This is a genomic window from Chitinophagales bacterium (assembly GCA_019694975.1).
In the GTDB taxonomy this organism is placed as follows: Bacteria; Bacteroidota; Bacteroidia; order Chitinophagales; family UBA10324; genus JACCZZ01.
On the sequence record JAIBAY010000003.1, the window covers coordinates 519,043 to 576,713 of the forward strand.

The following is a 57,671-nucleotide window of genomic DNA, read 5'->3' on the forward strand; positions in this document are numbered from 1 at the left end:
TATGAGCGCTCAACCCAAAATTTTATTCAGCACACAAAGTTACCGTTACCTTCGTGATAAGATTTTAGCCGGCGCGCATTTTGAACCGGGGGAAACGGTTTATAAAAAATTTCCCGATGGTGAGATTTATCAGCGTATTCTTTCTGACGTCGAAGGCCGTGAAGCCATCGTAATCGGTGGCACCATTTCCGATGAAGACACGCTGGAACTTTTTGATCTCGCCTGCTCCATCGAGAACTATGGCGCCATCTCTCTCACGCTGGTCATTCCGTTTTTTGGCTATTCAACCATGGAGCGCGCCGTGAAAGAAGGCGAAGTGGTGAAAGCAAAAACCCGCGCCATCCTCTTTTCTTCCATTCCTGAAACATCGTTAGGCAACCGTGTGCTGCTGATGGATCTGCACTCGGAAGGATTACCACATTACTTTGAAGGCGCCCTCCGCGCAGTGCATGTGTATTGCAAACCCCTGATCATGGAAGCTGCCATCGAACTGGGCGGATACAACTTTGTGCTGGCCAGCACCGACGCAGGCAGAGCCAAATGGGTGGAATCACTGGCCAACGATTTGGGTGTGAACGCCGCATTTGTTTTTAAGCGAAGAGTGAGCGGCAATGAAACACACATCACTTCCATCAGCGCTGACGTTCTCGGAAAAAAGGTGATTATCTACGATGATATGATACGCACCGGCGGCTCTTTGATAGAAGCCGCTTATGCTTACCGCCAGGCTGGCGCCAGGGAAATCAGCGTTATCACCACGCATGGCCTGTTTGTCGGTGATGCATTACAACGCATCAGCAACAGTGGCCTTATCAGCAAAATTATCTGCACCGATACGCATCCGAATGCCTTAGCCCTGCAGCGTGATTTTCTTCAGATCAAATCTGTAGCAGGATTGCTCAAAGAAAGGTTGTGATGCATATATAAGCGGCGACTTAAGAAACCTTCTTCACTTGCAGGCCGTCTGTACAATCCTTCAACAGATCTTTTACTGTTTTTTTAATTTTCGGATGCATGAAATCCGGAGCTATATCACATAATGGCTCGAGTACAAATCTGCGTTGATGCAACCTTGGATGCGGAATAATCAATTGATCAGCTTCAAGATTAAGGTCATCGTAAAAAAGAATGTCGATGTCTAAAGTTCTTGGTGTATTCTTTTCGCTGCCGGTGCGACCTTCGCTGATTTCAATGGCCCGGAGTGCTTCAAACAACTCTATTGCCGGCAATAGGGTTTCGATCTGAATGGCCTGGTTCAGGTAATCTTCATGGTTCATTACGCCCCAGGGCTGTGTCTGATAAATAGCAGAGGTGCTGATGATGCTGCCAGCCACTGCTTTTATTTTTTCCAATGCATGCTGCAGGTGCAATTGCCTGTCGCCGATATTACTTCCGGTTAAGAGGTAAACAGTGTGGGTGATTTTCATCCGTTTCTATGCCCGCTATAATTATTCCGTCAGGTATTTTAAGACCAGGTTCGCTGCCAAGATCAGCTTAATTCTGCTTTTTAAACTTATAAAAGCTCAAGCATGTCTTGATTAAGCCAAAATAACTTTGAATTGAAATGCCAAAATATTCCATATCTGGCGGTTACTTTCCCAATAAATTAAAAAAAAGGGAAGCGTATTTCCATTGAAATGAATCCCTTTCTGAATCAGTTTATCTCAATTGGACAGTGCAATTCACAAACAGCTTTGCAAAGCTAATGTTGCCGGCTAAGGCTCATGCTTACTGCAGCATTTGCCCTCCACAGGCCCACCTTTGCCAGTGCTGATACCATGCCCTACCCGCTAATTGAATATATTAAATCAGTTTCACAATCGATTTTTCCCTGTTCAGCACTTTTTGTTTGAACGCCCTGAGATTGCCGTATATTTTTGGCCATCATTAAATCCCTGCTTCACCCGATTCCTGTTAACATTCATTTAAGCCACATCCCGTCCCGATGAAGAAAATTTTATATGCTTCCCTGCTAATCCTGTTTTTCAACCAGCTTGCCACAGCACAAACAACACCCGTTTGGGTAAATAGCATATCAGGTACAGGCGATAATTCCGACCGCTACAATGCAATGGTACAAGACGGCGCTGCAAACCTTTACCTGGGTGGCTATACTTTCAATACCGGCAAAGACAAAGATTACCTGTTGGTAAAAATGACGGCTGCCGGCGATACACTCTGGACCAGGCAGTACAATGGCGCCGGCTTTGGCGCCGATAAGATTTTTTACATGGCGTTGGATCCTTCAGGCAATATCATTGTCACTGGCGAATCCGACGGAGGCGGTATCAACCAGAACGATATTTTGACGCAGAAGTACAGCGCTGCCGGTGCACTGCTATGGTCTGTTACCTACAATTATACTCCTTTCAACCAGGATGATTCACCACTGGGACTGGCTGTTGACAATAGTGGTAATATTTTCATCACCGGATCCAGCGACCGCGATTCAACAGCCGTTTCCAATGATGATATTATCACGCTGAAGTACAATGCCTCGGGCATACTACAATGGTCGGCACGCGTGAACGGAACCGGAAATGCAACGGACAGAGGAAACGGCATTGTAGCTGATAATGCAGGTGGCTGTGTGATTACCGGCAGAACTGCTTCATTGCTCGATGATGATATAATAACCATTCTTTATAGCAGCGCCGGAGCAGAAACCTGGCGCACCGTTTACAACAGGGGATTTGGTAATGACCGTGGTGAAGATATTTGCGCAGATGGCACCGGATTTTATTACGTGACCGGCCGTTCATCCAGCGCAAGCGACTACGATGCGGTTACCATCAAGTACAATGCATCCGGCGTTGCGCAATGGACAAAATTCTTCAACAAAGTGGACAATGACTATGGAAATCATATTAAAGTTACTGCCGCCGGTGATGTATTTGTGATCGGTCAGTCAGACGTTGACAATTCAGGCGGAACCACTGACTATGATTTTCTTATCCTGAAATACAATTCCCTCGGAACGCAACAATGGGCTAAAACATTCGGCAATCCTGCATTGAACGCAGAAGATCCAAACGATCTGGCTATTGATGCTTCCGGTAATGTATACGTTACCGGGAAAAGTGATGTAAATGCACTGGCTGCAGTTACAGCTGATAATTTCCTGACCGTCAAATACAATGCATCCGGTGTTTTGCAATGGAGCACTTACTTCGACGGCACCGCTGTTAACAGCGATGATATTGCTGAAGCAATGGTGCTCGATGCATCGGGCAATCTTTACATTGCCGGAGGTGGTGACAATGCATCATCGCAAAAAGATGCCAGCGTAATAAAGTACGCGGGAGCAACCGGTGTGGCTACCTGGACAAAAAATTACAACGGCAAGGGCGATTTCTCAGATAAGGTGCAGGATATGATTGCTGATGCCGCCAATAACATTTATGTGACCGGCTATGTCTTTTCACCCGAACAGCGTAAAGATCTTTTCACAGCGAAAATAAATGCTGCCGGCACCACCCTTTGGTATAAAACGTATGATTTCTCATTAGCGGATGACGAAGGCAAAGCCATCACACTCGATACCAGTGGCAATGTATATGTTTGCGGCAACAGCATCGGCAATGGTACCAGCGATGATTATATCACCATAAAATATGATGCCCTGGGCAACATGATCTGGTCAGCCCGTTACAATTTCGTGAATGAAGCGGATGTCGCTACTTCCATCAGTGTGAATGCAGCCAACGGTAACGTTTTCGTAACCGGTTACAGCGATGCCAACAGCACTGCCTCCGTCACCAATTATGATATCGCCACGGTAAAATATTCCTCCATCGGAAATGAAAATGCTGTGGTCAGGTATAATGGTTCCGGTAATGGTATTGACCGGGGCGTAAGGATAATCGTCAATGGTAACAGCTCCTATGTTACGGGCAAAACCTGGAATGGATCCGATTACGACATCGTCACTATAAAATATAATGGTTCGCTGAGCCAGCAATGGGCATCCGTATATGCGGGCAATGGGCTGCTCGACGACGAGCCGCGTGATATGATACAGGAAAACGTTACCGGTGATTTGTTTGTTGCCGGCAATACCGGCACTGTTGCAAGCGGCGATAATTATCTCACACTCCGTTACAAGAATGCAGGTGCATTACAATGGAGTTCTTCCTACAACGGTACAGGCAACAGCACCGATCGCGCTTATGGCGTAGTGACTGTTGCTGACGGTGTTTTTGTTACCGGTCGCAGTGCACCTGCTGCCGGCGCCGACAGTGCGGACATTGTTACCGTCCGCTATGATAAACTAACCGGCACGCAATCCTGGATAAACAGGTACAACGGAGCAGCTGCCGGCACTGACCGTGGAAATGCCATCACTGCCGATGCCGGCGGAAATATTTTTGTCACCGGTGAAAGCATTGGGGCATTCTCGGGCAGCGATTATGTTACATTATTATACGATGCTACCGGCAACAGGAAATGGGAAGCACGGTACAACGGAACCGGTAACAACGAAGATGTTCCCAGGTGCATAGTGGCAGATGCCTCCGGTTACGTTTATGTAAGCGGTTACGCAACAGGCACAACTTCCGGGTTCGATGCAACTACATTAAAATACTGCCCGCCGCCGCCAGTGAGTGCAGGAGCAGATGTAAGCATTTGCAAAGGGGCTTCTGTAAATATGAATGCCACAGGCGCTGTCTCCTATTTGTGGACTCCTTCAACGGGTCTCAGCAGTGCAGTCATTGCCAACCCTGTAGCCAGCCCTGCCATAACAACTACCTATGTTGTAAGCGGCACCAATGCACTCGGCTGCAGTGCCGGACAAGACACCGTTAAAGTTATTGTTAAAGGATCACCTACCGCGAAAATTACGGCCGGTGGTCCGCTTTCATTCTGCCAGGGCGACAGTGTCATCCTATCTGCCACTGCAGGAACCGGCTTTACCTATCAATGGAAGAAAGGATCAGCTATCATTGCAGGTGCCACCAACATCAGTTATACGGCGAAAACTGCGGGTACATATAAAGTGACCATCACAAATTCCAATGGTTGCAGTAATACTTCCAAAGGAACAAAAGTGCAGATCATCTGCAAAGAAGGAGTCATTGCATCGCCCATGATGATGGCACCCAACCCGTTTGAAAACAATTTCACCATACAGCTTCCTGCCAGAGTTGTTGCTGACATCGCCATCTTTGATGTGCTTGGCCGGAAAACCGAACAATACTTTCGTGTCAGCAATATACTGACGATGGGTGAACACTTATTGCCTGGCACGTACCTGATACAAGTGAATGATGGCGAAAAACGCACCACCTGCAAAATCGTAAAAACAGGAAACTGATCAATGCTGCCATCAATAAAACAGTGATTTGTCTGATGCTTAAAACCAGCTCATGCCAACTAAAATAAAATTTGCCGCTTGCCTGTTTTATCTTCTCGTCCTGCAACAGGCAGTTTCAGCACAGCCTTCCGCTGAGTGGGTTTTTCATTATAATGGAGAAGGAGATTACACCGACCGTTTTACCTGTATGGCTTCCGACGCTGCGGGTAATATTTATGCAGGAGGGTCCTCCGTGAATATCGGAACCGATCGTGATTTTCTGGTACAGAAATCAGATGCTGACGGCAATATAATATGGAGAACAATGACAGGCGCCGCAGGCAACGGACCGGATGAGGTAACTGCCATCTGGGTAGATGGATCACAAAACGTTTATGTGACCGGCTTTGGCAAAAGCCAGGATGCAGGTAATGATTTTCTCACAATTAAATATGACCCTAATGGCGTGCTTACCTGGTCTGCTGTTTACAACTACGATGTCGCGAATGCTTATGATCAGCCAAACTCCATTGCCCTCGATCAGGAGGGAAATGTGATTGTTACAGGCCAGAGCGACAGCGACCCGGGCCCGCTTACCAAAGATGATTATCTCACAATTAAGTATTCATCCACCGGCAGCCAGGTATGGATACAACGATACAATGGTTTGGGTGATGGCACCGACAGGGCCGTGAAGGTGGTAACTGATAATAACAACAATATTTATGTGACCGGACGAAGCTACAATGGCTCCTTTGACGATTATGTAACCATTAAGTATAATGCGGCGGGAACACAGCAATGGCTGAAATACGGCGACCGCAATTTCACCGACCGCGCCACGGCAATGGCTATCGATGCCAATGCGAATATCTATGTGACCGGCTGGAGCAGCAATGGATCCAATGATGATTTTTATACCATTAAATATAATAGTTCAGGCGCCACGCAGTGGTCAAAAGTGGTGGATGGCGTTGACCAGGATCGTGCACTCGCCATCGCCGTGGATGGCAGCGGTAATGTGTACGTTTCGGGCAGCAGTGATGGTGATAACGGCCCTTTTGTAAATCTTAATTACAGAACTGTTAAGTACAACGCCAATGGTGTGCTGCAGTGGAATGTGGTATATGACGGAACTGCCGGAAATGACGACATACCATCCGCAATAGCCGTTGCAGGCAATGAAGTTTTCGTTACCGGCACCTCAGACATTAATGCCACACCGGCGATTTCGAATGATTTGGTGACTATAAAATACGCCTCCGGCGGCACTGTGCAATGGACAAAATCTTATGCAGGCACTGGCGGATTTGATGATGTGAGTTATGCGCTGCTTGCTAATGCCGGCGGAAATACCTTTGTGGCCGGTTATGAAGAAGATAATCAGCAGCAACGGAATGCACTCCTCATCAAATACGATAATAGTGGCACGCAGCTTTTCAGCAGCAACTTCAACGGTACCGGCGACAACAGCGATAACATCCGTGACCTGAAAACGGACGTATCCGGAAATCTATACCTCGCCGGTTATGCAGTGCAACGCGGGCAAAACCGTGATTTCTTTATTCTTAAGCTGACTGCCACCGGCGATACTGCCTGGACCCGTTATATCAACGGATCATCGCCGGACAGCGAAGATGAAGGGCAATCAATTACCATAGATGGTACAGACCATCTGATCGCCGCCGGCTTCACAAAAAACAGTGGCAGCTCCGGTGATTTTACCGCAGTGAAACTGGATGCGGCAGGCGATTCAACATGGCTCCGTTATTTTGATTCACCCACTCATGAAAATGATAAGGCATACGACATGCAGCGTGATGCAACCGGCAATATCTATATCACCGGCCGCACCGACAGCGACGCAGGACTGAATTCCAATGACGATGCAACAACCATAAAATATGACACTGACGGAAACCTGCTTTGGAGCCAGTCATATAATGGCACAGGTAACGGCCCTGACCGCGGAAGCTTTGTGAGGGTGGCCGCATCCGGAAACATTTACGTCGGCGGCCGAACGTTCAATGGCAGCAACCTCGATATGCTCTTCATCAAATACAGCAGTGATGGTAACCAGCAATGGATAAAAAGCATTGACGGCGGCTTTGGCAATGATGAGATAAGAGCGATGGCGATCGATAACAATGAAAACATTTATGTAACCGGCAGCAGTGCCGGCGCAACCGACTCCGCTGATTTGATTACCATGAAATACTCGCCTTCCGGCGATCAGTTGTGGCTGAATCGTTACAACGGCAACGGCAACGGAGGCGACTTTGGCGAAGGCCTTGCAGTTGATCCCGCAGGCAATGTGCTTGTTACCGGTTATACTGACGCAGATAATACGGCTGCTGTTAACCTTGATATCTTAACCATAAAATACGACGGCAGCGGAACTGAACTTTGGAATAAAACAGCAAACGGCAGCGTTAACCTCGATGCGATCGCTGATGCCATCATCACAGATGAATTCGGAAATGCCTATGTAGCAGGTCACGGGAATAATGGCTCTGCCACCGATCTGAACTTTGATATCATCACCATCCGGTACAATGACGATGGAACAGAAGCCTGGCAAACTTCATACAACGGTGTATCCGACACACTCGATGAACCAAATACCATGTTGCTTTCCGGTAATGATCTGTTTATCGCCGGCAGCAGCTGGCAAAACGGTCAGCAACGTGATATGATAGTGATCAAATACGCATCCGTAACGGGCATCCGCTCAATCGCTCAAAATGAAGCGGTGAATGTTTTTCCAAATCCCTTTACCGACGTGCTTCATATACAATCACCGGGATTGTCAAATGCTGAACTGATATTTCAATTATTTGATGTAACAGGAAGACTCATCTGCACAACAGCTGTTAAAGGAAACGATTCGGTGCTACTTCCCGGCAAACTTGCACCCGGCTGCTATACTTATGCAATACTTAACAACCGTCTGACCATACAGGCAGGCAAACTCATTCACTGAACATCAACATCAATCGTATACCAATAATAATCCTCAACGCCATGAAAATCAAAAAGACAATCGTCACAAAAGATATTCAGCAGTATATCCTGAATGAATCTATCAAAGAAACCTATGTACCGGCAGCAGGTGATGTTGCCATCTTTGAGGTGATAACTCTTGGCCGGCATGAAACGATACAAGGCGAAGACAAGCGCATCACTGCCATCTTCGAAAATGATTTTATCATGGCGGCATTTGCAGATCGATATGCCACATCACAGTTTGAAGGATATGTTCCAACTTTCCCGATGGAATTATACGATATCCTCGGCGCGGGCGGTGCTATTGGCGTGGTAAAATCAAAAAACGCGCTGCTGAAGGATATTGAACCTACCAAAATCAGGATGATCGGCTACTGCTGCGATGATTCTGGCAAAGTGATCAATACCAAATGGTACCAAAAACAGCGGATTCCATTTACGGGTGAATTACCGAATAATGCAAAGGTGATCCTGTCAGTCGGTTCAACCATGGACAGCGGAAAAACCACCACGGCAGCGCATGTTGCACGCGGACTGAAATATTCGGGTAAGAAAGTTGCCTTCATTAAGTTTACCGGTACGTGCTTTACCAAAGACAAAGACTTCGTATATGATTGCGGCGCTGATGTGGCAATCGATTTTTCTGACCTTGGTTTTCCTTCCACTTACATGTGTCAGAAAGAAGAACTGCTCGACCTCTACCAATCACTGCTCGCCAGGATTGCTGATGAAAAACCTGATTTCATAGTGATGGAAATTGCCGACGGACTGATGCAGCGCGAAACAAATTTCCTCCTTCGCTCCAGGGAATTCATGGCAACCATTCACAGTGTGGTATTCAGCTGCGGCGACAGCCTGAGCGCTTTCCAGGGCTTCGACATTCTGCAGCAATGGGGCATCACGCCGGCACTCATCAGCGGCCGCTTTTCCATGAGCCCGTTGCTGATTGAAGAAGTAAAAAACAACTGTGCGGTTCCGGTGCTTACAATTGAAGAAATCATGACGGGCAAATTCAATAACTTGCTGGTTTCCTCCAGATTGGTAGCTGCCTGATGAATGCACGCAAGCTTATTGCTGATTTTTTTTCCCGGAACAAAGCACTGGTGCTCGTAACCTTCGTGGCCAGTATCGGTAACAGCCTGCTTAATGTTTTACTTCCGCTGAGCATCGGTAAATTTTATGAACTCGCCTTTCATGAAAGTTCTGCAAAAGGAAAGCTCTTTGATACACTCCATCTGTCGGTTAACACGATGTCAGGATTCTTCCTCTTTTTCCTGGTACTGATCATATTGAAATCTGTAATTACTTATGGCGAAAAATATTTTACCGGTTTAGTGGGAGAACGCTTTTCGCGTAACCTGCGCGAATTACTTTTCCGTACCCAGTTGTCGCATTCAATGCCGGTGCATGAACTGAAACCGGCAGGAAAATACCTGCTACGCTATAGCGGCGACTTATCATTCATTCAGCGCTTCATCAGCAAAGGCATTATCCAGTTTTCAGGCGATCTTGTTTTCCTCACCGCCGCTTTCACGGTATTGCTGCTCATCAACACAACATTAACTGCCGTCGTGATTGCCGGATTAGCCGCGGCTGCCGGTATCATAGTATTGCTCAACAAATCTGTACGCAAAGCCACCATCAGCAGAAGAAATCAACGGTCTGCACTCCTGGGTTTTGTCACCACACGGCTGCAGGCATTCTATACCTTAAAAAGTTTTAACCGCGAAGTGCCTGAGACAACACAGTTTAACCGTCAGTCGCGCAAAATGTATGAGCTGGGAATAAACTACTACCGCGTTTATGCTTTGGTGCAGGCCATCCTGCCGGCGCTTTTTTTCGGCACAATGGCGCTGGTACTTTACTTTGTTGCGGTGGAACGCGAAACGAACCCTGCCGCATTCCATCATGGTGATGTCCTGAACTACATACTGCTGCTGTTGTATATTCAGTCCTCTATCCGGCGGATGCTCGGTGTAAATGTGGTCTGGCAGCTCGGCCAGGTTTCCATGCTGAAATTACTCCGCATCATCAACCAGCCTGTTGAACGCAGGGATGATCCTGCAACGATGGTTCCTGCAAAAGGAAAAATAGTATTTGAAGATGTTTCCTTTCAATACGAACATGCTCAACAGCCCGCTGTGGAACACCTCACCTGCTGTTTCGAACCCGGCACTATTACCTGGCTGCAAGGCAGGCAAGGCAGTGGAAAAAGCACTGTGCTGAAACTCATCCAGGGCATCTATACGCCGGGCAGCGGAAAGATTTTTCTGGATGATCAGCCTTTCGCATCGCTGGCACCGAATGCCGTGCGTAAAAATGTAGCAATCATTTCCGATGAAGCTCCGCTTATCGGCAATACGGTATTCAAAGCGATATCATACAACACTGCGGATGAGAAACGGGAAAAAACAGCGCAGTTGCTGGAAAGGCTTGGCTTCCATGTTGGCGGCAGCAGTAATCAGTCACTCGATTACCGCCTCAGCGACTATGCGAAAAACCTCTCCAACGGGCAACGTAAGTTGCTGATGTTTGCCCGCGCATTCCTTACCAGGAAAAAAGTCCTGCTCATTGACGAAGTCTTTGATGACCTTGATCCTGATGCCAGGGCAAAGGTGCTGGCCGAATTGCAGCGCCTGGCATCAAAGCGCACCATCATCATTGCCGGCAGCCGGCTACCTGAAACGCTGAAAGCCGGTCAAATAATTAACCTGAATGAACTTCATCATAAAATTCAGCGCTCCTACCATGACATCAATTAGCAGATCAATACATTGGCAGTTGGTTTTTTCACTTACGCTGTTCCTGCTTGCTTCCTGTAAAAAACAGGAAGGCAAAGGCGGTGATGCCTCCATCGCCGGATCGGTGTATACAGAACATTTCAATTCCACTTTTACGGAATTCATCAGTGAGTATCCCGGCGCCGACACCTATGTTTACCTGGTGTACGGCGATGATATCAGTTATGGTCAGCGGATCAAAACAAATTATGAAGGACAATTTGAATTCAAGTACCTCTATAAAGGAAACTACACTGTTTATGTGTATTCACTCGACTCCACGCTCACATCGCCGGATGGCAGCATTCCTGTCGTGAAACAAGTAAGCATTGCGGGAAGAAAGGATCATATACAGCTCGACACCTTCCGGATTTTTCAATGAATGCATCCCTGAAGACACCATGAAATTATATCAGTTTCATACGATGAAGCAGGACAAAGGCAGATACAGCATTGCGCCTGAATTATTGCGTATGGCAACTGTTATGGCAATCTTTGTAAGAACCGGTCTGACACTCTGTTTAATTGCCGGCATCCAGTTCACCGCTTTTTCGCAAACAACACGCGAAATCTCCTCCCGCGGAATCAGTTCCGTTACGGTTACAGTCTTTGATGCGCGCAAAAAAGATACGACAGAAAGGAAAACCTTCACACGGTATGATCATCAGGGCAATGCACTGGAAAACATCGAATATGACCAAACAGGAAAAATCAAGTCGCACGAGCAGTATGAATTCAACAGCCATAATGATGAAACGGTGTACCGGTTGATTGATGCCGATGGTAAAGTGATTAAAAGTGTCTATACCACTTATGACAAATGGAATCATGTTGCATCAAAAACCATCCTTGATGCTACCGGTGCCATCACGGAAAAAACGATCAGCACTTATAACACCTTTAATGATCTCACGGAAGAAAACACTTACGACAAAGAGGGAAAGCTGACCCGCCGCGCACAATACAGCTACGACACGAAAGGCATGCTGCTCAGCCGGAAGGTGTATAATGAGAAAGGTGAATTAATCTACGCAAAAGAATATACCTACGAGTACTAATGCTGACTTCTTCAGTACATACGGCATTACGTTGTTCACCACGACAAAAATCTGACCTGTTCAGGAACTCCGGTGCTGCTGCATGCTGTCTGCTGGCAGTGTTGTTATTTTCTTGCCCGGAAAGTATACAGGCACAGGCAGCATATTCACCGCAAAACGATTTCAGGGGAATTGTCGGATTGAACATCGAAAAAAAAATCTCCCGCTCCTTCTCATTAACCCTTTTCAACCAGGCTATCTTTAATCAGAACCTGGCCGAACTTGGCACCTGTTTGATCGATGCCGGTATCAACTACAAACTGAACCGCAATTTTACGTTAGGATTGGATTACCGCTTCGTGCTCAGCAGGAATCTCAACAACGCTTATGACAACCGGCAGTTGCTGATGGCCGACATCGCATACACTAAAGGATTCCATAATTTTTCTCTCACGGCCAGGGTGCGGTTTTCAAGTCAGTATTACGATCAGCTTACGGCGGAAAATTACAGGCCCGCCGCTTTTTATAACCGTGATAAGCTTACGCTCCGGTACAGGATAAGTTACTTTCTGTCGCCTTATGTTTCCGGAGAAATTTTTTATCCGCTCAACAATGCGGAGAGAAACGGCATTGACCGGTTCCGTGGCAGCGCCGGATTTTTTTACAACTTTAATGACCACCTGAGAAGTGAATGGTATTACACAATATCGCCCGGATTCAACCGGAAAACCAACAATACCGTTTATGCTGCCGGCAGTACCTGGTATTACCGGTTCTGAATGGAAGAGCGTCAGCATAACCAACAACAAAAAGTATCATGCTTTTGCGAAAGCCAGGCAGAGGAACAGATGAAGATCAGCTTAGCTTACTTTAAACATTCATTCCGCCAACATGGAACATAACTAACTTTCCAGCTGATGAAATTTCTTTACAGATATTTTCTGCCAACATCTTTTCTACTCATCCTCATTTTCCCGTTATCTGTTATGGCACAGTCAACTAATCCTGTTACCGGCCACCCGATTGCCATCGCCATCCATGGCGGAGCCAGTAACATCAAAAAAATGAACCTCTCCGCAGCGCAGGAGAAAGCTTACCGCGATACCATGGAGATTGCCTTAAAAGCAGGCTACAACGTGCTGCAACAAGGCGGAACAAGCGTGGATGCTGTGGTTGCCGCAATCAACGTGATGGAGAATTCCGTTCTCTTTAATGCCGGTAAAGGATCGGTGATTACGCATGATGGCACGATTGAAATGGATGCAGCAATCATGAATGGCAAAACACTGAAGGCAGGTGCGTTAACCGGTGTGAAAACCATAAAAAACCCGATTACCGCTGCGCGAACCATAATGGATAGCAGCAGGTTTGTTTTCTTATCAGGAAAAGGCGCCGAGGATTTTGCCCGTGAACAAGGCCTTGCAATGGAAGATACTTCCTATTTCTTCACCCCCTATCGCATGGAACAATTGCAGCGCGCCTTGCGAGGCGACACCACACCGCTCGATCACAGCGATACTACAGGCATGATTGAACCTGCTGATGGCAATCAGCTGTCTAATGAAAAGTTTGGCACAGTGGGCTGTGTGGCAGTAGACCGTTACGGCGACCTTGCTGCAGGCACATCTACCGGTGGCATCGTTAACAAGCAATACAATCGCATCGGCGACTCGCCATTGATTGGCTGCGGAACATATGCCAACAATAAAACCTGCGCCGTGTCCTGCACCGGCCGAGGGGAAGAATTTATCAGGTATGTGGTCGCCTATGATATTTCGGCACTGATGCAATACCGGGTTATCAATTTACATGATGCTGCGAACTATGTCATAAAAGATAAACTTGTTAAAGCAGGCGGCAGGGGCGGATGCATCGCAATGGATAGAAACGGGCACATTGAAATGCCGTTTACTACCGATGGAATGTTCAGGGGATACATTAATACGAAAGGAATTTTGAAGGTGTCTGTTTATGAAGAGTAGTATAGTTCATCCATAAACTCCGGCGCTTTAATCAGGCAGTTCACCGTAACCATAAATTTCTTTCCGGTTCAGGAACAAGTGTGCCTTCATGTCTGTTCTGTTCACGCGGTCTTGTATGTAATGGCGGAAGTAAACTGATTAAGGGCTTGCACGCAGTCATTCTCATCTTCCGGTTTTACAAATGCATGCACTTTTCAAAAGCCGTGGCATGGAATGGTAACATCAGGCAAATACGGTTAAGCCGGTCTGAAAAAAAACAAGTGGTCAGTATTCTTGAATAATTAATGCTGCTGATAGATTACAACCTGAATTTTCTATAATTTTGAATCCTTAAAACGTACAATCCAAGATGGGTTATATCAAAGATAAATTTGCAGCCAAAGCGGGTCCGATGGCAGCTGAAATCAAAGAACTGATCAGGAACAACAGCGACGTGGTGCTCGGATCTTATACTATTGGACAGGCTTATGGCGGAATGAAAAGCATTATCGCGCTCGTCACGGAAACATCCTTGCTTGATGCCAATGAAGGAATCCGTTTTCGCGGCTACACGATCCCCGAACTCAGGGAAAAACTGCCCCATCTTGAAACCTGCAGCGAACCGCTTCCGGAAGGCCTCTTCTACCTGCTGCTGCTGGATGAAATACCAACCTATAAAGATGTGCAGCATGTTGCAAATGTATGGGCACGCCGTGCCATCGTACCCTTGCATGTCTTTAAAGCCATCGACCGTTTACCGCGCGACATGCATCCGATGACACAGTTCAGCATCGGCATCATGGCCATGCAGTCAGAATCCAATTTCAGCAAGGCTTACCGCGATGGCATCAGCAAAAAAGATTATTGGGATCCGATGTATGAAGATGTGATGACGCTCATCGCCCGCCTTCCAAGAGTGGCTGCATACATCTATCGCCGTTCGTATAAAAAGGGCAAACACATTGAACCGAATCCCGACCTCGACTGGGCAGCTAATTTCGCTCACATGCTGGGCTTTGATCAACCCGACTTCTACAGCTATATGCGCCTGTTCCTCACTATTCATGCTGATCATGAAGGTGGTAATGTATCTGCGCATGCCACGCACCTTGTTGGTTCTACCCTGAGCGACGCTTACCTGTCCTTTGCTTCGGGCATGAACGGCCTGGCCGGCCCGCTGCACGGACTTGCCAATCAGGAAGTGATCCGATGGATACTGGAAATGAAGAAGAAACTCGGAAAAGGCAAACTCACGAAAGAAGAAATCGAAAAATATATCAGGCAAACGCTTTCAGAAGGTAAGGTGGTACCCGGTTACGGGCATGCCGTGCTTCGTAAAACGGATCCTCGTTTTCTCGCTCAAATGGAATTCGCCAGGCAGCATTGCCCCGATGATGAACTGGTGAACATAGTATGGAATGTTTATGACGTAGCACCAAAAATCCTCGGCGAAACGGGTAAAATAAAAAATCCATGGCCGAATGTTGATGCCCACTCCGGTTCATTATTAGTGCACTACGGACTGGTGGAATATGATTTTTATACAGTGCTCTTCGGCGTTTCGCGCGCATTGGGTGTTTTGGCTTCTTTAGTTTGGGACCGCGCACTCGGCCAGGGCATCGAACGGCCAAAGTCCGTCACCACGGGCTGGATCAAGGAATTTATTGCGAAGAATGCCGCAAAGAAAGAAGCGCCGGAAACGGCTGTCGCCGAATAAGCGGACCAGAAAACCTGAAAGGAATTTCTCGGTGATTGGTCATTCCCATCTAGTATGATGACAAGCTACTTTGCAGGATAGCTCTGATACATGCAACCGACTGCTATTCCATAGCCCCTTCTTCGATGGTCAGTTTAGGGTTCACCTGCTTTAAAAAATCTTTTGGCGTTATACCGGTAAACTTCCTGAAAGCATTGTAGAAAGCGGCTCTTGAACTGAATCCCGCTTCCGTTGCCAGGGCCGCAATAGTGAGCGCCTGCAGCTTTTCAGGTTGGCTCACAAATACTTCACGGATATACAGAATCCTCTGCTGATTGATAAAGTCGCGTACTTCATATCCCGACTGATTCCTGATCATTTGCGATAGTTGCCTTGCATTCATGTCTGCATCCTTTGCCAGTTCATTCAGCGTTAGTTTGGGGTTCAGAAAAACCCCTTTTCCCTGCCAAATCCTTACCTGATCATCAAATGTGTTATCACGCTGAACCGGCGCTTTAGCAGGTTGTGTTTTAACCCGCCGCTGCAGGGTTTGCATGCCGTAGAGAATGTCAGGATAAAAAAACAAAGTAATGCTGTTGATGAGCACAAATACGGACTGCGAGAAGTATGAGATGAAATATGGATTCCAGTTTTCAAAATGCAGCCCCAGCATCAGGCTGAACTGGAAAAGCACGAGCAGGATAAAATAAATATGAAACCAGGCCATCCAGCGATAAAATGAGGCGACTTTCTGATAGGTCGTCTTATTCTTTTTATAGAATTGCAAGATCATCCGAACATCAACTGCAATCAGCAATCCCGTCCAGGTTGCTTTTGCAGGAAAATGAAAGGGCAGCAGGTAACTTCCTTTTGCTGCATAACTTTCAATGATGGCCATTTTTTCTTCACGCGAAGAAAGGTACAATGGCATAAACTCGATCAGGTTCAACGCCGCCGGCAGTAAAAGGAGCCAATACCAATTCTTCAGGCTGAATTCAGAATCTATGCTGCTCTTTACAAAATAGAAAAGCATCGGCATTATGGCATAGGTGAAAGGGCTGTCCGTCCGGAACAGGTGTGGGAAATAGAGAAAGAAATCCTCAAAGGCCAGGCTTCCTACAAATAATGTATAGGAGTAAATCAGGAAAAAAATGCCGAGATACCGGTTCGCAATCACCTTGTTTCCCCTTGCAAATAAAAGTATCATTCCCGTCAGAACACCGCAAAAAGCTCCGATCCAACAAAAAACAACCTCTATCGGGATTGCTGATAATGACAAATTTCGCATTGGTGAAATATCCGGCAAGATATGATATTGCCCCCTAAGATGAAATTTGCCGGTAAGATGTCTTGCATCTTGCCTGATAGACACTTTTAATATCAATCTGATTACAGAAGATATATTATAAGCGTACCTTCATTTCGGATTATTGAAAGTTAAGCAGTCACTATTTCAACAATTCCACAGGCCGGTTTTCAGAAGCGCTTCAATAGTTCGCCCTGAAAAGCATCAGCAATCAAAATGGCAGGCATTAAGTTGGGTAAGGATGAATGGTTAGGCTGAAGCAAGCATATGCACCGCCATTGTTAACCACCGTTTAGTCAAATACCGCAAAAACCTCATTCTCATTTTCCACTCATTATCTCTGACCCGTTAATCCATTCCTCTCATCCTTTAAACCAACCTTGATGAAAAAGCAGCTTCATTTTCTGTTACCGGTTGTTCTTCTCGCGGTGCTTGCCGTGAGTTGCAATCAGCAGCAAAACACGCCGGCAGATAAACCGGCAACGTCAGCATTTAATGGCGAAATCAAAATTGATGTGCGCGATTCAAAACCCGACTGGACTCCTTACATCCGTAAAAAGGCGCCGGCCGGCTCGCCAAACATTCTCATCATTCTGTATGATGACACCGGTCTTGGTGCCTGGTCTCCCTATGGCGGAAGAATTAACATGCCCACCATGGATAAGCTCGCAGCCGATGGCTTAACCTATACCCAATGGCATACAGTAGCGCTTTGTTCGCCAACGCGTTCCTGCATCAATACAGGCCGTAACCATAACCTCAATGGCATGGGAGCCATCACCGAAGGAGCTAATGGATTCCCAGGTTATAGCTGCCAGTTGCCAGCGCAGGCAGTAACGATGGCACAAATATTAAATGACAATGGCTGGAGCACTTTCTGGATAGGCAAAGACCACAATGTACCGGAAACAGATTTGTCTGCCGGCGCCAACAAGAGTCAGTGGCCATTGCAACAGGGTTATGATCGATTTTATGGTTTCATCGGTGGTGAAACAAACCAGTTTTATCCCGACCTGACAGAAGATAATCATGCCATCGAACAGCCATACGGTCCCGAACAAGGATACCATTTGTCCAAAGACCTGGCAGACCAGGCTATCAAAATGATCAGTGATCAGAAATCTGCGAATCCTTCCAAACCATGGTTCATGTGGTATTGCCCCGGTGCCAACCATGCACCGCATCAGGCGCCTCAGGATTATATTGCCAAGTACAAAGGCAAATTTGATGACGGTTACGATGCATACAGGAAGTGGGTGTTACCGCGAATGATAGAAAGAGGTATCCTGCCGAAAGGAACGGAACTGACGGAATTCAACCCTATGCCGGAAGATCAGGCAGCTCCCGGTGATTATGTTCGCCCGTGGGATTCACTGAATGCTGATGAAAAGAAGCTCTTCTCCCGCCTTTGCGAGGTCTATGCCGCTTTCTCAGAATATACCGATGTGCAGATCGGCAGAATCATCGACCATCTTAAAGCTTCAGGGCAGTATGATAACACAATCATCATGTATGCCGCCGATAATGGTGCTTCCGGTGAAGGAAGCCCGAGTGGTTCAGTCAATGAAAACAAATTCTTTAACGGTTATCCTGATGAGTTATCAGAAAACATGAAGCTGATTGATGAACTCGGCGGGCCTAACACTTATGAGCATTACCCGACCGGCTGGGCTGCTGCGTTCTCTACACCGTTTAAGATGTTTAAACGCTATTCCAACTACTCCGGCGGAACTGCTGATCCGTTAGTGATCAGCTGGCCAAAAGGCATCAAAGCACATGGTGAAGTGCGCAATCAGTATCATCATGCTGTTGACATTGTGCCTACCATTCTCGAAATCTGCGGACTGGAAATGCCGAAGGTTTACCGTGGCGTGGAGCAATATCCATTGTCAGGCGTTTCGATGAAATATACTTTCGATGCCAAGCCTGATGATCCCACGCAGAAACATGTGCAATATTATACCATGCTCGGTACAAGAGCGATCTGGCAGGACGGATGGAAAGCAGTGGCTGTGCATGCGCCGCTCACTGATAAAGGTAATTTCGATCAGGATAAGTGGGAACTGTACCATACGGATGTCGACCGTTCTGAGTCAAAAGATCTCGCCAAAGAAAATCCGGAGAAGCTGGAAGCGCTGAAGAAATTGTATGATGAAGAAGCAAAGAAAAATTTTGCTTATCCGCTTGACGACCGCACGGCAACGCAAATTTTAACACTTGAACGGCCGGAGGAAGAAGAGAAGAAAGATAACTATACATATTACCCGCATACCAGCTCAGTACCGGAAGCGGTGGCTGTTAATATCAGGGGCAAGTCTTACAAGATAGTGGCTAATGTAGAAATCACTGATGCCAATGCTTCGGGCGTGATTTTCGCGCATGGCTCACGCTTTGGTGGCCACAGTTTGTTCATTAAAGATCATAAGCTGTATTACGTTTATAATTTCCTGGGCATCATGCAGCAACAATTTGTATCACCAGTGCTGAAACAAGGCAAGTACACCTTCGGCATGGAATTCATAAAAGAAAAAGCAGGCGAGCACGGAGAATCAATTGGCACTGCCAAACTATATGTCAATGACAAAGAAGTGGCATCAGGTCCGATGACAGCGCAGGTAGGTAAATTCACCCTGGTGGGCGACGGATTATGCGTTGGCTATGACAGCGGAGATCCGGTTAGTAAATTGTATGCATCACCCGGTGAATTTAAAGGCGGACGTATTGCTTTTGTAAAAGTGAATACCGGAAAAGAACAATATCTTGACCTGGAAAAAGAAGCACAGCTGGCGTTGAGCAAAGAATGATCATTGGCTGATAGGTAAAGCGTAATTACTTTTCACCTGACGGTTGGCCGGCAAACGAGCTTTGGTTGCAATTGCAGATTATAAACGGGGAAGCATAATCGTTTCCCCGTTTTCTTTCACAGAGTCGCAACTGAACAGGTCATGCGTCATGTTAAAAAGACTGAACTGATAAAGTTGTATTCCTGTAATCCCTGCATAATAATTCACTGCATCTTCAGTATGATGCTTCAGCTCTGACACCACAATTTGTATTAGAAGCTACCTCAACATAAGCAATCAATGCAGTCATGCCGAATTTATTTCGGCATCTGCCAATGAATGGAAGATATCCTGAAACAAGTTCAGGATGACTTTAGGTATTTTGAGATAGCTTCTGATCCTTCCATTATAAATATATCTTTGAAATCTGTTGACTTTATACATGGAGCATCCAAATGCCAGGCTGGAAACATTTTGTGATGGCGTATTTGCCATTGCGCTTACATTGCTCATCATTGACATTAAGATTCCATCCACGATTGAAATAAATTCTGCGAAAGATTTCTGGAAAGCACTCTACGCCATTTCGCCTTCCATTCTTGCATTTATCTTAAGCTTCGTAGTCATTTTCATCACCTGGGTAAATCACCATAATGCCTTAAGGCTCATCTCCAAATCATCGCCGGCTTTCATTTATGCCAATGGATTTTTATTGTTCACGGTTGTTTTTATTCCCTTCCCAACTTCGCTGCTGGGCGAACATCTGTTTACGGTGCACGCAGCGCCTGCCGTCATTTTATATGATGCAGTGCTGGCGCTGCAGGCACTTAGCTGGGTGCTTTTTATTAATGCCGCTTTAAAACATCATTTGGGAAAACATGATAAAGCAGTGAATACGGCGATCAGAAACAGGAGATTTGGATTTTTTGCCCTCGCACTCTATTCGGTTTGCGCGGTGATGGCTATCTGGTTTCCCATGCCTGTTGCCATCATTACCTTGCTCTCCTGGATAATCTGGCTAATTGTTGGAATCATTATGCAGCCTGAGTAAGCACCGTCCTGAAGAATTTATTTTTCAGCTTCACCCGTAATATTAACCTTGCGCAATCTGTCTCCTTAACAGTTTGTAATGCCGGATTTATTCCGGCAGTTGCAGGTTTCTGTTGAATCGTGAACGACAAAACACCGGTTTTTCCTTTCAAATTGTCCAAGATGTAGACTGATAGACACTTTCCATACGCATGCCACATTCGAATATCTACCGTACTGAGTACATTTGATGTTGCTAACAGGAAAAATCAGCCTGCAGCATAACCCACATTTTTTCTAATCAATCTAAACCAACCACCCGTTACAATGAAAAAAGTATTGTACCTCACACTCCTTCTTGCTTTCGCAGGAATCCAGTTCTCCCATGCACAGATTTCCGCTGAATCAGCAATGAAAACTTACACCAAAACAAAGAATCAGTTCGACGGGCTTACCGCCAAATACAAGCCTTATAAAGATATGGCTATTCAAAATGCCGATAAGCTAAGCCCGGAATTGCAAAGCAGCATGAAAGACCTCGATTTGCAAATGACCGGTTTTGGCGATAAGCTCGACGCATTCCCGAAAGCCTCTTCCACCGAGCAAATTGCAATGGCTTCTTCACTCACCAGTGATTTTTCCAAGATAAAATCATCTACCAAAAGCGTTACCAAATCCATCAAAGGCATGAAGTTGCCTGCAATGCCAAAGTTATAATCTTGAAAGGGGTGTTGATGTACTGTACATAGCAAAACAATAAGGTACCATCAGCATATAGCTTGCTCCTGCAGTGGGTTGCGGGGGTGAGCTTTTTTTATGTACTTGCCCTCCAATTTTTTATCTTGTCGCTAATTAAATGAGCACATGAAAAAGATACAGCATACACTTTCCTTTTTGTTTTGCATCGCGATAGCCGGTTGCGGCAGCCACACGGATACCTCAAAAGAAGGCGGCAACCATGACGATGCACAAGCCGATTCCACCCGGGAAATTGTGATTGCCGTGAATCCGCTGAAGGAGTGCTACTTCGGCGACCTTCACCTGCACACCGCACTGTCTCCGGACGCCAATTTTTTTGGTGCTACCCTCCTGCCGGAAGATGCTTACAAGTATGCAAAAGGAGAAGAAGTCGTTTACCTCGGACAAAAGGTCAAACGGATCGCACCGCTCGACTTTCTTGCAGTTACCGACCACTCTGAATACCTCGGTGTTATAGTAGCTGTGAAAGACCCGAAAGGCCCGTTTGCCGGCACTGAGTTATACCGGCAATTCAACAGTACTGATCAGAAAGATGTAGCCAAATCATTCGGCGATTTTGTTGCCGACATGAGTGCCAATAAACCCAATCCCGAACTGAACAAACCGGAAGTAATAAAGAGTGCCTGGCAACATGTGATTGATGCAGCCAATGCGGCTAATGATCCCGGCAAGTTTACGGCACTGATAGGCTATGAATGGACCTCTGCTCCCAACAACATAAATAATCATGCGCAGAACCTTCACCGCTGTGTCATCTTCAAAGGAGACAAGGTACCCGAACTGCCCTTCTCTTCTTTCGAATCCCAGGACCCCGAAGATCTTTGGAAGTACATGGAGAATGCCCGTAAAAACGGCAGCGATGTGTTAGCAGTTCCTCACAATGGAAATGTAAGCAATGGATTAATGTTCGATACAAAAACACTTTCCGGGAAACCGCTGACTAAGGAATATGCCGAAACCCGCATGAACAATGAGCCACTCACCGAACTCAATCAGGGCAAAGGACAGAGTGAAACGCGTCCTGAGTTATCACCCAATGATGAATTCGCCAATTATGAATTGTTTGAAACGCTGCTGAGCAGTACGGAGATTTCCAAATATAAAACCGGCGGCTATATAAGGCAGGCTTACGGCGTGGGACAGGAACTACAGGCAAAGATTGGCGCCAACCCATTCAAATATGGACTGGAAGGCGGCACTGATTATCACTCTGGCGTTTCCTCCAGTGAAGAAAACAATTACCCGGGATCACACGGAACACAGGATAATCTCGGTAAAAACTATAAAGAAATTCTGACCGCCAAAGAATCAGTTGGTGGTGAACCTCCTACTCGGCTAAGTGCAGCCGGATTGACCGGCGTATGGGCCGAAAGCAATACAAGAGATGCGATTTTTGATGCGTTGAAAAGGAAAGAATGCTTTGCCACTTCTGGCACCCGCATTAAAGTGCGGATGTTTGCCGGCTGGAATTATCCTGCCGACCTGGTTAAACAAGATGACTGGGTTAAATTGGCCTATGCCGGCGGTGTACCGATGGGTGCTGACCTCGTGGCAACAGCCGGTGGAGGCAAACCAAAATTCCTGGTGCAGGCTGTCAAAGATCCAAACTCAGCCAACCTCGACAGGATACAGATCATTAAAGTGAGCACAAAAAATGGAAAGAGTACCGAACAAATCTTTGATGTGGTATGGAGTGGTGAAAGAAAAATCAATGCAAAGGGTAAGCTGGAAGCAGTCGGCAATACGGTGGATGTGAATGCGGCAACATATACCAATACAATCGGTGACGCGGTTTTAACCGGCTGGTGGGAAGATGCAGGGTTTGATCCGGAGGCATACTGCACTTACTATGCAAGGGTGCTCGAAATTCCAACACCGAGGTGGAGCACCTACCTTTCCGCGAAGTATAAAATGCCATTGAACTCCCTGACGGATGCCATCATCCAGGAACGCGCCTGGACCAGCCCCGTTTGGTACACGCCGGCGAAATAATGCAGGGGTTTTTCAATCGCCGTATTTAAATTGGAAAGCGATAGCATGTTTCATCCATAATCGATATTCCCGGTGCATTTACACGTTGCCGCCTGGTCAATGATGGATTGATTAACAACGCAGGATTTATGTCAGTTGAAGCAATCATCATTGCCGGTTATTGGGGAAAAAAATTTCCGCCGGAAACCGAAACAGCTATCTGAAACAGGAATGATGAACTGCCATCTTGCTTTTGATATTTTCCACTGAACTTATGCTTCGGAGTCACTGCCTGATATAATTATTGCTTTAATACTTTTACGAAATGCAGGAATCTTTGAAAAAACTGATATCCGAACCAATTATCCAGTTCATCCTGTCGGGTATCATATTGTATTTGATGGTGAGTTTTGTACAGCAGCAGCGCGATTTTCAGCAGCGGGAGATCATAGTCGATAGTGACAGGATTGCGTTGATGATAATGAATTACAAAACACAAACCGGCAGCTTACCTTCAAAGCAACAGCTCGACGCCCTTATTGAAGATTATATCAGTGAAGAGATTTACTATCGTGAAGCCAAAAAGATGGGCCTCGATAAAGATGACGAAATCATCCGCAGACGGCTGGCACAGAAACTTACCTTTATGCAATCCGGCCTTGCCGAAATAAAAAATCCGGGTGACGCTGACCTTCTTGCATTCTATAACAGCCATCCTGATTTGTTTATGCAGGATGCCTCGGCAAGTTTTTCCCATGTTTATTTCAGTACTACAAACAGCAACGACAGCATTGCCCGGCAGAGAGCTGTTGAAGCATTGCAGCAGCTGAAAAAGAGCAGCCTGCAGCGATCACCTTCATCGGGCGACCCTTTCCCGCTGCAGTATGATTATACTGATCAGACTGCAACAGATGTACGGCAAAATTTCGGCAGCAATGCGTTTGCTGATTCAGTGTTTCAGGCCGCAACTAACACCTGGACAGGCCCTGTACAATCCGGCTATGGATGGCATTTGATTTATATTTCTTCACGGGGCACCAAGGCTTTAAAAGATTATTCGAATGTCAAAGAGGAAGTAAAAATAAAATACCTCGAATCGGCAAAGGCTGAACAGGATAAGCAGGCATTCGAAAAACTAAGAAGCCGGTATATCATTCGCCGTGCATACCTGGAAACACCATGAAACAACGCGCCCTCCTTATTGCGACGATATTGCTACTGCCGCTAATGATGCGCGCACATGAAATCCGTCCGGGTTATCTGGAATTCAAAGAAGCGACAGATCATACATTACAGATAACATGGAAACAACCATTGATGGGTGAATATGGCCTGCCGCTGCATCCTGTCCTCTCATCCGGATGGCTGCAAGATTCACTGACAGACATCAGCTATACGGAAAGTTATATCATCAAACGGTGGAAGATAGCAGCCGGTCATGCGGCCCTCGACCGGCAAACCATCACAATTAACGGACTTGAAAAAACGATGACCGATGTATTGGTACAGGTCATATTGGCGGATCAGACTAGCTACAGTTATTTACTGAAACCGGTACAGCCCTCCGTCACGCTTGCGTTATCGTCACCGCAGACGCCACCGGTGTGGCAATATCTTCAGATGGGAATGCATCACATCTGGTCGGGCTTTGATCATCTGCTTTTTGTATTCGGCCTGTTGCTATTGGTAAGAAGAAGATCATTATTAATCTGGACCATCACGGCTTTCACCATTGCGCATAGCATAACGCTGGCCTTAGCCACTTTTCAAATCATAACTGTATCATCAGCATTTACTGAAGCGGCTATTGCACTCAGCATTGTTTTCCTCGCCGTTGAAATTGCACGGCATCACAATGGGAAAGATGGTTTCACCTACCGTCATCCATGGCTTGTTTCTTTCTTTTTCGGGCTCTTGCACGGACTTGGATTTGCCAGCGCGTTGCAGCAGGTGGGTTTACCGGAAGATAATATTCCACTGGCGTTAATGCTCTTCAATGCGGGTGTGGAAATTGGTCAGTTAACTTTCGTGGCTGCAGTGTTGTCCGCCGCTGCAATGGTGCGAACATTCAAATGGCGTTTCCCTGTTGGGATGAAAAATATTCCTCCGTTTATCACGGGCACGCTGGCTATGTATTGGTTTATAGAAAGAGTATTCGCTGTTTTTTGCTGAACAACCGGTGATAAAGCAGACAATTCAAATGATATTAATAGCAGTTGAAGTATCAGCGGATCAGGATGCATAAAGTTTATTCAATCAGCTTTATCCCGTCATTCCATAACCGGTACTAAACAACAATCTCCTTCTTTTTCATGAACTGCAACTCATATAAATTCCTGTAATGCCCGTTCAGTTCCAGCAGTTGTTCATGGGTACCAAGTTCTTTCACCTCTCCTTTTTCCAACACCAAAATCTTATTGGCATGCTGTATCGTGGACAGGCGATGTGCGATGATGATAGAGGTTCTGCCTTCTATCAGCTTCCTGATAGCATGCTGAATAAGTATTTCTGATTCCGTATCAATAGAAGAGGTAGCTTCATCCAACACTAATATTTTTGGATTAAACACAAGTGCACGCACAAAAGAAATCAGCTGCCGTTGTCCCACCGACAAGGTAGCGCCACGCTCCATCACATGATAATCATATCCGCCGGGCAACTTTTCAATCCAGTCTGCCACACCGCAGAGTGTGGCTGCTTCTTTCACCTGCTCACGGGTAATGGCCGGGTTGCGCAACGTGATATTGTCCATCACCGATCCTGAAAACAAAAACACATCTTGCAATACCAGGCCAATCATGCTTCTTAAGGTCTCCAGTTCATACGCTTTCGTGCTCACGCCGTCCAGGTAAATGGTTCCCTGCTGTATCTCATAAAAACGGCTGAGGATATTGATGATGGATGTTTTGCCTGCACCGGTGGCACCCACTATTGCCAGTGTTTGCCCGGCACCTACATGGAAGGAAACATCTTTCAACACAAAATTTTCATCGTCATAAGCAAAATGCACATGGTCGAATACAATGTCACCACTGACAATATTGGCTGTATGGCGCCCGGTATTTTGCATCGAGTCACTATTATCCAGCAGTTTAAACACACGTTCGCTGGCTACCATGCCCATCTGCAGCGTGTTAAACTTATCAGCCAGCATACGAATGGGCCGGAACAGCAGGTTGATGTACAGGATAAATGAAATCATTACACCGAGCGACGTCCTGTCGTCGAGCACCTGGTAAGCGCCATACCATACCAGCAGGCCGAGGGCAAGGCTGGATATGATGTCCACTACCGGGAAGAAAACAGAATAATACCAGATGCCGCGGATATTCGCCGTTCTGTGCTCCCTGTTGATGGCTTTGAATTTTTTCATCTCCCGCTCTTCCGCATTAAATACCTGCACCACACTCATGCCGCTGATATGTTCCTGCATGAAAGCATTGAGGCGTGCCACCTGGTTTCGCACTTCAATAAATGATTTGCGGATGCCTTCTTTGAAAATATAAGCGGCTACGAGCAACACCGGCAATACCGAAAGACAAACAAGTGTGAGTTGCCATGATGAATAAAACATCATCGACAACACGGCAACAATCGTGAGCAGATCACTCAGGATCGTGATGACACCTTCCGCAAAAATATCGTTAATGGCCTCCACATCATTAATGGTCCGGGTAGTGGCAGTACCCAAAGGAGTTCGGTCGAAATAACGGAGGTTGAGACTGAGTACGTGTGCATACACGCGCTGCCGCAGATCGCGTACGATCGACTGCCCCAGCCAGTTAGTGTTATAGGTGAAGAAATAGGTGAGCCCTGCCTGGAAAAAAAGCAAACCCATCAGGACAGCCGACATCATCAGCAACTTGTTCCAGTTGCCGGTGAGTATATATTTGTCTATGGTGATTTGAATCAGGTATGGGCTCAATGGTGATAAGGCTGCAATCACCACTGCAATGAGTAAGGCGAGATAGAATCGCTTTTTATACGGTTGCACCAGGCTCAATACGCGCCGCAGCAGCCGGAAGTCAATAAGTTTGTTGAGCAGCTTTTTCAATCGGATGCAAAATACAAATTGTGCGCCGGCTGATGCTGACTAAACAGGAGATATTGGCTTAACCGCAACAATAACTTTTCATACATCAAGTTTCGTCAGCAGCCCTTCCGGATACCGCACTTCAATCAGTGTAAGTCCCTGCGGTGGTGCAGAAAAATCCGTCTTATGCGGTTGCCTGCTTTCTATCAATTGCATCAACTGCTCTAACGATATCTTTCCACGTGCATAACGGATGGAAGTGGCGACAATGCCTCGTACCATGCCTCTTAAAAAACGGTCGGCTGAAATAGTCAGGCGCAACAAATGCTGCAGTGGTTCATGTTCCCATTGTGCGGCGCTGATCCTGCACAATGTTGTCTTAACCTGTGTCCTTTTCTTACTGAATGCGGCGAAGTCATTCTGGCTGCTGAAAAAAGCCGCTGCTTCATTCAGCTTCACTACCGATAATTCCGGGTACGGATATAAGGATGCGAAATCGGTGAGGAAAGGATTCTTGTCGTAGCAGATAAGGTATTCATATGTTCGCAACACAGCATCAAAGCGTGCATTAAAATCAGCTGGTACGGAAAAGACATTCCGGACGGATATATCTTCCGGCAGCATAAAATTCAACCGACGGTGAAACTGATCAGGCAAAGATGGTCCGAAATCGAAGTGGGCAAAATTCTGGCGGGCATGCACACCGGCATCGGTGCGCCCGGAAGCGGTAACCATCACTTCCTGCTGTAGCAGCACCGATAACATTTCATTCACTATTTGCTGAATCGTACAGTCTGTATTCTTCTGCATCTGCCAGCCATGGTAAGCAGTCCCTTTATAAGACAGCTCAAGAAGGTATCGCGCAGGCACGTTGTCAGGCATATTTTTTTAAAGAGAGATCAGGCAACGTCAAACTTAGTCAAACTGCGTCATAAAAAACGGTGTATCATCCTTTGCAGGCGGAATGCCTGTTTCATACGATTCATAAATCTTCATTAATTTGCCCGCAGAATTTTTGCCGTTGCATCTCTTTGGATTTATTGGCTGATGCGAATGTGCGATTCAAAATTAAATCAATACCATTGCTGTCATGATTCAGCGTATACAAACCGTTTACCTCCTGCTTTCCCTCATTTGCGCCGGGCTGCTTTATCTGTTTCCCGTTTGGGCTACTACCGCGGAAAGCATTGATGGCGGCATGTCGGAAATCGGTGCCGGCACACACCTGTTGTTGTTGCCGCTGCCCATACTGATGATCGTCTCCCACCTGATTGCGGTATTTTCCTATAAAAACAGGAAAAGGCAGAAGCAGTTTTGCACGGGCAATATATTACTGTATGTCATTTTTTTGCTGGGCAGCCTGTTGCTGATTCAGCTGGAGCATCACTTCTTCCAGCATTTCAACTTATTTGAATTCAGGCCCGGCGTGTTGTTACTGATTGCTGGTATCGTCTTTAATGTGCTGGCACGCAGCGGCATCAAAAAAGATGAAGCCTTATTAAGATCCATGGACCGGTTACGGTAACCTGATCAGTTGCCGGCTGGTGTTGTTTGCACTATATTGATTATCTTGTTACAGTTTGTTTTCCTATATTTATCACCACTATCACCACAGTATATGGCTGTTGAAAAATAAATCTTCCTGTTATAATTTATTATCTGAAATCTTTATTGAAATTCGTTTTTTATTCATTGATCATTAAACAATCCAACAAGTTATGGCAACTGCAAACCAGGAGAAGCTGAAAGCCCTGAAGCTCACCATGGAAAAAATCGACAAGGCATATGGAAAGGGCACCATTATGAAATTAGGTGATACGATGATTGAACCGGTGGAAGCCATTTCAACCGGATCGTTGGGATTGGATCTTGCGCTGGGCGTGGGCGGGCTGCCGAAAGGCCGCGTAATCGAGATCTATGGGCCGGAGTCATCCGGTAAAACCACGCTGGCCATTCATGCCATTGCGCAGTCACAAAAGAAAGGTGGCATAGCGGCCTTTATTGATGCTGAACATGCATTTGACAAATCCTATGCGCAGAAGCTGGGCGCCGATGTGGAAAATCTGCTCATCTCGCAGCCCGACAATGGTGAACAGGCGCTTGAGATCGCCGACAACCTGATCCGTTCAGGCGCAATTGATATACTCGTTATTGATTCCGTGGCAGCCCTGGTTCCAAGAAGTGAAATTGAAGGCGAGATGGGCGATTCAAAAATGGGATTGCATGCACGGCTGATGTCGCAGGCATTACGAAAGCTCACCGCCACCATCAGCAAAACAGGTTGCTGCTGCATCTTCATCAATCAGCTGCGCGAAAAGATAGGGGTGATGTTTGGTAATCCTGAAACAACCACCGGAGGCAATGCTTTGAAGTTTTATGCTTCCGTCCGGCTTGATATACGCCGCCTCGGACAAATTAAAGATGGTGACGTAGTAGTAGGCAATCACGTGAAGGTGAAGGTGGTGAAGAACAAAGTGGCGCCGCCGTTCCGCTTTGCGGAATTCGATATCATGTACGGAGAAGGCATCTCAAAAGCCGGCGAAATCATTGATATGGGTGTTGATCTTAATATTGTTCAGAAAAGCGGATCATGGTTCAGCTACGATGGCAATAAACTCGGACAGGGACGTGATGCGGTGAAGCAACTGCTGATTGATAACCCTGAACTGTCAGATGAAATTGAAAAGAAGGTAAGAGAGAAGGTGATGGTTGCCGAACATGCGTTACCCGTAGAACGGGAAGAGGAAGACTGAAATCTTTCCACCTTTAAACAATTAAGCCAATAAAACCGTTACACAACTCAACTATAGAATAAAGCAAACAACCAACATGAAAAGAACAGCACATGCCATCTGGAATGGCTCCGGTAAAGACGGAAGCGGAACCCTGACCACGCAAAGTAAAGTACTTGATCAAGCCTCCTACTCATGGAGAACAAGGTTTCAGGATGTGGAAGGAACCAGTCCGGAGGAGTTGATAGCAGCGGCACATGCCGGCTGCCTTTCCATGAAACTCAGCTTTGTGCTGGGCAATGCAGGATTCACTCCCGAGTCAATTGAAACATCAGCCACCGTGGGTATTGCTGATGGTGTCATCAACGGCTCCCATATTAAGTTAAAAGCAAAAGTTCCGGGTATCTCCGCTGAAAAATTCCAGGAATGCGCTGCAGATGCAAAAGCCAACTGCCCGGTTTCAAAAGCATTGAATATGGAAATCACCTTGGAAGCCACATTAATATCATAACGACGTTTTACTGACGATCATAATCCCTTTGCCGCCCCTAATATGCGGCAAAGGGCTTTTACGAATGTTTATTTTATCTGTATGCTATACAATATAATCCAGCTATCATGTATCAGGAAGATGAAGAATCCATCGAGACCTTTGAATCCGATGACCCCAGGAATTCCCTTGTAAAAACATTTGGCAGCGCGGTAAGCGGGATTGATGCACTTACTATCACCGTAGAAGTAAGTGTAGGGCAGGGCATTCATTATTTTATTGTCGGCCTGCCGGACAATGCCGTCAAAGAATCCCTCCACCGCGTAGAGTCAGCTATCAAATTCAGCGGCTACCGTATGCCACGAAGGAAGATCGTCATCAACCTCGCTCCTGCCGACATACGCAAAGAGGGATCCGCATATGATCTTACCATTGCCATCGGCATACTTGCCGCTACCGGCCAGGTGGAAGCAGCAAGGCTTCACCGCTTCATCATCATGGGTGAATTGTCGCTGGATGGTTCACTCCAACCCATCAAGGGCGCATTGCCCATCTCCATACAGGCACGCAAAGAGGAGTTTGAAGGGTTCATACTTCCCAAACAAAATGCCCGGGAAGCAGGCATCGTCAGCAACCTGAAAGTATATGGGGCGGAAAGTATCGGCGATGTGATTGGCTTCTTCAATGGTGACAAAGAACTGGAACAAACCATTGTTGACACACGAAAGGAATTCACCGAACAACAGAATCATCTTGAGATTGATTTTGCCGATGTGAAAGGGCAGGAAAATATCAAGCGGGCACTGGAAATTGCGGCTGCCGGCGGGCATAATGTGATATTGATCGGACCTCCCGGTGCAGGGAAAACGATGCTGGCGAAACGATTGCCCACCATTCTTCCTCCGCTCTCGTTGCATGAGGCTCTGGAGACTACAAAGATTCATTCCGTAGCCGGAAAACTTCCGGCAGAAGCATCGCTGGTTTCGGTGCGGCCCTTCCGGTCACCGCATCACACTATCAGCGATGTGGCCCTGGTGGGCGGTGGCATGAATCCACAGCCGGGAGAGATTTCGCTCGCGCATAATGGTGTTTTGTTTCTCGACGAATTGCCGGAATTCAAACGAACAGTACTCGAAGTGCTCCGGCAGCCGATGGAAGAACGGAGGGTTACCATTTCAAGGGCTAAATTCTCGGTGGATTATCCGGCCAGCTTTATGCTCATTGCATCTATGAATCCCTGTCCTTGTGGCTATTATAATCACCCTGAAAAAGAATGTGTCTGCGGAGCAGGTGTGGTACAAAAATATTTGAATCGTATTTCTGGTCCGTTGTTAGATCGCATTGATTTGCATGTGGAAGTAACACCTGTTCCTTTCCATGAACTCTCCAACATCCGGCTCTCCGAAAAAAGCAATCATGTTCGTGAGCGTGTGGTGAAAGCCCGTCTCTTCCAGGAGCAACGATTTACAGAGCATAAAGACGTGCATTCCAATTCTCAGATGAGCACAAAGATGATGCGGCAATATTGTGTGTTACCTGCTGCCGGTGATCAGTTGATCAAAACTGCCATGGAGAAATTAGGATTATCTGCACGTGCTTATGATCGCATTCTTAAAGTATCACGAACGATTGCTGATCTGGATGCGAGTGAGGATATTAAAGTGGAGCATCTTGCGGAAGCAATTCAATATAGAAGTTTGGATAAGGAGAATTGGGCGGGGTGAAGGGATATGTTAGTCCGGATTTGCAATCCGGACTTGCTGAGAAAAGGGATTTTCAATCCTTTTCCATTTTATTATTTCCAGAATATAAAATCCAATTATTATGGGCTTTAAGTATGAAGCAAGTAATCCAGAGGGAATCTATTTTACCACCTCCACCATCGTTCAGTGGATTGATTTGTTCACCAGACGAGAACTACAGGAAGTGGTGATTGACTCAATAAAATATTGCCAGCGTGAAAAGGGATTAATCATATTTGCCTGGAGCCTGATGCCGAGTCATTTGCACATGATTTCCGCTGCAAACAGCAGCCAGATTACCTTGCCAGATATTATGAGGGATTTTAAGAAATATACTTCAAAAGCATTGGTCAAAACGATTGGTGAAACAAATGAAAGCAGAGAAGATTGGTTGATGAGTGCTTTTGAGTTTGCAGGCAGAACCAATCGCAAAATTAAGGACTATAAAGTGTGGCAGGATGGCTATCATCCGGAAGAAATAATTACCCGGTCATTTATGGATCAGAAGCTTCATTACATTCATTACAATGCTGTGGAAGCAGGCTTTGTTACGGAACCTCATCTGTATGCTTTGAGTTCAGCGATTGATTATGCTGGCGGAAAGGGGTTGATTGATGTTGCATTTGCAGGATAATATTTACGTCTTTCGGAATCGAAATGGAAATTCGAAAGGTGATAGAACTTTTTTCGTATGAATTCCGATTCGTGGGGATTTGGCTGTTACGAGGATTAAAAATCCTCTTCTCAGCAAGTCCGGATTACAAATCACTATTGTTCGAAACATGCTCAAAAGCTTGCTGGGCATACGTTACAGACAATCTGCTTTAGAGATTTTTATACTGAAAATGCAATGGGTTACAATTGGCACCATGCTTTTCCTGAGGGGAGAATAGTTCATGACTATTTGAGATAGAATTTTATGTTCACTTTTCCCGATAGAAATATGAATGAAAGTTAAGCCAGTTATGGGTTCTGAAGGTTTCGAACACCTTTGATTACAAATCCGGACTAACGGGGGAGGTCTGAATTAGACTTTAGCGGGTTACTAAGAACAATGAGAATTGGATTCTATCTTAGGGACATTCCCGTAATCTTATGTGTACACAAGCTTCAATAAACTATTGTAACCCTCTTTTTCTATTTCATAGCTTGTAATAAATGGAATAGGAAGTGTTTGCTTTCTCAAATATGGTGTTAGCATGTCTTCATTTGTGATAAATGCTGATTGAATTCTAAAGCTTGAAATGTCAACTTGATATTTGGAACTGATTTGCTGTCTGTTTACTTCAAGCCATTGATGTCTTCTTACATGCTTATCAATCCAACCCATTTCTGAATCACTACCAAACAGCTTTTCTACTTCTTCTACCATCTCTTTGATATTTCTGCTTGGCGACATGCTTTTAGATTCAATACTAAAGATGATTTTATTTTCAGCATCAATCACTAAAACATCTATATCTCCAATGTCTTTCTCATTTTTAAGTGATTGGTCTGGTCCTATAAAAACATTTGAATCAATAACTAAGCCTGAAGGATTAATCGAATGTACAATTTTATTAACTAAAGCATCACCTCTTTGTTGAGAAAACTGACCAAGTAACTTTTTTACTTCACTACTTTCAAAAACTCTTAATCTATCCGAATTGAATTCTTCTCCCAAATACAGTCTGCTTAACAAAAGCTGCCGAACACCCCAATAAGCAGTCTTACTATCTCCTGCCGTTTCTCCGTCTACAAGCACTATAGGTTTCCTCATTAAAGAAAGCATACGATTGAAACGCCAAGGCATTATATCGATGAAATCATAGCCTTTAGGAATATTTTCGATCTTACCCCTATTTAGTAGGGATAAGTAATCAATTGCACTATTAAATTCTAGGTCATCAAAAGGCTCTACATACTTATTAACAGCTTTTCGCAATTCTTCCAATGGTAGGGAAGCATATGGCGTTGACTGATTAAGACCGATATGCACAAGACCTTCGATAAATTGACAGATACGGGTAAAAGAAATGCGGTAATCTGTAATAAATGCTTTGTCTAGTTTTGCAGGAACCTCCTTTCCCCTAAGATTTTCATTTTGAGGAAACACTTGCTTAAACGTGGATATAGCATCCGCCACATCCTCTTTTGTCTTTGATTCATAATAAGGATCGAAAACCTCTTTGATATGTGTTTTCTCTGTTCCTATTCTTCCTGAATTGAGTACTCCCATTTTTATATCAAATAGATTAAAATGTATTTGATCGCTTAGCGAAGCCCATGAAATAATCTGATCCATAATTGCAACAAGTTCATCGATTGCTGCAATCGAAACAAATTTTGTTCCTTTAACAGGTTCTGCAGCAACATGTTCAATTAAACATCGCAAAGCAATTGTGGTTCGATTTACATTTCGAAGACTTTCCTGTAAATCAATTTGATGTTGCTCTACACTTACAAAACAAGCTATTCGTGTAGGAGTGAGTACTCTTAGCTCCTCTCGTTTTCTTATTAAACTTTCGTTTTGACTTATAAAACGCTTTAGCAATTCAGTAGAATTATATTGTCCTATTTTACTTCTTAAAATCGGAAGCAGCGCATTTTGTACAATTTTAAATGCCAAATCATTTCTTTCTTTATTAGTTTCAATTTCTCCAATAGGAGGACAAAGCGCACCCAAAGCTGGGACAATTGAGTTTAATACAATTCCTGTATCATATTCCTGCACATACCTGTGGCTTTTTAAATTACGAGGGTCAAGCAATAAGTTATCTCCTGAATCCAGTATTAATAATTTCTTTTTCATTCCTAAGGGCACTTTACTCTCAAGTATCTGAAGAATTCTTTCATTGGGGATAGATGGCTGATCATTGGCAGCCAATAATTTATTAATACCATAAAGTAAATGTGTGACCATCACTCTTTCTCCTTCATTGTCCGATCCATATAGATATGGAATGATTTCAGATGGAATGATTACATTAATAGTATCCTGGCTGGAACTCGTTTTAAATTTGTCTGAAAGATTGGGATCGCGAGTAAAATCCCTGTTTATCGTTTCAAATTTCTCAATCGGATTTAAATCAAACCTGACAGCGAGGGGTTTTCTATTCAATCTTTTTAAATCTTCTTTTATGTCAGACTGAATCTGCCAAAGCCAATACGCAATCGCATCGTTAAACTCCCAAAACATGTTACGGATTTCGCCTTTGTGCTCTTTCAATTCTGGCTGTGGTGAAACCCAAATATCTTGGTGAAATCCTTCTATTAAAAACTCAAGTTCTGAATCTAATAGCCCCATTAATTCTATGTAAATTGGAGCGTATTTATCTTTTCTTTCTACTTCAATATTGGCAATTCGTCCCTTAATACTTTTTTTAACCGAGTGCTTGTCCGTTTCACGTTTTGCTTGTTTTATTAAGTCATCAGAGTACCCAACTTGGATATGAACTGAATTATATTTTGTATCATCAGAAAGATAAAATGAATCCTGATGGTCCTTATACATTTTGTATTGATCTAGAAATGAATAACTCATCATTTGGGTATCTCGCAATTGTTCTTCTCTAGCAATGGCGAATTTCCAAAGGTCCAAAGCCTTTGTGTTTTTTAAGTTCCACAAAACATCGATCTCATAGATTGACATAGCAATTGTTCTAGCATGCTCCACTTTCATTATGGGGTAGATATAATCTCTACCAATAGGAGATAGAATTACAAAGTCGAATATCTCATAGCCGTTAAATTCAGGCTTGGATAATATTTGTCCAATTATATCTTTTTTATGGTTTTCTTGGTCCTCTCGTTTTCCGAAGTCAGCCCTTTGTGAAGCATTTTTAATGTTAAAGTTTTGACCATTGTCATACAAATATTGCACATAAGCAATTTTATCGTCATCAAATTGATATAGCCCTTCTCTTCTATTATTTTCTTCACTAAAGGTTATCCCATCAACACTAATACGCTTGAATTTCATTTGACCCAACTGCAATTGCAACTTATTCCATAAGAAACTGTGATATGCCTCATTAACTTCTTTCATACATTCTGCGTCTTCGGCAGTAGTCCATATGTAATGGGTAATAGCTAAACTTAGTGTAGCAGGTGAGACCACGACAAATTGTCGATCCGTTTTTAAGATCGATTTGTATATTAATGGGCTTTCTTCAACATGGGGTGAATGAATATCAGGTGAGTCAACATCAATTAAAAATTCATCGACGACTTTTATATCAATTTTATATTTATCGCACAAATCCTCAATTTCATTGGTCGTGAACGTTACCGCAGCTTTTAAGCGCTCTAAATAAACATCATCAGGTACTGCTATCTTCTCCTCTGTTGCAGTTCCTTCTTGGTATCTTATATAACCAAGTCTATGACCAATTGTACTTGAAACAGCGAGTATAAATGAAACCGCATGAGTACAATTACTTTTAAATCCCTTTGGAATTCCTGAGTCAGGCCATTGGAAAAGAGCAGCCAGCAAGTTGCTTAATATGTAACTTCCATTTTCCGTAATACCTGGAAACAGTAAATAGTCACCACCATAAAAAGTCACTAAGTCGGTGAACAAATTTACCGGAGGGTCTTCTAAATGATGAGAAGGATATTCACTATCAAGAAAGCTTTTTAATTTTTCTGCAGGTGGTATTTTTCTCTTAACGTTATAGTGTTGTATTGCTGTGAGTGCCAATTCTTCCATCCTTACATATTTTCCATGATTTTCAGGAAGCAGAGAAAGACCTGCAAATGTTTGAAGTAAAGCAACTGAATTGTAATCTGTGAAAAAAGATTTGACTTCTGCTTTTTTTGAAGATGTGTCTGGTTTTGCATAAACATCCGCTGGCTTATCAATGCAACATTTTTTATATTTTTTACCACTCCCGCAAGGACATGGGTCGTTTCTACCAATTTTCATTTTCAATCTTCATTTAGTAGTGATGTATCAAATTTTACAACCTGAAAATGTCATTACAGACATTTAAGTTCGCCTGTGAGGACCATGCAATTATTGAAATGACGACTTTAATGTAGCATATTTCCAAAAGCATCCTACTGATAATAGAGGCAATTCTTTTCATTCTTGATTTGAAGAAATACCTCACGCAGTGGACAGAATTTTCAGTAATAATTTTTGGATGCTCTTATTAGGACTGAAGGTATCTTTTTCCCAACTAGCCACTGTCGACCCATCAACCCTTAGCCTCCTACCCATCTTTTTATGACTCAGCCCATGCTCAATCCGGTAGTTTTGAATCCGGATTGAGAGGGTATCGCCGTCCTTTTTAAAAGGATTAAAGCCAAGAAACTTGATAATTGCCGGAAAATGGTGGATTAAAGGCAGGGATCGCTTGTTCTCCCAATAGGTTATACAGTCCTCGCTAACCCCGATCATCCGGGCAACATCCTTTTGAAACAAACCCATGGAAAGCCGTTTTCTACGGATTTGATCACCGATTTCTCCTGAAAATGCCAAAGAATAGGGATTTTTGAAGGAAAATTCGATATTCCAAAATGGCAACGCATGTATGTCCGTGCGGCTACTATAATCACCCGGAGAAAGAATGTGTTTGCGGTGCAGGAGTGGTACAGAAATACCTGAATCGTATTTCTGGTCCGTTGTTAGATCGCATTGATTTGCATGTGGAAGTAACACCTGTTCCTTTCCGTGAACTCTCCAACATCCGGCTCTCCGAAAAAAGCAATCATGTTCGTGAGCGTGTGGTGAAAGCCCGTCTCTTCCAGGAGCAACGATTTACAGAGCATAAAGACGTGCATTCCAATTCTCAGATGAGCACAAAGATGATGCGGCAATATTGTGTGTTACCTGCTGCCGGTGATCAGTTGATCAAAACTGCCATGGAGAAATTAGGATTATCTGCGCGTGCATATGATCGCATACTTAAAGTATCACGCACAATTGCTGATCTTGACGCGAGTGATGATATTAAAGTAGAGCATCTTGCGGAGGCGATTCAATACAGGAGTTTGGATAAGGAGAATTGGGCTGGGTGAAGGCATGCGTTAGTCTGGATTTGTAATCACAAGTGTTCGAAACATCATCAAAGGCTTATCCGGTATACATTACAGCTGTTTTAATGAAGCGTTTTCACCCATTTAGATATTCCTTTGGCATCGTGAATGTGATTTCTATCAGTGAGAAACATACATGAGGATTTTTCGGAACAAGTTCAGACTCGATATTTAGACATTAAAATTGCTTTGGAACTGAAGCCAGTAAAGAGTTTCAAAGGTTTCGAACACCTTTGATTACAAATCCGTACTAACGGGATAGACAATGAAGCAACTCTTAAGAATAAAGTTGTTTCATTGAACTGGAGAGCTGGCCAATAAATGACTTGGCGCTATTCCAAAATAATTTTTGCAAAGAAGGAGGCATCACCTTGTTTCAATTCAATCATATATAATCCCGAACTGAGTTGATTCAAACTGAGATTATAGTAATTGATTCCGTCAACGGGCTTCAGTGAAACTGATTGCATTACCTGACCTACAATGTTCTTTATCATTATTGTAACATTGTCATTATGGCTTATTGCGTTATCAAATTCAAGAGTGATATTTCCTGTAGTTGGATTTGGATAAACACTGAACACAACATCTTCAGAATTTGTTTCCGATTCAGTTTCCCTGCAAGTAATGATGGTAACTTTTGTTCCGGAAGATGTTTTTGAACAAGCAGTAGTAGAATTGGTTACTACTACTTTGTAATTTCCTGCTGCAGTTACGCTCAATGAACTATTGGTTGCACCGGCAATATTATTTGCCCCTTTCTTCCATTGATAAATAAAATCAACACCTGTGTTCGCCTGAAGCACCTGTGTGCTGCCCGAACATAAATTCACTGTTCCCGAAGGTGTAATAGTTGCAGCAGACGGAGCTGCTAATTGGGTTAGTGTAATAGAATTAGAAGTAATGGTTGCGCAGGCATCAGTTACATTGCATGTATAATTTCCTGATTTGCCTATAGTGTAGGATTGAAGAGTGGCGCCGGAAATGGCAGCACCATTCTTTGCCCACTGATAATTTAATCCCGAAGGCGTTGCTGTCATGGTTATATTAATTCCTTTGCAGAAAGAAGTATTCCCATTCGCTGATATACTAACCTGAGGTGAAGCAATTGTTGAAACAGTTACGGTAGAAGAACTTGCTACACATGAATTCAAAGTAACATCAACAGAGTAATTACCTGCAGCAGATGCTGAAAAAGAACTGGTAGTTGCTCCGTTGATTGCTGTGCCGTTTAATTTCCATTGATAAGTGAGACCTGCTCCGGTATTTGCATTGAGGGTTACACTACTTCCCTGGCAAATGGTGGTTGATCCTGAAGGAGTAATGGTTGCGGGAGTAACATTTACCGTTGCAGTTGCAGTTGAACGTTGACTGATGCAGGTGGGTTGTTGTAATTTCCAATCATAAAAATAATAGTAGTAACCGCTGTTTCCATTTGTGCCTGTTATTGAAACGACGCCGCTTAAAGTATAAGGGAAAACAGCGCCGGTACTATTGTGTTTCAGGTTGGCAGGCCCGCCAATAGCCAGGCGCATTGATGTTCCCACAGGAAGATCCCAATTAAGAGTGACCACCTGTTGACCATCAGCTATGCTAATAACTTTTGAAAGAAGGGTAGCGTTTGAAGAATTTCTTAATTCTATTGTTCTGGTTGCAGCACCGGTAGCATACACTTTTACTGAAACTAACTTAACCGGAACAAGTACATCAAAAACTAAATAACGATCAAATGAATTGTCATAACTGGCAGAAGTGCCGAAAGAATTATTTGCAGGTCCAACACTTTGCTGTGGAAATGAAGTTACAGACTCAACATAATAGTTGGTGGTAGTATTAAGCACTGGCGTTGTATAGGATGAACCGCTAACAAGAAAATTACCGGCTGATGCAGCATCATACCAATTTAATGTTCCGTTTCCTGACGCCTGCAATAACATTGAACCGCTGTTGCAAACAGATGCGCCTGTGGTTGAAGGGCCAATAGCTTTTGCCACACTGATAAAATTTGTTTTTGTTACAGTATTGCTGCCAATGCTATTGGTCGCTGTGAGTGATACAGAATAGGTTCCACTCGATGCATAGGTATGGGAAGGATTTTTTAAAACAGAAGTGGTTCCATCACCAAAATTCCACAACCATGAAGTTGGAATATTTAATGATTGATCAGTGAAGTTGATAACTCCTGTGCAAGTGCTGGTATAATCTGATTTAAATGCAGCCACAGGATTGCTGTTTGAGTTGGAACAGTTCCAACGAATTTCGAATCCGGAATAATTTGCCCCCGCATCCGATTTTTGTTTAATAGTAACAGAAGGGCTGGTTGAAATAATTAGAGCGGGAATATAATTTCCGGTGAGTGTTGCAAGCAAAGGCGAAGCGGTTGATGGACCATCATAGATGTAAAGAAAATCGTAACCGGCTTCAATATTAAAAGAGGTGAAACTTAATTGAATGCTGGAGGCTCCGAGTGGAGAAATGGTAATAGTTGAGTTTGTGTTGTCTTGATAATTTGCTATGGGTCCTCCACTATCATATAATATTCCGCTGCAAGCATTTTGAGTAACACCTGAACCCGTTTGCGGCATGTTAACTGAACAGGGATTGCTTGCGTTAACGCTGATGTAATTATTCAGAGTTAAGCTATCGATTCCGCAGGAGCCGCCATTCGAAACAAGTTTTACTGTATAGTTTCCATAGGTGGAATAAGTATGAGTGGGATTGCTGAGAGTGCTTGTGGTTCCATCACCAAAATTCCAGTTAAATGTTCCTGCATTTGAACTGTTGTTAGTAAATGCAACAGTTGCAGGGGCAATGCAAAACTGAGTTGGCATAGCACTAAATGAAGCAACAACTGAAGGAATGTATGCAGCACCAACCCCAACTGCATACCATGAATTGGTAACTACTTCAACTTCATTGCTGCAGGCGCCATACAAATCTGCTGCTGCCTGAATGGTGTATTGCCTCGCAAGATTATAATTAGTTGAAGAGGTAAAATAAATAGTATTGGCTCTGAATAAAATTGCTTGTGCCTTGTTGAGTGAAATGCCGGTAATACTATAGCTTGAATTGATATCATTGATTCCTGTTTCACCAACACTAACAATATAGAACCAGTGATTCATTACGCCACTGTTTCTATGAACTTCACCGCCGAAGTCCCAGTTACTTCCCAGATAGGTATCAGGGTCGCCATACGCTTTCGGATCAGACATGGATCGAGATGGTACGCCAAGTTCTTCAAACACGAGCCACGATGCAGTAGAAGGCTTCTTCCAAAATTCCATTGCATTGCCCATACAATCACTGAAAGATTCATTCAGGGCACCTGATTCATTGGAGTAGACGAGGTTGGATGTAAATTGTGTAAGCCCATGAGAAATTTCATGACCACAAATATCCAAAGTGGTAAAAGGCAAACCGTTGCCATCTCCATAAATCATTTCACTGCCATTCCAATAGGCATTGCTGAAATTGGTACTGTAGTGCACATAACTTTTTAATTTAAATCCATTTCCGTCAATACTATTTCTTCCAAAGAAAGAAGAATAGAAATCATACACCACCTCGGCACCCCAATGCGCATCGGATGCATACTGATCAAGATTTGCATTTACGTTATTCCAAACATTATCTGCATCTGTAAAATCAACTGCAGAAGCAGTAGATGTTGCATGTTGTAAATTATAAGTTTCAATTCCGTTTCCTCTTCCGGTTTCTCTAAGCCGGTAACTGCCATTAAAGTTATCGGCTGTCATGTTTTGTGTTCCCGAATATCCGGTTACTGCAGTTCCAATTACATCGTTCGTTCTTATTCTGTCTTGTATACTAACAATGTTTCCCGTTGCGGCATCCACATATACATATTTTCGTGACAGTGGCTCAACGGAATAAATATCAAAACGAAAACAAAGTTTAAAATTTTCAGAAGTCAAATTTCCATCAGAGGCGGCATACATGAGTTCTCCCTTTGGCAGCCAGGTTGCAGATTGATTATTCAACTGCCGCCTCAGTAAATTTTCTTCGGCCTCAATTTGCCATCTATAAACAGTAGCGGGTACTGATGCAATTGCGATTTCCCTGGCTTCATTAGCTGACATAAGAGGTACAGATGAATTGATATGATCGAATAATAATCCATTCATCATTTCTATTTTCCCATTGCGTTCATGAACCAGGTACATACTTCCATCGATTGGTAAGCCATCAAATGTTTGTTGAAATCTGTGATGAGTAATTCCCAATTGATCTGTTTGAATATCCAATTCTTTTAATCCAAACCGAGTATTAGATTTTATTTGTGATTGAATAAATTTCTCCAGTGATCTAAAATCAATTTCACTTCCTTTTCGAAACTTTATCAATTGAGGAATAGTGGTTCCTTCCTGCATTAATTCAGTTTCAGCACCGGCGAATAATTCATTTTTATTTTGAGTGATTACTTTTTGAGCAGCAGCGCTTAGGATGAAGATTGAAAGTGAAAGAATGGTAAGAGATATTTTCATTTTACAGATTGTTTAAAAAGTGAAGTTATGAAGCAGGAAAAGTAAAAATAAAATTGTTCAGAAAATTCACATTTGAAGTTGATTGGTAAAGTTAATATTAAATAGCAATACCCCGGCTGGCGCACGCGTGCCGCGTGTGTCGTTCTTTTCCCGTTGGCGCAGATTTGCAATCATTGGTGTTCGAAACCTTAAGCCGTCAAGTTTAAGCAGATGATTAATTGTCTGTATCGACGAGAGGCAAAAAAAATGTCATGCTGAGCGGAGTCGAAGAATGACATTTTTCTGAAGAACTGACCACAAAAGCAATGTCGCAATTCGACTGAGTTTGTACTGAGCGTTGTCGAAGTGCTGCTAATGACACATTGTCTTATCAATTGGTCTTTAGCATGTTACAAAAATGCTCAGTTTGAATTTATTTTCCTGTCACTTTTTTTTAGAAAAAAGTAACCAAAAAAAGCGCGATTGCCAAACGGCTCCGCCCGGCAATCGCTGGCTCGCGCACGGCTTCGATTTGACATTCTGCCCGCTTGTAAAGTGTTTCGCCGATTTTCCAGAGTTCAAGTGAAAAATCTATCGAAGCTTTATTGCTAGGAAAGTGTCATTGCTAAAGAACTCGATTTGCAAAATAGTTTGCGCTCACTGTGACATTGTTTTTGTTACACTTTCATGGCAGTATGCCCGCATAAATCACGAATTTGAATTTCTTCGACTTGTACAGTAAATCTAAAAGCTACCAAGGTTTCGAACACCTATGATTACAAATCCGGACTAACGGGGGTAAACTTCACCAGGTGTTCAAACCTTCATTTGATGGGAAGCTCATTATCAGCGAAAAGATGCTTTTCCAAAAGATAACCTACATACATCACAATCCGGTAAAAGGTAAATGGAACCAGGTTAGTGATTATGTTTTATACGAGCATTCAAGCGCTGCATTTTATGAATCAGGAAGATCCTGCAAATTTCCGCTAACTCATTATTCAGAAATTTTAAGTGGTTAAATGATAAATTATTAAAGACACCTATGAATTCCCCCGTGTCCCGCCACCTCTCATCACAAACCTGCAGGCGGAGAAACGGGGGCGGTGTACAAAATATATGATAAATAAAAAAAGTAATCTGTTTTTTTTGAATGTTGATTAATTCATGTTTCTTTGTGTATATTATTGCAATAATTTGATATTTTTGTTAATGCAAGTTGTCTAACCATAAAATTTTTTGCTATGAAAAAAGTTGCATTAGTCATTCTTTCTATTATTACGGTGCTAATACAGCCTGTTTCAGCACAGTTGCCTGGCGTAATTGCTTATTACAGCTTTGAAGGAAATGCTGACGACCAAAGCGGAAATGGATTTGATGCCGAACTTGTTGGTAATGCTGTTGCGAATGGCTTTCTTAAATTAGATAATACAACTTCAAGTTATTTACTTTTACCACCAGCTGTTATGGATGGAATGACCGATTTCAGCATCACTTTTAGGATACAGTTTAGGCGGTTTCATAAATCTGGCAACTTCCCTACAAATCATATCTTAACTGGCTCTTCTTCATCATTGGATCGAATCGGCCTATCCTATGAAAGGATCAACCTTACCTGGAGACTTGCATTGAATGGCACCACGTATAGTTTCTCAGATCTTCTCACAGCTAATACCTGGTATTGTGTTGTAGTCACCCGGTCCGGAAATCAGGCCAAATTATATGTTGATGGTGAACTGGTCAGTGGCACAACTGTAAATACTTCTCCAATTCCCTGCACTTCTTTGTTAATTGGGCAGGAAGAAGATTGCAGCGGCGGTTGCTTTGCACAAAACCAATGTACTAATGGGAAAGTAGATGAGCTTGCTTTTTATGATCACGCAATAAGCCCGGATGATGTTGTTTCAATTTGTAACACTGCGTTTGAAAAACTGTACCCTGATGATCAATCACAGAAGCTGCAGGACATCTATCCTAATCCGGCAATTGATTTCATAAGTATTCCGCTGGAAACAGCGAATGTTCAATTTGTTGAAATCTACAATTTAATGGGAGAATTAGTAATCCGTGAAATATATACAAGAACAATTGATGTTAAAGACTTGTCCTCTGGCATGTATCTGATTTGTCTGAAAAGGACTGATGGTAAATTAGTCAAATCCGGAAAATTTATCAAGGAGTAGCCTGGCAGTTATTAGGTGCACAGTATTCAGTGATCAATTGGTTATTCGGAAACTGTCCTATAAATTGTAATAGCTAGTACTTGATCTGACAGTTGTTTTTTTTGATTTGGTCAAATTCATTTACGAGTTCAGGTTTTCTTCAGGCACATGGGACAAAGATGATCTTACACCGCCCCCGTGTCTCCGCCTGAAAGCTTGCGCTGCGAGGTGGCGGGACACGGGGGAATTCTTGGTCTGTATCTGAAAATTAGCAATACACATTCTTATCTTACATCGCCGCTGCATCAAAATCGGAGGACATCCCGTGTTACGAGGATTAAAAATCCTCTTCTCATTAAGCCCGGATTACAAATCACTTCTGTTCGAAACATGCTCAAAAGCTTGCTGGGCATACGTTACAGGCAATCTGCTTTAGAGATTTTTGCACTGAAAATGCAATGGGTTACTATTGGCACCTTGCTTTTCCTGGGGGGAGAATAGTTCATGACTATTTGAGATAGAATTTTATGTTCACTTTTCCCAATAGAAATATGAATGAAAGTTAAACCAGTTATGGGTTCTGAAGGTTTCGAACACCTATGATTACAAATCCGGACTAACGGGGGAACATTTGAATACAAGGCAGGACAGAATCATTATTATTACCTTGATTGGGTGAGGACCAATCAGCCCGGCTTGATTTTAACTGATCGCAATTGAAAAACCCGTTTCAATGAAAAACATTCTCCTGTACCCTTTGATTCTATTTTCATTCCATGCATACTGCCAGAACGATCTGCTGCAAATGGATTGGGCAAACCTTGAGAAGTATGCTGCTGCCAATGCAATCATGAAGCCACCGGCGGCAAAGGAACAGCGCATCGTTTTTATGGGAAATTCCATTACGGAAGGCTGGTTGAACATTGACAGTTCCTTCTTCACAGGCAAGCCCTATGTTGACCGCGGCATAAGCGGACAAACAACGCCGCAGATGCTGGTTCGGTTTCGCCAGGATGTGGTTGACCTGAAACCCGCTGCCGTGGTGATACTTGCCGGCACGAATGACATTGCAGAAAACACCGGGCCTGTCACCCTGGATTTCATTTTCGGAAACATTGTTTCTATGGCTCAACTGGCTAAAGCAAATCACATCCGTGTTATTCTTTGCGCTGTTCTTCCTGTGTACGATTATCCCTGGCATCAGGGGCTGGAGCCGGCGCAGAAAATCAGGGACCTGAATGTGATGATTCGATCCTATTGCACACAACAGCATATCGTATATGTTGACTATTATTCCGCCATGGCGGATGAACGTGGCGGGCTTGACAAAAAATATTCTGATGACGGCGTACATCCCACCCTTGCCGGTTACCGGGTGATGGAGCCATTAGTGGAGAAAGCTATTAAAGTGACGCTCCAGCAGAAGCAATAAAGCCTGATCAGAAATCCGGACGAACGGCCCTGATTGTTATTAAAAATATAAAGGCTTCACACTATTTAACAGCCACCAGCAAATGCCTGGCACTCGTTCGCGCTTCACAAATGCTCAACAGCAAACAAGCGCCAGTTTATTCCAATGCTGATTCAATTCCGTCCGCGGTATTTTGCCCATGCATTGTTATATGCAAGCAATAGCTCAAATGCAATACTTCGGGTCGCCTTCCAGAATTTCCTGCTCAAGCTCAGGTGCCTCCCCTGCCTTCCATAAACGTGTACGATGTACAACACGGTAAACCAAAGGTCCTCCGTCAGGCTGGTCACTGCGTTCAAACGGTATGGGTATGCATACAAATTCTGTCGAAAGCTGATCGCTAGCGGCTGTCACCAATCCATAGCCGTGGCCACCAAAGTCGAGCAAAGATAAATGCGGCGCAACGTCAGGATTGCTCACGGCACGGGCTTGCTCCATATCTCCGGTCTCCTGTAACTTAAGCGTCGACATTACTCCATGCATGGCAGTAACGTTCACTGAAGGGATCATCGTGCCATCGGGCTGATCAATCAGTTGAAGCACACGCTTCGGGTTATCTTTCTTCATGGTTACTTCCAATACTTCGAAAAGCGTCTGCTGTGAAATAGAACCGGTAATGAATTCCACTCCTAATGGTTCATATTTATTGGGCGGCAGTGCCTTAGAAGCTAAGCCCGCAAGAAACGCATGACGGTCACCGCCGACAATACAAAAGCCTGTGATTTTCTGATCGCGTATGAAATCAAATATGATGTCTTTATCACGAAGGAAACGATTGTCCATTACCGCATACCCGGCATCTTTAGGCCACGCACTTCCTAACTCGCCGGGTAAATTCTGATAATCGCAGCGCACTTCCATGGTGCCAAAACCGTGTCCCCATATTTTCCAGCGCGCTGTAGAAGTTCCGAGCTGCTCTAAGACCCACTGTCTTTGCTCGCTGCCGAGATACGTCTGGGCATGATACTCCTTCCCCGGATTCGGAAAATCCTTGCCGTTGAAACGAATGGTATCCGGCGGATGGTCACCATTATAATGACGACCATAATCCATAATTTCAAAAGGCACTTGTGGCGATACCCGGGGATACTCAGGAACATCAAAATTATCATCCCATATTCCGGGAGAGCGGAAGGACCAATTATCGGTCAGCAGCAAATCGACATTCATGCCCCAGCGCAGTACACGCTGAATCTTCAGACTGTTTATCGCAAGTAAATTGTTTGGCTCTTCTGAAAGTCCGTCGTCGTTGAACTCCTCCATGGGTGTATCCACCACTTTCGGAGCAATGAAGTGATCTAACTTTGGATTGCCGGGTTGTTGCACCCTCGCAGGGATGAACTCCCACCACGCCTGGTTGGCAAACACTTTCTGGTTTTGTGCAGGAGCATTGTAGCCGCCTCCTGCCACATACTGACTTTGATATCCTGCCCAGGCAAATTCGTGATTGTCCCAAATGCACACAAATGGCCAACGGGCACGTGCATCCTGCAAATCGGGATCTTCAAGATAGGCACGGTAGAGTGTACGATAATCCTCCAGCGTAACGGGCAGATAAAAATTGCTCACCTTTCTGCCTTGCGGGAACTTATAGAGATTCCTGATCCGACGGCCGCGGTTGCCCTCCGGGTTATCTTCTGCATACCAGGTGACTTCGTAAATAAAATCACCCAGGTGCAATACAAAATTAAGTTGTTGATCTACTGGCTTTGACTCATCTTCATAGATCATCTTCCGGTAAGCATTCAGTCCGGCTTCGTTAGGGCATTGGCAACTCACGAATGTAAAACGAACGGTTGCATCCGAATCATCAGCGGGTGCTGTCATTGTACGACCGATGCGGCTCGCGAAACCCTTCTCATCAATAAAACGGTACCAATACTCACGGTTGGATTCGAGATCTGCAGCAATGAAATGACAGGTCCAATCTGCATCAGCACTGATCTTTGCAGTACCACCAGCGAGTATTTTTTTGAAGTCAGGAGTCGTTGAAATCTCAACAACTAACTTTTCAGCAACGCTGTCGTTTACAGGTGGACGTCTTGTCCACAAGATGACACTGTTGGATGTCGGGTCACCCGATGCTACTCCTTGTGGAAAGAGGTCACGGCGTTCAATAGCGGGTGTGGGAAGTTTGTTTGCCCAACCTTTTGTTGTTGCTATCGCGAAGCCGGCGAGCAAGGATGTTTGTAAAAACTCACGGCGGGATATATTCATTTGATTTCAGCACTAATGGCTAGCTAAGATGCTGAGGGAACACGCCAGGAAATAAAATTTTCGACCAATTGCCTGTTTGAATATACCAGCTTTCGCATGGGGCAGTAAATAGTAGCTGCAATCCACAAAAAAAAGATGCCATAGCTACAAGCCAGGGGCTACGTGGGGCAGAGGTACGCGTGCGAAACGCGCGCCATTTAAGGACTCTGCCGGGAAGTAAAAATTGAAGCATTTGTGCTTCTCTGACATGCCTTCACAAGACAACGAAGACAGTTATCATTGCTGAATATGCATCCCAAACAATGATAAGCTGCTTCCGTTCTGGACGCGTCACAGACGCGCGCCAGAAGGAGTAATAGACTTTTGGAGATCGGCTTCTTTTGAAAGAGTTCATATAGACACGCGCGAAACGCGCGCACCACCGAGGGGCGCCAGAAGGAGAAAACGATTGGTGAAATAAATGAAGGCAGAAAAGAGTGATTGATGAGTGCCATTGAGTTTGCTGGCAGAACCAATCGAAAAGTTAGCGTTTTGCTCTTACTAACTCAACTTCTTTGGTAATTTCTTCTAAAGACGGAGGATTTGATGAAGCTTTCTCACGAAGTCTGGTTACGACTTTCAAAAAACTGTCTTCGGAGTTTTGCTTAATAGAAACAAGGTTTAGATCCGCAAGATCCTGAAGAGGCTTAATTGCCTTTGGGTTTAGTATGTCAACTTGGTAAGTCATGATGTTTTAAATATAGTGGATTTTGATAAATGTAGCGGTCGTCCTAGCATGACCGCTAACGGCCACAGCTTTGTGTTCGGCAGGGCATTTGAAAAACTTCCCGCCCGGAACTGGAGCCGATTAAAGATTCTGAAGTTGAGAATATATTCTGCTGCTCATCGGTGTTCGGCCAGCCGGATATGCAGCTGATCGTAGCACTAAGATGTAATCGCTACTATTTAATCTGACAGACAGTGGATGTCTTTTTAGCGATGTGGAAAACGCGAAATGCGTTTACCACATCGTAATAATAGCAATAGTTCATGATTCAGATTTATTCAAAATCTTCTTTCAATCCTTTCATCACAACAAACTTTCTGAAATAAATTATGTTGGCTGTGTCTTTTAGTTTTCTGTCCGCTTCCTCTTTAAATTCATCTGAGGTATATTGTGTCACATAGCAATGTAATGCTTCTATCGCTTTCCTTTCGTCCTCATCTGTATAGCTGACTTTGACATTAACGTATTGTTCATCTATATAACTTCCAGGGTCTACGGAGTCAACTCCCTTTTTCCATGCAAAATGATATAACGGATATTTTTCAACCCAGCCCTCTGCAAGAAGCAATTCTGTTACTGTAGCGCCAACGACAATGTGTTCAGAATGGTGAGTATCACCGTCAGGCCCAGCCGTTATTATTATGTCAGGATTAATTAAAGGTATTTTTATTTTCAAAGAGTCCATGAATCGCTGATGTTCTTTAAAGTAGTTACCTGTTCCGATTTTTGTATCCAGCCTTTCTATTCCCAAAAAAATCGGAGGCTCTATCCCTAATGTCTTACAACCACAAATTGATTCTGTCCTTCTTATAGCTCCCAGTGAATCTCCTTCGGGGATTTTTGTAACTCTCGTTCCTCCCTTTCCATCTGTTGCAACAATTACGAAAACTTTTTTACCAAGTCTTGCATATTTAGTAAGCACCTCGCTTATGGCTGTTTCATCGTCAGGATGGGCTCCAATGAAAAGAATTGTCTTTTTCTTTTCTGTGTTTTGTGCGTCACAAAAGGAGGATAAAGAAATCAGTAGTGCTAGTAATAATTTGTAATGCATGGTCTATGCGTTATAATATCTGAAAGATAGAGGTATCGCCAATAGTTGCACACAACGGTCGAGGCTATATGCCGTAAGGGTATGCGGGCTACTTCCCTGTCCACCGACACCGAAGTTTGAGCGGGGCAGAATGCTTGAATTACCACTAAAGCCATTATTGTATATAGCCTTTGTTGGCATTTCGTTTTTATCTGCTATTTATAGTTTGGTGTGATGTCTAAAATATCTTGTTCTTTCATCTCATCAAATGTTATATGAACAATTTCATTACCTATTTTCGAAAAGTCAATCGCTTTGATGTTGATACTCCTTACTCTTCTATTATGCTGGGTATGGAAATTTAAAGTCATGTCGCTTAAATTCCATGCAGTTGTCCATATTGTGGAGCTTCTCATAATATCCACATTATTTCCTGCTCCCGAACCTTCTGCTCCATCAGGTCCTAACGGCAAATTAAAGTTGTCAAGTATTCTAAATGCTTCGTAAACACCTTCCTTCGCATTTTCAATTTTCCTTGCAGATTGTGTCCATGCAACAGCCCTGACAAATCGGGAAGGTGGTGTATTGTCTCCTGGAAGCCCAATCATTCCGGAACCAGCACCGGTTGGAGTAAACTTAACTCCTGACAAAGTCCTGGGCTCTAATGAAAACATGGAAAGATTTAGGTAGTTGCTTAAATTGGTCATATGCCAATCGTAGTTTGGAGCATTTGTAATAACACCAAGAGGCGCATCATATATCTTTGGTACTCCCGCTGTAAATTCTATCACAATTGAAGTACCTGACTTGTCTGTAACCATCCAATGCGCTTCAACGATAATACCAATTGCTTTTTCAACAACCCCTACAACAGTAATCTTCTGCATACCTGCTTTTACTTCTTCGATGCTGGAAAACTGAGATAAAATATAAGTAGTTAAATCCTGAGCCGAAATAGAATTAGCAGCATTGGATTTATTGTATTCCGGATATTTTGCATATCCCGGATGATAAAATAAACCTACAGCCAACCCTTTTTCGTTCATGCCATCAGCTAAATAATCTTTGCCAAGCATATCAAGGGCTATAATACCGTGTTTAACCGTAAACTTCTTACCGTTATTTCCATCAGGAGTAAGTCCTATAAACTCATACCCTCTGGGGATAATAGCTACCCGGGAATGTAAATCAAAAGCTCCCCATTCCATGGTTCTCGCATAAACTACCCCACCATCTTTTGCTTTGAGCCGAATGCCGGTACAAGCTGAAACGTTATAATTTCCTATCAAAAGGAATAATAATCCCAATAATTTGATTGAATTTTTCATATTATGTATTTTAAAGTTAATTATTCTGTTAATGATGTCTGTCACAATGAATGCCAACGACGACAAACGTTTTGCGGCTTGGCGAAGGTGGCGATTTAACCACTAAACTTCATACGAAGAACCGCACTTCAATTATACGAAAAACCGTCATACGAAGCACTGAACCGCCACTTTTGCCAAACCGCTGTTAGCAGATGCCGTTCTTTCTGTCCGAAGTGGTGTCGTGTCCAGTCAGCACACAGTCCGCGCGGTGGGAAAAATAAATTGATAAAAAAAGTGTGCTTTTTTATTGGGTGGGAGAAAAAATAACTCTTAAAAACTTTGGACACAGCGTTGCCTAATGCGGTTTTTAAGAGTGTATTTTTTGTGAGTGGCTTTTTAATCTGGCTTGCTGATACCTAAATTCTCTTTTACATGCAAGTCAGCGTTTTCATTTATGGTTTTAATAAACGCTGCAATACTTTTTCTGGAAATGGCAGTGCCGGTTTCGGGTTCGCCTTTGTGTGTAAGATAATAGTCTACTTCGTTGGCATTAGTAAACCAGTTCGGGCGAAGTATAGTGTAGTTGAGGTTTGATGCTTCTATGATATCGGCTAATTTGCGGTAGGGAATTAAAACAGATTTCAAAGGCGTTTCATAAATGCCGATAGAACTGATGGCAATAATTCGATGAACGTTTGTTTCGTTCATTGCCTTTACAATGTTGTTTGTCATTGCTTCGAGATTACCGGCAAGGTTTACATAAACGATTTGATGACCTGCAATTGCATTCTTTACACTGTCATAATTCATCGCATCGCCTTCTATAACAGTGCAGACCTCGGCAATGCTTTTTGATAAGTTGTTTTTGTTTCTTACAAACAATGTAAGCTTTACATTTTGCAATTGCTTCAATGCTTCAATTACATATTGCGCAAGACTTCCGCTTGCTCCGATGATGATTACTTTATTCGTTTGATTACCGTCCCACCAATTTTTGCAAGTGTTCGGGATAGCGTTCGCCTTGTAATTTAATTTGTGATGAAGCAATTTCTATTTCACGAAGTTCATCCGTTGTAAACTCAACATTAACTGCGCCAATGTTTTCTTCTAATCGATGCAATTTTGTTGTGCCGGGTATTGGAACAATCCACGGCTTTTGAGCAAGCAGCCAAGCCAATGCAACTTGTGCAGGAGTAGCTTTTTTCAGCGATGCAATTTTGTTGAGCAAATCAACCAAAGCCTGATTTGCTTTTCGTGCTTCAGGTGAAAAGCGGGGAACAATATTTCTGAAATCGGTGCTGTCGAACTTTGTGTTCTCATCTATTTTACCGGTTAGAAAACCTTTGCCAAGCGGACTGAACGGAACGAAGCCAATTCCTAATTCTTCAAACGTGGACAGTAAATCTGTTTCGGGTTGTCGCCAAAACAAAGAGTATTCGCTTTGCACGGCAGTAACTGGTTGCACAGCATGTGCTTTGCGAATTGTATTTGCTGTTGCCTCTGATAGCCCGAAGTGCTTTACTTTACCTTCTTTGATTAAATCTTTTACCGCACCTGCCACCTCTTCAATCGGCACATTTAAATCAACACGATGCTGATAGAGTAAATCAATCGCATCAATCTTTAATCTCCTCAAAGATGCTTCTGCAACTTCTCGGATATGCTCGGGCCGACTGTCTAAGGTGCTCCACTTACCGCTGTCTGCATCATTTGGCTTAAAGCCAAACTTTGTTGCAATAGCAACTTGTCCTTTAAATGGAGCTAATGCTTCACCAAGTAATTCTTCATTAGTGAACGGACCGTAAACTTCTGCGGTATCAAAAAATGTAATCCCTTTTTCAACTGCTGAACGGATGAGTGCAATCATTTCTGTTTTGTCGGCTGGTGCACCATAACCGAAACTCATTCCCATGCAGCCTAAACCTAATGCAGATACTTCTAAGTTGCTGTTTCCTAATTTTCTTGTTTTCATTTTAATGTATATTTCTTGTTTATTTCTTTGCCGGTGCTTCCACTCCAGAAAAAGCAAGTACTGCTGCCGGTAATCTTTCGCCTACAATTTGAATGGCATCTAATTGTTTATTGAATTCGTTCAACTCTTCAGCGGTAAATTTGACATCATCTGCTCCTATATTTTCTATCATGTGTGGCATTTGTGTCGTACCGGGTATTGGAACAATCCAAGGTTTTTGCGCAAGCAGCCAGGCAAGTGAAATCTGAGCAGGAGTAGCTTGCTTATTTTCGCTCCAATTTTTCAATAAACCCACGAGTGCCAGGTTGTGAGGCAAATTTTCTGAAGAAAACCGAGACTCAATGCCACGGATGTCACCTTCAGCGAACCTTGTTTTGGCATCAATGGCTCCGGTCAGAAAGCCCACTCCAAGCGGACTCCAACAAACGAAGCCAATGCCGAGTTCCTCACAAAGAGGGATAATTTCTTTTTCGGGACCACGCCATAACAAAGAGTACTCGTTTTGTATAGCAGAAACAGGATGAATAGCATGTGCTCGCTTTACGGTTTTTATACCCGGTTCAGAAAGTCCGTAATGCAATACCTTTCCTTCTTTTATCAAATCTTTTATCGCACCCACCACATCTTCAATGGGAACATTAGGGTCCACGCGATGTTGATACAACAAATCAATACGGTCGGTGCGCAAGCGTTTCAACATTTGCTCAACTACTTTTTTGATATGTTCCGGCTGGCTGTTCTGACCGGGTAAACGAACGCCCGTTTCAGCGTCAATGTTCCAACCAAACTTTGTTGCAATAACAACTTTGTCTCTAATAGGTATGAGCGCTTCGCCAAGAATACGTTCGACTTCCAGAGGACCGTATGCTTCAGCGGCATCGAATAAAGTAACACCTCGGTCGTAAGCTGTGCGAATGATATTAATCATTTCTGACCTGGTTGGAATAGTCATTTGATAGGTGCGGCTCATGTTCTGAACTCCCAGTCCAATACTGGAAACTTCAAGAGTTCCGAGTTTTCGTCTGCCGGAAATATTTTTATCTGTCTTTCCCTTGCTGGCTGAATTTGCAGATACTTTTAAAGGGAATGGGAAAAGTGCAGCACCCGCTAATGCAAGTCCGGATTTAAGAAGGTCGCGCCTGTTAATGCCTCTTGCGCTATTGTCTATAATAGAATTATCCATGATTACTTAATTGAGATTTTCTTAAGAGTAATAGTTCTTTCGCCTAACCCTTTAACCAACCATATTCACTCATCCATTTTACAATGACGGGGTCACGGTGACTAAAAAGCAGGCTCTGCTTTGTATCCAAAGTTTGGATGCTATTCATATCTTCATCAGTTAGCTTGAAATCAAAAATGCTGATGTTTTCAATCATCCTTTCCTTGCGCACTGACTTAGGAATTGCAACCACCTTCCTTTGTGTTAACCAGCGAAGAATAACCTGCGCAACGGTTTTATTGTACTTCGCTCCAATAGCAGCCAGTACATCATTAGTGAATACACCGTTCATTCCTTCAGCAAATGGTCCCCAGGCTTCTATCTGCACATTATTGTCTTTTAAAAATTGTTGGGTTTCATGTTGCTGATTGAAAGGGTGAGTTTCAATTTGGTTAACTGCTGGTGTAAAACCACTATTGGAAATTAAATCCATTAATCTGTCTGGTAAAAAATTACATACACCAATTGCTTTAATTTTTCCTGCATTATATAGCTCCTGCATAGCACGCCACGAACCGAAAATATCACCAAAGGGTTGGTGTATCAGGTACAGGTCAATGTATTCAAGCTGTAACGCTTCAAGCGATCTTTGAAAAGCAGCCATTGTCTTTTCATAGCCTGCTTCCTTACTTCCAAATTTGGTCGTAATAAACAATTCCTCTCTGGGAACCCCACTTCCTTTAATGGCGTTTCCTATTGCCTGTTCATTACCGTAAAGTTCTGCCGTATCGAATAATCGATACCCTGCTTCAATTGCATTAAGTACTGCTGTCTCGCATTCAGCACCCATAATTTGCATAACGCCAAAACCTAAAATTGGCATTTCTACTCCGTTGTTCAATTTTACTTTTTCCATTTTTTATTTAATTATTTGACTGCAAAGTACAGGACTTAAAATGGGTTGCATGGTACATGGATTACTGCATTATCTACCATTTTTCCTGATTGCTATGCCAAAATGTAAAAGAGCACCTTGCAATTCCTAACTTTGCATTATAAATCAGTAAAAACATGAGCCAGTTATTCCGGTTTGATACAGTAAGCGAATACAATGCATTGAATAATCATCCGACATTGCATCCGTTGGTAAGTGTAATTGATTTTTCAAAAGCCGACCCGCGTTCGTGGGGAGGAGAAAAAAATGTGAAAATAAATTATGGCTTGTATTGCATATTCCTCAAGGAGGTAAAATGTGGAGATTTAAAGTATGGGAAAAATTATTATGATTACCAGGATGGAACATTGGTTTTTGTTGCACCGGGACAGGTAATGGAAATTCAAAACACCGGTGAACCATATCAACCCAAAGGTCATGCGTTAGTTTTTCATCCCGACCTGATACGGGGCACTGCGCTTGCTAAAACCATACACGAGTATAGTTTTTGGGGTTATCAATCAAGTGAAGCATTGCATCTATCAGAAAAAGAAAGGCAAATTGTTTTAGATTGCTTTTCAAAAATAAATTTTGAACTGCAACAAGGTATTGATAAACATAGCAAGAAGCTTATTACTTCAAACATAGAATTATTTCTTAATTATTGTGAACGTTTTTATGACAGGCAATTCATAACAAGAGATAATGCCAATAAAGGAATTTTAGAAAAGTTTGAAAATCTGCTTAATGGTTATTTCACCTCTGACAAGCCGCAAAATATTGGATTACCTTCCGTTGCTTATTGTGCTGATGAACTTAATTTATCTCCCAATTATTTTGGTGACCTGATAAAAAAAGAAACTGGTAAAACAGCGAAGGAATATATACAGGACACAATTATTGATGTTGCAAAAAATAAAATTTTTGAGGGAGATAAAACTGTAAATCAAATCGCTTATGAATTAGGATTCAAATACCCTCAACATTTTACAAGGTTATTTAAACAGCAGGTTGGATATACACCAAACAAGTATAGAAATTTGAATTAGGAAGTTTAAAAGCATTGACGAAAACACTCTTTCATTTTTTTTGGGTCATGCTGCATCATTAGCTGTTTCTCCCATCATCATATTGTAATGTGTAATCGCTACTATTTAATCTGACCAACAGCGCCAATATTGCTGCGTAAATAAAAGGTTTAACAACGCAATCCCCATAACAAATTATAGCCCTCATTACCGGGAAAAACTCCCGGAGGTTCCGTGCAACATCGGCTTCATTGTTCGTGCTCTGTACGCAACGAAGCCTTGGTTGTTAGCTGCCGATTTTCTGGTCATCTATTCTTACCGTCATAATAGTTGCAGTCATTTTGGCAATAAGCTTTGTTTCGGTTTCATCATATACAAATCCATCACAAACAGTCAAGGTTTTTCCTGATTGCAAAACCTTTCCAATTGCAATGAGTTTGTTTGCTTTTGCTGGCTTAAGAAAATTCACTTTGAACTCTACGGTCAGTACTTCTAC

General features: G+C 43.6%; 41 protein-coding genes (1 of these 41 running past the window's edge). 25 read left to right on the forward strand and 16 right to left on the reverse strand.

Annotation, left to right across the window (positions count from 1 at the left end; genetic code table 11):
- Position 1 precedes the first annotated feature (1 nt).
- The gene (prs, locus tag K1X61_08425; protein MBX7108654.1) at positions 2–916 is read left to right on the forward strand and encodes a ribose-phosphate diphosphokinase; all 915 of its coding nucleotides are present in this window, start codon (positions 2–4) and stop codon (positions 914–916) included.
- A gap of 19 nt (positions 917–935) precedes the next feature.
- Here the strand turns inward: prs and folK are convergent, their stop codons facing one another.
- Complete coding sequence (gene folK / locus K1X61_08430) at positions 936–1,427, reverse strand: 2-amino-4-hydroxy-6-hydroxymethyldihydropteridine diphosphokinase (GenBank protein MBX7108655.1); 492 nt, start codon at positions 1,425–1,427, stop codon at positions 936–938.
- A gap of 518 nt (positions 1,428–1,945) precedes the next feature.
- Between folK and K1X61_08435 the strand changes: the two genes are divergently transcribed.
- From K1X61_08435 to K1X61_08475, 9 genes are all read left to right on the forward strand, one after another.
- On the forward strand, positions 1,946–5,314 hold the full coding sequence (locus tag K1X61_08435; protein MBX7108656.1) for an SBBP repeat-containing protein: 3,369 nt from the start codon (positions 1,946–1,948) through the stop codon (positions 5,312–5,314).
- A 52-nt stretch (positions 5,315–5,366) separates the two neighbouring features.
- Positions 5,367–8,276 (forward strand): SBBP repeat-containing protein, encoded by a 2,910-nt coding sequence (locus K1X61_08440; GenBank protein MBX7108657.1) that lies wholly within the window; start codon positions 5,367–5,369, stop codon positions 8,274–8,276.
- Between the two features lie 41 nt (positions 8,277–8,317).
- Positions 8,318–9,352: a hypothetical protein gene (locus K1X61_08445; GenBank protein ID MBX7108658.1), complete on the forward strand. Its 1,035-nt coding sequence runs from the start codon at positions 8,318–8,320 to the stop codon at positions 9,350–9,352.
- Positions 9,352–11,061, forward strand: a complete 1,710-nt coding sequence (locus tag K1X61_08450) for an ABC transporter ATP-binding protein/permease (GenBank protein ID MBX7108659.1) — start codon at positions 9,352–9,354, stop codon at positions 11,059–11,061. The genes K1X61_08445 and K1X61_08450 overlap by 1 nt, the downstream gene beginning before the upstream one ends.
- Positions 11,048–11,461, forward strand: coding sequence for a hypothetical protein (locus K1X61_08455; GenBank protein ID MBX7108660.1), 414 nt, complete (start codon positions 11,048–11,050; stop codon positions 11,459–11,461). The genes K1X61_08450 and K1X61_08455 overlap by 14 nt, the downstream gene beginning before the upstream one ends.
- Positions 11,462–11,480: 19 nt before the next feature.
- Entirely contained in the window at positions 11,481–12,137 is a 657-nt protein-coding gene (locus K1X61_08460; protein ID MBX7108661.1) for a hypothetical protein, read from the forward strand.
- Entirely contained in the window at positions 12,137–12,895 is a 759-nt protein-coding gene (locus tag K1X61_08465) for a DUF2490 domain-containing protein (GenBank protein ID MBX7108662.1), read from the forward strand. The genes K1X61_08460 and K1X61_08465 overlap by 1 nt, the downstream gene beginning before the upstream one ends.
- Positions 12,896–13,144: 249 nt before the next feature.
- A complete protein-coding gene (locus K1X61_08470; GenBank protein MBX7108663.1) occupies positions 13,145–14,098 on the forward strand; it encodes an isoaspartyl peptidase/L-asparaginase in 954 nt (317 codons plus the stop codon).
- Between the two features lie 349 nt (positions 14,099–14,447).
- Positions 14,448–15,794: a citrate (Si)-synthase gene (locus tag K1X61_08475; GenBank protein MBX7108664.1), complete on the forward strand. Its 1,347-nt coding sequence runs from the start codon at positions 14,448–14,450 to the stop codon at positions 15,792–15,794.
- A gap of 103 nt (positions 15,795–15,897) precedes the next feature.
- Here the strand turns inward: K1X61_08475 and K1X61_08480 are convergent, their stop codons facing one another.
- The gene (locus tag K1X61_08480) at positions 15,898–16,980 is read right to left on the reverse strand and encodes a helix-turn-helix domain-containing protein (protein MBX7108665.1); all 1,083 of its coding nucleotides are present in this window, start codon (positions 16,978–16,980) and stop codon (positions 15,898–15,900) included.
- A 482-nt stretch (positions 16,981–17,462) separates the two neighbouring features.
- Here K1X61_08480 and K1X61_08485 point away from each other — a divergent pair, with 482 nt between their 5' ends.
- The 6 genes from K1X61_08485 (at position 17,463) to K1X61_08510 (ending at position 25,793) form a co-directional block, all read left to right on the forward strand.
- Positions 17,463–19,883, forward strand: coding sequence for an arylsulfatase (locus tag K1X61_08485; protein MBX7108666.1), 2,421 nt, complete (start codon positions 17,463–17,465; stop codon positions 19,881–19,883).
- A gap of 421 nt (positions 19,884–20,304) precedes the next feature.
- The gene (locus tag K1X61_08490) at positions 20,305–20,913 is read left to right on the forward strand and encodes a DUF1211 domain-containing protein (GenBank protein MBX7108667.1); all 609 of its coding nucleotides are present in this window, start codon (positions 20,305–20,307) and stop codon (positions 20,911–20,913) included.
- A gap of 305 nt (positions 20,914–21,218) precedes the next feature.
- Positions 21,219–21,608 (forward strand): hypothetical protein, encoded by a 390-nt coding sequence (locus K1X61_08495; GenBank protein MBX7108668.1) that lies wholly within the window; start codon positions 21,219–21,221, stop codon positions 21,606–21,608.
- Positions 21,609–21,755: 147 nt separating this feature from the next.
- Positions 21,756–23,642: a DUF3604 domain-containing protein gene (locus tag K1X61_08500; protein ID MBX7108669.1), complete on the forward strand. Its 1,887-nt coding sequence runs from the start codon at positions 21,756–21,758 to the stop codon at positions 23,640–23,642.
- Between the two features lie 316 nt (positions 23,643–23,958).
- Positions 23,959–24,804, forward strand: a complete 846-nt coding sequence (locus K1X61_08505; GenBank protein ID MBX7108670.1) for a peptidyl-prolyl cis-trans isomerase — start codon at positions 23,959–23,961, stop codon at positions 24,802–24,804.
- Positions 24,801–25,793, forward strand: a complete 993-nt coding sequence (locus K1X61_08510; GenBank protein ID MBX7108671.1) for a HupE/UreJ family protein — start codon at positions 24,801–24,803, stop codon at positions 25,791–25,793. Before K1X61_08505 ends, K1X61_08510 begins: the two co-directional genes overlap by 4 nt.
- 115 nt (positions 25,794–25,908) lie before the next feature.
- Here K1X61_08510 and K1X61_08515 read toward each other — a convergent pair whose 3' ends face one another.
- Together K1X61_08515 and truA are read right to left on the reverse strand one after the other, a co-directional pair.
- On the reverse strand, positions 25,909–27,675 hold the full coding sequence (locus tag K1X61_08515; GenBank protein ID MBX7108672.1) for an ABC transporter ATP-binding protein/permease: 1,767 nt from the start codon (positions 27,673–27,675) through the stop codon (positions 25,909–25,911).
- Between the two features lie 78 nt (positions 27,676–27,753).
- Positions 27,754–28,536, reverse strand: a complete 783-nt coding sequence (gene truA / locus K1X61_08520; protein MBX7108673.1) for a tRNA pseudouridine(38-40) synthase TruA — start codon at positions 28,534–28,536, stop codon at positions 27,754–27,756.
- 208 nt (positions 28,537–28,744) lie between these two features.
- Here truA and K1X61_08525 point away from each other — a divergent pair, with 208 nt between their 5' ends.
- The 5 genes from K1X61_08525 to K1X61_08545 all read left to right on the forward strand — a co-directional run bounded on the left by K1X61_08525 (position 28,745) and on the right by K1X61_08545 (position 33,252).
- Positions 28,745–29,179 carry a DUF4293 domain-containing protein gene (locus K1X61_08525; GenBank protein ID MBX7108674.1) on the forward strand — a complete coding sequence of 145 codons (435 nt, stop codon included), beginning with the start codon at positions 28,745–28,747 and terminating at the stop codon, positions 29,177–29,179.
- Between the two features lie 193 nt (positions 29,180–29,372).
- Positions 29,373–30,407: a recombinase RecA gene (recA, locus tag K1X61_08530; GenBank protein ID MBX7108675.1), complete on the forward strand. Its 1,035-nt coding sequence runs from the start codon at positions 29,373–29,375 to the stop codon at positions 30,405–30,407.
- Positions 30,408–30,483: 76 nt separating this feature from the next.
- Positions 30,484–30,897 (forward strand): OsmC family protein, encoded by a 414-nt coding sequence (locus K1X61_08535; GenBank protein ID MBX7108676.1) that lies wholly within the window; start codon positions 30,484–30,486, stop codon positions 30,895–30,897.
- Between the two features lie 107 nt (positions 30,898–31,004).
- Entirely contained in the window at positions 31,005–32,600 is a 1,596-nt protein-coding gene (locus tag K1X61_08540) for a YifB family Mg chelatase-like AAA ATPase (protein ID MBX7108677.1), read from the forward strand.
- A gap of 100 nt (positions 32,601–32,700) precedes the next feature.
- Entirely contained in the window at positions 32,701–33,252 is a 552-nt protein-coding gene (locus K1X61_08545) for a transposase (GenBank protein ID MBX7108678.1), read from the forward strand.
- Positions 33,253–33,711: 459 nt separating this feature from the next.
- Here K1X61_08545 and K1X61_08550 read toward each other — a convergent pair whose 3' ends face one another.
- Together K1X61_08550 and K1X61_08555 are read right to left on the reverse strand one after the other, a co-directional pair.
- Positions 33,712–37,524, reverse strand: a complete 3,813-nt coding sequence (locus K1X61_08550; GenBank protein ID MBX7108679.1) for an SEC-C domain-containing protein — start codon at positions 37,522–37,524, stop codon at positions 33,712–33,714.
- Positions 37,525–37,707: 183 nt separating this feature from the next.
- On the reverse strand, positions 37,708–38,082 hold the full coding sequence (locus K1X61_08555; protein MBX7108680.1) for a helix-turn-helix domain-containing protein: 375 nt from the start codon (positions 38,080–38,082) through the stop codon (positions 37,708–37,710).
- Between the two features lie 38 nt (positions 38,083–38,120).
- On the opposite strand from K1X61_08555, the gene K1X61_08560 reads away from it, so the two are divergent.
- The gene (locus K1X61_08560; GenBank protein MBX7108681.1) at positions 38,121–38,621 is read left to right on the forward strand and encodes an ATP-binding protein; all 501 of its coding nucleotides are present in this window, start codon (positions 38,121–38,123) and stop codon (positions 38,619–38,621) included.
- A gap of 350 nt (positions 38,622–38,971) precedes the next feature.
- On the opposite strand, the gene K1X61_08565 is transcribed toward K1X61_08560, so the two are convergent.
- On the reverse strand, positions 38,972–43,144 hold the full coding sequence (locus K1X61_08565) for a M4 family metallopeptidase (GenBank protein MBX7108682.1): 4,173 nt from the start codon (positions 43,142–43,144) through the stop codon (positions 38,972–38,974).
- 1,223 nt (positions 43,145–44,367) lie between these two features.
- On the opposite strand from K1X61_08565, the gene K1X61_08570 reads away from it, so the two are divergent.
- Complete coding sequence (locus K1X61_08570) at positions 44,368–45,306, forward strand: T9SS type A sorting domain-containing protein (GenBank protein ID MBX7108683.1); 939 nt, start codon at positions 44,368–44,370, stop codon at positions 45,304–45,306.
- 712 nt (positions 45,307–46,018) lie between these two features.
- Positions 46,019–46,717, forward strand: a complete 699-nt coding sequence (locus K1X61_08575; GenBank protein ID MBX7108684.1) for an SGNH/GDSL hydrolase family protein — start codon at positions 46,019–46,021, stop codon at positions 46,715–46,717.
- A 204-nt stretch (positions 46,718–46,921) separates the two neighbouring features.
- Here the strand turns inward: K1X61_08575 and K1X61_08580 are convergent, their stop codons facing one another.
- From K1X61_08580 to K1X61_08615, 8 genes are all read right to left on the reverse strand, one after another.
- Positions 46,922–48,973 carry an alkaline phosphatase D family protein gene (locus tag K1X61_08580; GenBank protein ID MBX7108685.1) on the reverse strand — a complete coding sequence of 684 codons (2,052 nt, stop codon included), beginning with the start codon at positions 48,971–48,973 and terminating at the stop codon, positions 46,922–46,924.
- 523 nt (positions 48,974–49,496) lie between these two features.
- Positions 49,497–49,700 (reverse strand): hypothetical protein, encoded by a 204-nt coding sequence (locus K1X61_08585; GenBank protein MBX7108686.1) that lies wholly within the window; start codon positions 49,698–49,700, stop codon positions 49,497–49,499.
- A 313-nt stretch (positions 49,701–50,013) separates the two neighbouring features.
- Positions 50,014–50,790 carry a PIG-L family deacetylase gene (locus tag K1X61_08590; GenBank protein ID MBX7108687.1) on the reverse strand — a complete coding sequence of 259 codons (777 nt, stop codon included), beginning with the start codon at positions 50,788–50,790 and terminating at the stop codon, positions 50,014–50,016.
- Positions 50,791–50,984: 194 nt separating this feature from the next.
- Positions 50,985–52,097 carry a choloylglycine hydrolase family protein gene (locus tag K1X61_08595; GenBank protein MBX7108688.1) on the reverse strand — a complete coding sequence of 371 codons (1,113 nt, stop codon included), beginning with the start codon at positions 52,095–52,097 and terminating at the stop codon, positions 50,985–50,987.
- Between the two features lie 378 nt (positions 52,098–52,475).
- Positions 52,476–52,991, reverse strand: coding sequence for an NAD(P)H-binding protein (locus K1X61_08600; protein ID MBX7108689.1), 516 nt, complete (start codon positions 52,989–52,991; stop codon positions 52,476–52,478).
- A gap of 64 nt (positions 52,992–53,055) precedes the next feature.
- On the reverse strand, positions 53,056–54,051 hold the full coding sequence (locus K1X61_08605; protein ID MBX7108690.1) for an aldo/keto reductase: 996 nt from the start codon (positions 54,049–54,051) through the stop codon (positions 53,056–53,058).
- A gap of 19 nt (positions 54,052–54,070) precedes the next feature.
- The gene (locus tag K1X61_08610; protein MBX7108691.1) at positions 54,071–55,234 is read right to left on the reverse strand and encodes an aldo/keto reductase; all 1,164 of its coding nucleotides are present in this window, start codon (positions 55,232–55,234) and stop codon (positions 54,071–54,073) included.
- Between the two features lie 43 nt (positions 55,235–55,277).
- A complete protein-coding gene (locus tag K1X61_08615) occupies positions 55,278–56,129 on the reverse strand; it encodes an aldo/keto reductase (protein MBX7108692.1) in 852 nt (283 codons plus the stop codon).
- Between the two features lie 155 nt (positions 56,130–56,284).
- Between K1X61_08615 and K1X61_08620 the strand changes: the two genes are divergently transcribed.
- The gene (locus K1X61_08620; GenBank protein MBX7108693.1) at positions 56,285–57,196 is read left to right on the forward strand and encodes a helix-turn-helix transcriptional regulator; all 912 of its coding nucleotides are present in this window, start codon (positions 56,285–56,287) and stop codon (positions 57,194–57,196) included.
- A 265-nt stretch (positions 57,197–57,461) separates the two neighbouring features.
- Here K1X61_08620 and K1X61_08625 read toward each other — a convergent pair whose 3' ends face one another.
- Positions 57,462–57,671: the end of a PaaI family thioesterase gene (locus tag K1X61_08625; protein ID MBX7108694.1), read on the reverse strand. 216 nt of this gene lie beyond the right edge of the window; the window shows 210 of its 426 coding nt (coding positions 217–426); its start codon lies beyond the right edge, outside the window; the stop codon is at positions 57,462–57,464.

Excerpts from the sequence above, each read along its gene's own strand:
- K1X61_08535 (MBX7108676.1), top strand. The coding sequence starts at position 30,484 with ATGAAAAGAACAGCACATGCCATCTGGAATGGCTCCGGTAAAGACGGA.
- K1X61_08570 (MBX7108683.1), top strand. The coding sequence starts at position 44,368 with ATGAAAAAAGTTGCATTAGTCATTCTTTCTATTATTACGGTGCTAATA.
- K1X61_08485 (MBX7108666.1), top strand. The coding sequence starts at position 17,463 with ATGAAAAAGCAGCTTCATTTTCTGTTACCGGTTGTTCTTCTCGCGGTG.
- K1X61_08580 (MBX7108685.1), bottom strand. The coding sequence starts at position 48,973 with ATGAATATATCCCGCCGTGAGTTTTTACAAACATCCTTGCTCGCCGGC.
- K1X61_08605 (MBX7108690.1), bottom strand. The coding sequence starts at position 54,051 with ATGAAAACAAGAAAATTAGGAAACAGCAACTTAGAAGTATCTGCATTA.
- recA (MBX7108675.1), top strand. The coding sequence starts at position 29,373 with ATGGCAACTGCAAACCAGGAGAAGCTGAAAGCCCTGAAGCTCACCATG.
- K1X61_08575 (MBX7108684.1), top strand. The coding sequence starts at position 46,019 with ATGAAAAACATTCTCCTGTACCCTTTGATTCTATTTTCATTCCATGCA.
- K1X61_08490 (MBX7108667.1), top strand. The coding sequence starts at position 20,305 with ATGGAGCATCCAAATGCCAGGCTGGAAACATTTTGTGATGGCGTATTT.
- K1X61_08450 (MBX7108659.1), top strand. The coding sequence starts at position 9,352 with ATGAATGCACGCAAGCTTATTGCTGATTTTTTTTCCCGGAACAAAGCA.
- K1X61_08615 (MBX7108692.1), bottom strand. The coding sequence starts at position 56,129 with ATGGAAAAAGTAAAATTGAACAACGGAGTAGAAATGCCAATTTTAGGT.
- K1X61_08435 (MBX7108656.1), top strand. The coding sequence starts at position 1,946 with ATGAAGAAAATTTTATATGCTTCCCTGCTAATCCTGTTTTTCAACCAG.
- K1X61_08480 (MBX7108665.1), bottom strand. The coding sequence starts at position 16,980 with ATGATACTTTTATTTGCAAGGGGAAACAAGGTGATTGCGAACCGGTAT.
- K1X61_08560 (MBX7108681.1), top strand. The coding sequence starts at position 38,121 with ATGGCAACGCATGTATGTCCGTGCGGCTACTATAATCACCCGGAGAAA.
- K1X61_08510 (MBX7108671.1), top strand. The coding sequence starts at position 24,801 with ATGAAACAACGCGCCCTCCTTATTGCGACGATATTGCTACTGCCGCTA.
- K1X61_08475 (MBX7108664.1), top strand. The coding sequence starts at position 14,448 with ATGGGTTATATCAAAGATAAATTTGCAGCCAAAGCGGGTCCGATGGCA.
- truA (MBX7108673.1), bottom strand. The coding sequence starts at position 28,536 with ATGCCTGACAACGTGCCTGCGCGATACCTTCTTGAGCTGTCTTATAAA.
- K1X61_08595 (MBX7108688.1), bottom strand. The coding sequence starts at position 52,097 with ATGAAAAATTCAATCAAATTATTGGGATTATTATTCCTTTTGATAGGA.
- K1X61_08465 (MBX7108662.1), top strand. The coding sequence starts at position 12,137 with ATGCTGACTTCTTCAGTACATACGGCATTACGTTGTTCACCACGACAA.
- K1X61_08525 (MBX7108674.1), top strand. The coding sequence starts at position 28,745 with ATGATTCAGCGTATACAAACCGTTTACCTCCTGCTTTCCCTCATTTGC.
- prs (MBX7108654.1), top strand. The coding sequence starts at position 2 with ATGAGCGCTCAACCCAAAATTTTATTCAGCACACAAAGTTACCGTTAC.
- K1X61_08440 (MBX7108657.1), top strand. The coding sequence starts at position 5,367 with ATGCCAACTAAAATAAAATTTGCCGCTTGCCTGTTTTATCTTCTCGTC.
- folK (MBX7108655.1), bottom strand. The coding sequence starts at position 1,427 with ATGAAAATCACCCACACTGTTTACCTCTTAACCGGAAGTAATATCGGC.
- K1X61_08585 (MBX7108686.1), bottom strand. The coding sequence starts at position 49,700 with ATGACTTACCAAGTTGACATACTAAACCCAAAGGCAATTAAGCCTCTT.
- K1X61_08610 (MBX7108691.1), bottom strand. The coding sequence starts at position 55,234 with ATGGATAATTCTATTATAGACAATAGCGCAAGAGGCATTAACAGGCGC.
- K1X61_08620 (MBX7108693.1), top strand. The coding sequence starts at position 56,285 with ATGAGCCAGTTATTCCGGTTTGATACAGTAAGCGAATACAATGCATTG.
- K1X61_08495 (MBX7108668.1), top strand. The coding sequence starts at position 21,219 with ATGAAAAAAGTATTGTACCTCACACTCCTTCTTGCTTTCGCAGGAATC.
- K1X61_08545 (MBX7108678.1), top strand. The coding sequence starts at position 32,701 with ATGGGCTTTAAGTATGAAGCAAGTAATCCAGAGGGAATCTATTTTACC.
- K1X61_08590 (MBX7108687.1), bottom strand. The coding sequence starts at position 50,790 with ATGCATTACAAATTATTACTAGCACTACTGATTTCTTTATCCTCCTTT.
- K1X61_08445 (MBX7108658.1), top strand. The coding sequence starts at position 8,318 with ATGAAAATCAAAAAGACAATCGTCACAAAAGATATTCAGCAGTATATC.
- K1X61_08460 (MBX7108661.1), top strand. The coding sequence starts at position 11,481 with ATGAAATTATATCAGTTTCATACGATGAAGCAGGACAAAGGCAGATAC.
- K1X61_08550 (MBX7108679.1), bottom strand. The coding sequence starts at position 37,524 with ATGAAAATTGGTAGAAACGACCCATGTCCTTGCGGGAGTGGTAAAAAA.
- K1X61_08500 (MBX7108669.1), top strand. The coding sequence starts at position 21,756 with ATGAAAAAGATACAGCATACACTTTCCTTTTTGTTTTGCATCGCGATA.
- K1X61_08565 (MBX7108682.1), bottom strand. The coding sequence starts at position 43,144 with ATGAAAATATCTCTTACCATTCTTTCACTTTCAATCTTCATCCTAAGC.
- K1X61_08455 (MBX7108660.1), top strand. The coding sequence starts at position 11,048 with ATGACATCAATTAGCAGATCAATACATTGGCAGTTGGTTTTTTCACTT.
- K1X61_08540 (MBX7108677.1), top strand. The coding sequence starts at position 31,005 with ATGTATCAGGAAGATGAAGAATCCATCGAGACCTTTGAATCCGATGAC.